This window comes from uncultured Algoriphagus sp. (genome assembly GCF_963974835.1).
Lineage (GTDB): Bacteria > Bacteroidota > Bacteroidia > Cytophagales > Cyclobacteriaceae > Algoriphagus.
Genome location: NZ_CAXBET010000001.1, coordinates 1,094,136 through 1,151,806, shown reverse-complemented (window position 1 = coordinate 1,151,806; position 57,671 = coordinate 1,094,136). Strand labels below are relative to the sequence as shown.

Annotated in this window: 59 protein-coding genes and 1 tRNA gene (2 of these 60 cut by a window edge); 32 read left to right on the top strand and 28 right to left on the bottom strand. The window is 41.3% G+C overall.

What is annotated here, in order from left to right; translation table 11 throughout:
• The 5 genes from AACZ73_RS05115 to AACZ73_RS05095 all read right to left on the bottom strand — a co-directional run.
• Window positions 1-487, bottom strand: the 5' portion of a protein-coding gene (locus tag AACZ73_RS05115; RefSeq protein WP_339875981.1) for a hypothetical protein. 302 nt of this gene lie to the left of the window's left edge; 487 of the gene's 789 nt are visible here — the first part of the coding sequence; its start codon is at window positions 485-487; the stop codon falls past the left edge of the window.
• A gap of 228 nt (window positions 488-715) precedes the next feature.
• The gene (locus AACZ73_RS05110) at window positions 716-952 is read right to left on the bottom strand and encodes a hypothetical protein (RefSeq protein ID WP_339875979.1); all 237 of its coding nucleotides are present in this window, start codon (window positions 950-952) and stop codon (window positions 716-718) included.
• Window positions 953-1,122: 170 nt separating this feature from the next.
• Window positions 1,123-1,584: an Hsp20/alpha crystallin family protein gene (locus tag AACZ73_RS05105; RefSeq protein ID WP_339875977.1), complete on the bottom strand. Its 462-nt coding sequence runs from the start codon at window positions 1,582-1,584 to the stop codon at window positions 1,123-1,125.
• Window positions 1,585-1,889: 305 nt separating this feature from the next.
• Window positions 1,890-2,267 carry a PH domain-containing protein gene (locus tag AACZ73_RS05100; protein ID WP_339875975.1) on the bottom strand — a complete coding sequence of 126 codons (378 nt, stop codon included), beginning with the start codon at window positions 2,265-2,267 and terminating at the stop codon, window positions 1,890-1,892.
• Between the two features lie 110 nt (window positions 2,268-2,377).
• Window positions 2,378-3,778, bottom strand: a complete 1,401-nt coding sequence (locus tag AACZ73_RS05095) for an alpha/beta fold hydrolase (RefSeq protein ID WP_339875974.1) — start codon at window positions 3,776-3,778, stop codon at window positions 2,378-2,380.
• Window positions 3,779-3,972: 194 nt separating this feature from the next.
• Here AACZ73_RS05095 and AACZ73_RS05090 point away from each other — a divergent pair, with 194 nt between their 5' ends.
• The 3 genes from AACZ73_RS05090 to AACZ73_RS05080 all read left to right on the top strand — a co-directional run bounded on the left by AACZ73_RS05090 (window position 3,973) and on the right by AACZ73_RS05080 (window position 7,866).
• A complete protein-coding gene (locus AACZ73_RS05090) occupies window positions 3,973-5,577 on the top strand; it encodes a solute:sodium symporter family transporter (RefSeq protein WP_339875973.1) in 1,605 nt (534 codons plus the stop codon).
• Window positions 5,578-5,581: 4 nt separating this feature from the next.
• Window positions 5,582-6,400, top strand: coding sequence for an inositol oxygenase family protein (locus tag AACZ73_RS05085; protein ID WP_339875972.1), 819 nt, complete (start codon window positions 5,582-5,584; stop codon window positions 6,398-6,400).
• A gap of 323 nt (window positions 6,401-6,723) precedes the next feature.
• Entirely contained in the window at window positions 6,724-7,866 is a 1,143-nt protein-coding gene (locus AACZ73_RS05080; RefSeq protein ID WP_339875970.1) for an acyl-CoA dehydrogenase family protein, read from the top strand.
• Between the two features lie 101 nt (window positions 7,867-7,967).
• On the opposite strand, the gene AACZ73_RS05075 is transcribed toward AACZ73_RS05080, so the two are convergent.
• From AACZ73_RS05075 to AACZ73_RS05040, 8 genes are all read right to left on the bottom strand, one after another.
• On the bottom strand, window positions 7,968-8,702 hold the full coding sequence (locus tag AACZ73_RS05075; RefSeq protein ID WP_339875968.1) for an MIP/aquaporin family protein: 735 nt from the start codon (window positions 8,700-8,702) through the stop codon (window positions 7,968-7,970).
• The gene (gene glpK / locus AACZ73_RS05070) at window positions 8,702-10,201 is read right to left on the bottom strand and encodes a glycerol kinase GlpK (protein ID WP_339875966.1); all 1,500 of its coding nucleotides are present in this window, start codon (window positions 10,199-10,201) and stop codon (window positions 8,702-8,704) included. The genes AACZ73_RS05075 and glpK overlap by 1 nt, the downstream gene beginning before the upstream one ends.
• Window positions 10,202-10,218: 17 nt before the next feature.
• Window positions 10,219-11,784 carry a glycerol-3-phosphate dehydrogenase/oxidase gene (locus AACZ73_RS05065; RefSeq protein ID WP_339875964.1) on the bottom strand — a complete coding sequence of 522 codons (1,566 nt, stop codon included), beginning with the start codon at window positions 11,782-11,784 and terminating at the stop codon, window positions 10,219-10,221.
• Between the two features lie 87 nt (window positions 11,785-11,871).
• Window positions 11,872-12,372: a phosphoglycerate mutase family protein gene (locus AACZ73_RS05060; RefSeq protein ID WP_339875962.1), complete on the bottom strand. Its 501-nt coding sequence runs from the start codon at window positions 12,370-12,372 to the stop codon at window positions 11,872-11,874.
• Between the two features lie 161 nt (window positions 12,373-12,533).
• The gene (locus AACZ73_RS05055; protein WP_339875960.1) at window positions 12,534-13,268 is read right to left on the bottom strand and encodes an RluA family pseudouridine synthase; all 735 of its coding nucleotides are present in this window, start codon (window positions 13,266-13,268) and stop codon (window positions 12,534-12,536) included.
• A gap of 263 nt (window positions 13,269-13,531) precedes the next feature.
• Window positions 13,532-14,104, bottom strand: coding sequence for an aminodeoxychorismate/anthranilate synthase component II (locus tag AACZ73_RS05050; RefSeq protein ID WP_339875959.1), 573 nt, complete (start codon window positions 14,102-14,104; stop codon window positions 13,532-13,534).
• A complete protein-coding gene (locus tag AACZ73_RS05045) occupies window positions 14,088-14,633 on the bottom strand; it encodes a CvpA family protein (RefSeq protein WP_339875957.1) in 546 nt (181 codons plus the stop codon). Before AACZ73_RS05045 ends, AACZ73_RS05050 begins: the two co-directional genes overlap by 17 nt.
• Before the next feature lies 1 nt (window position 14,634).
• A complete protein-coding gene (locus AACZ73_RS05040) occupies window positions 14,635-15,087 on the bottom strand; it encodes a GatB/YqeY domain-containing protein (protein ID WP_339875955.1) in 453 nt (150 codons plus the stop codon).
• Window positions 15,088-15,149: 62 nt separating this feature from the next.
• Here AACZ73_RS05040 and AACZ73_RS05035 point away from each other — a divergent pair, with 62 nt between their 5' ends.
• The 11 genes from AACZ73_RS05035 to AACZ73_RS04985 all read left to right on the top strand — a co-directional run bounded on the left by AACZ73_RS05035 (window position 15,150) and on the right by AACZ73_RS04985 (window position 24,339).
• Window positions 15,150-15,866, top strand: a complete 717-nt coding sequence (locus tag AACZ73_RS05035; protein WP_339875954.1) for a pyridoxine 5'-phosphate synthase — start codon at window positions 15,150-15,152, stop codon at window positions 15,864-15,866.
• A 132-nt stretch (window positions 15,867-15,998) separates the two neighbouring features.
• Window positions 15,999-16,757 carry an alpha/beta fold hydrolase gene (locus tag AACZ73_RS05030; protein ID WP_339875953.1) on the top strand — a complete coding sequence of 253 codons (759 nt, stop codon included), beginning with the start codon at window positions 15,999-16,001 and terminating at the stop codon, window positions 16,755-16,757.
• A 98-nt stretch (window positions 16,758-16,855) separates the two neighbouring features.
• Window positions 16,856-17,566 carry an SAM-dependent methyltransferase gene (locus tag AACZ73_RS05025; protein WP_339875951.1) on the top strand — a complete coding sequence of 237 codons (711 nt, stop codon included), beginning with the start codon at window positions 16,856-16,858 and terminating at the stop codon, window positions 17,564-17,566.
• Between the two features lie 3 nt (window positions 17,567-17,569).
• Window positions 17,570-18,640: a membrane dipeptidase gene (locus tag AACZ73_RS05020; protein WP_339875950.1), complete on the top strand. Its 1,071-nt coding sequence runs from the start codon at window positions 17,570-17,572 to the stop codon at window positions 18,638-18,640.
• A 334-nt stretch (window positions 18,641-18,974) separates the two neighbouring features.
• Window positions 18,975-19,682, top strand: coding sequence for an orotidine 5'-phosphate decarboxylase / HUMPS family protein (locus AACZ73_RS05015; RefSeq protein WP_339875948.1), 708 nt, complete (start codon window positions 18,975-18,977; stop codon window positions 19,680-19,682).
• A gap of 3 nt (window positions 19,683-19,685) precedes the next feature.
• On the top strand, window positions 19,686-20,720 hold the full coding sequence (locus AACZ73_RS05010; RefSeq protein WP_339875946.1) for a zinc-binding dehydrogenase: 1,035 nt from the start codon (window positions 19,686-19,688) through the stop codon (window positions 20,718-20,720).
• Between the two features lies 1 nt (window position 20,721).
• Window positions 20,722-21,519, top strand: a complete 798-nt coding sequence (locus AACZ73_RS05005; protein ID WP_339875944.1) for an SDR family oxidoreductase — start codon at window positions 20,722-20,724, stop codon at window positions 21,517-21,519.
• Between the two features lie 18 nt (window positions 21,520-21,537).
• Window positions 21,538-22,425 carry a sugar phosphate isomerase/epimerase family protein gene (locus AACZ73_RS05000; protein ID WP_339875943.1) on the top strand — a complete coding sequence of 296 codons (888 nt, stop codon included), beginning with the start codon at window positions 21,538-21,540 and terminating at the stop codon, window positions 22,423-22,425.
• Between the two features lie 137 nt (window positions 22,426-22,562).
• On the top strand, window positions 22,563-23,441 hold the full coding sequence (locus tag AACZ73_RS04995) for an SMP-30/gluconolactonase/LRE family protein (RefSeq protein ID WP_339875941.1): 879 nt from the start codon (window positions 22,563-22,565) through the stop codon (window positions 23,439-23,441).
• A gap of 18 nt (window positions 23,442-23,459) precedes the next feature.
• Window positions 23,460-24,122 (top strand): sugar phosphate isomerase/epimerase family protein, encoded by a 663-nt coding sequence (locus AACZ73_RS04990; RefSeq protein ID WP_339875939.1) that lies wholly within the window; start codon window positions 23,460-23,462, stop codon window positions 24,120-24,122.
• Complete coding sequence (locus AACZ73_RS04985; protein ID WP_339875938.1) at window positions 24,115-24,339, top strand: hypothetical protein; 225 nt, start codon at window positions 24,115-24,117, stop codon at window positions 24,337-24,339. Before AACZ73_RS04990 ends, AACZ73_RS04985 begins: the two co-directional genes overlap by 8 nt.
• Before the next feature lie 32 nt (window positions 24,340-24,371).
• Here AACZ73_RS04985 and AACZ73_RS04980 read toward each other — a convergent pair.
• A tRNA-Arg gene (locus AACZ73_RS04980) sits at window positions 24,372-24,443 on the bottom strand.
• Between the two features lie 150 nt (window positions 24,444-24,593).
• Between AACZ73_RS04980 and AACZ73_RS04975 the strand changes: the two genes are divergently transcribed.
• From AACZ73_RS04975 to AACZ73_RS04950, 6 genes are all read left to right on the top strand, one after another.
• Window positions 24,594-25,187, top strand: a complete 594-nt coding sequence (locus AACZ73_RS04975; protein WP_339875937.1) for a 30S ribosomal protein S16 — start codon at window positions 24,594-24,596, stop codon at window positions 25,185-25,187.
• An 11-nt stretch (window positions 25,188-25,198) separates the two neighbouring features.
• Window positions 25,199-25,729, top strand: coding sequence for a ribosome maturation factor RimM (gene rimM, locus AACZ73_RS04970; protein WP_339875935.1), 531 nt, complete (start codon window positions 25,199-25,201; stop codon window positions 25,727-25,729).
• A 3-nt stretch (window positions 25,730-25,732) separates the two neighbouring features.
• Entirely contained in the window at window positions 25,733-26,449 is a 717-nt protein-coding gene (gene trmD / locus AACZ73_RS04965) for a tRNA (guanosine(37)-N1)-methyltransferase TrmD (RefSeq protein ID WP_339875933.1), read from the top strand.
• 49 nt (window positions 26,450-26,498) lie between these two features.
• The gene (rplS, locus tag AACZ73_RS04960; protein ID WP_091692379.1) at window positions 26,499-26,864 is read left to right on the top strand and encodes a 50S ribosomal protein L19; all 366 of its coding nucleotides are present in this window, start codon (window positions 26,499-26,501) and stop codon (window positions 26,862-26,864) included.
• Between the two features lie 86 nt (window positions 26,865-26,950).
• Window positions 26,951-27,754 carry a ThuA domain-containing protein gene (locus AACZ73_RS04955; RefSeq protein ID WP_339875931.1) on the top strand — a complete coding sequence of 268 codons (804 nt, stop codon included), beginning with the start codon at window positions 26,951-26,953 and terminating at the stop codon, window positions 27,752-27,754.
• A 94-nt stretch (window positions 27,755-27,848) separates the two neighbouring features.
• Window positions 27,849-28,163: a hypothetical protein gene (locus AACZ73_RS04950; protein ID WP_339875929.1), complete on the top strand. Its 315-nt coding sequence runs from the start codon at window positions 27,849-27,851 to the stop codon at window positions 28,161-28,163.
• 69 nt (window positions 28,164-28,232) lie between these two features.
• Here AACZ73_RS04950 and AACZ73_RS04945 read toward each other — a convergent pair whose 3' ends face one another.
• From AACZ73_RS04945 to AACZ73_RS04930, 4 genes are all read right to left on the bottom strand, one after another.
• Window positions 28,233-28,793: an FKBP-type peptidyl-prolyl cis-trans isomerase gene (locus AACZ73_RS04945; RefSeq protein ID WP_339875928.1), complete on the bottom strand. Its 561-nt coding sequence runs from the start codon at window positions 28,791-28,793 to the stop codon at window positions 28,233-28,235.
• A 1-nt stretch (window position 28,794) separates the two neighbouring features.
• Window positions 28,795-29,352, bottom strand: a complete 558-nt coding sequence (locus AACZ73_RS04940) for an FKBP-type peptidyl-prolyl cis-trans isomerase (RefSeq protein ID WP_339875927.1) — start codon at window positions 29,350-29,352, stop codon at window positions 28,795-28,797.
• A 48-nt stretch (window positions 29,353-29,400) separates the two neighbouring features.
• A complete protein-coding gene (locus AACZ73_RS04935; RefSeq protein ID WP_339875926.1) occupies window positions 29,401-30,330 on the bottom strand; it encodes an FKBP-type peptidyl-prolyl cis-trans isomerase in 930 nt (309 codons plus the stop codon).
• 162 nt (window positions 30,331-30,492) lie between these two features.
• Entirely contained in the window at window positions 30,493-31,527 is a 1,035-nt protein-coding gene (locus tag AACZ73_RS04930) for a bifunctional oligoribonuclease/PAP phosphatase NrnA (RefSeq protein WP_339875924.1), read from the bottom strand.
• Window positions 31,528-31,711: 184 nt separating this feature from the next.
• On the opposite strand from AACZ73_RS04930, the gene AACZ73_RS04925 reads away from it, so the two are divergent.
• The 10 genes from AACZ73_RS04925 to AACZ73_RS04880 all read left to right on the top strand — a co-directional run bounded on the left by AACZ73_RS04925 (window position 31,712) and on the right by AACZ73_RS04880 (window position 46,660).
• Entirely contained in the window at window positions 31,712-32,134 is a 423-nt protein-coding gene (locus AACZ73_RS04925; protein ID WP_339875922.1) for a nucleoside-diphosphate kinase, read from the top strand.
• A 415-nt stretch (window positions 32,135-32,549) separates the two neighbouring features.
• Window positions 32,550-35,060 carry a nitrite reductase large subunit NirB gene (gene nirB / locus AACZ73_RS04920; RefSeq protein ID WP_339875920.1) on the top strand — a complete coding sequence of 837 codons (2,511 nt, stop codon included), beginning with the start codon at window positions 32,550-32,552 and terminating at the stop codon, window positions 35,058-35,060.
• An 18-nt stretch (window positions 35,061-35,078) separates the two neighbouring features.
• Entirely contained in the window at window positions 35,079-35,456 is a 378-nt protein-coding gene (gene nirD, locus AACZ73_RS04915; protein ID WP_339875919.1) for a nitrite reductase small subunit NirD, read from the top strand.
• Window positions 35,457-35,468: 12 nt separating this feature from the next.
• The gene (locus AACZ73_RS04910; protein ID WP_339875917.1) at window positions 35,469-36,047 is read left to right on the top strand and encodes a DUF4202 domain-containing protein; all 579 of its coding nucleotides are present in this window, start codon (window positions 35,469-35,471) and stop codon (window positions 36,045-36,047) included.
• Between the two features lie 4 nt (window positions 36,048-36,051).
• Window positions 36,052-37,863, top strand: a complete 1,812-nt coding sequence (locus AACZ73_RS04905) for an ATP-binding protein (RefSeq protein WP_339875916.1) — start codon at window positions 36,052-36,054, stop codon at window positions 37,861-37,863.
• A 59-nt stretch (window positions 37,864-37,922) separates the two neighbouring features.
• On the top strand, window positions 37,923-38,585 hold the full coding sequence (locus AACZ73_RS04900) for a response regulator transcription factor (RefSeq protein ID WP_339875914.1): 663 nt from the start codon (window positions 37,923-37,925) through the stop codon (window positions 38,583-38,585).
• Between the two features lie 145 nt (window positions 38,586-38,730).
• Window positions 38,731-40,155, top strand: a complete 1,425-nt coding sequence (locus tag AACZ73_RS04895) for an MFS transporter (RefSeq protein ID WP_339875912.1) — start codon at window positions 38,731-38,733, stop codon at window positions 40,153-40,155.
• Between the two features lie 100 nt (window positions 40,156-40,255).
• Entirely contained in the window at window positions 40,256-43,780 is a 3,525-nt protein-coding gene (locus AACZ73_RS04890) for a molybdopterin-dependent oxidoreductase (RefSeq protein ID WP_339875910.1), read from the top strand.
• Window positions 43,777-45,219: a rubredoxin gene (locus tag AACZ73_RS04885; RefSeq protein ID WP_339875909.1), complete on the top strand. Its 1,443-nt coding sequence runs from the start codon at window positions 43,777-43,779 to the stop codon at window positions 45,217-45,219. Before AACZ73_RS04890 ends, AACZ73_RS04885 begins: the two co-directional genes overlap by 4 nt.
• Window positions 45,220-45,562: 343 nt before the next feature.
• On the top strand, window positions 45,563-46,660 hold the full coding sequence (locus tag AACZ73_RS04880) for a hypothetical protein (RefSeq protein WP_339875907.1): 1,098 nt from the start codon (window positions 45,563-45,565) through the stop codon (window positions 46,658-46,660).
• Here the strand turns inward: AACZ73_RS04880 and AACZ73_RS04875 are convergent.
• Entirely contained in the window at window positions 46,657-48,750 is a 2,094-nt protein-coding gene (locus AACZ73_RS04875) for a cytochrome c biogenesis protein CcdA (RefSeq protein WP_339875905.1), read from the bottom strand. The genes AACZ73_RS04880 and AACZ73_RS04875 overlap by 4 nt on opposite strands.
• A 195-nt stretch (window positions 48,751-48,945) precedes the next feature.
• On the bottom strand, window positions 48,946-50,334 hold the full coding sequence (locus tag AACZ73_RS04870; RefSeq protein WP_339875903.1) for a dipeptidase: 1,389 nt from the start codon (window positions 50,332-50,334) through the stop codon (window positions 48,946-48,948).
• Between the two features lie 282 nt (window positions 50,335-50,616).
• On the opposite strand from AACZ73_RS04870, the gene AACZ73_RS04865 reads away from it, so the two are divergent.
• Window positions 50,617-51,255, top strand: coding sequence for an energy transducer TonB (locus tag AACZ73_RS04865; RefSeq protein WP_339875901.1), 639 nt, complete (start codon window positions 50,617-50,619; stop codon window positions 51,253-51,255).
• A 53-nt stretch (window positions 51,256-51,308) separates the two neighbouring features.
• Here AACZ73_RS04865 and AACZ73_RS04860 read toward each other — a convergent pair whose 3' ends face one another.
• From AACZ73_RS04860 to AACZ73_RS04845, 4 genes are all read right to left on the bottom strand, one after another.
• On the bottom strand, window positions 51,309-51,731 hold the full coding sequence (locus AACZ73_RS04860; protein WP_339875900.1) for an organic hydroperoxide resistance protein: 423 nt from the start codon (window positions 51,729-51,731) through the stop codon (window positions 51,309-51,311).
• Window positions 51,728-52,084, bottom strand: a complete 357-nt coding sequence (locus AACZ73_RS04855; RefSeq protein ID WP_339876347.1) for a MarR family transcriptional regulator — start codon at window positions 52,082-52,084, stop codon at window positions 51,728-51,730. The genes AACZ73_RS04860 and AACZ73_RS04855 overlap by 4 nt, the downstream gene beginning before the upstream one ends.
• Before the next feature lie 145 nt (window positions 52,085-52,229).
• Entirely contained in the window at window positions 52,230-53,447 is a 1,218-nt protein-coding gene (locus AACZ73_RS04850; protein ID WP_339875899.1) for a redoxin domain-containing protein, read from the bottom strand.
• 33 nt (window positions 53,448-53,480) lie between these two features.
• The gene (locus AACZ73_RS04845) at window positions 53,481-54,788 is read right to left on the bottom strand and encodes a Gfo/Idh/MocA family oxidoreductase (protein ID WP_339875897.1); all 1,308 of its coding nucleotides are present in this window, start codon (window positions 54,786-54,788) and stop codon (window positions 53,481-53,483) included.
• Window positions 54,789-54,963: 175 nt separating this feature from the next.
• Between AACZ73_RS04845 and AACZ73_RS04840 the strand changes: the two genes are divergently transcribed.
• Window positions 54,964-55,896 carry a hydrogen peroxide-inducible genes activator gene (locus AACZ73_RS04840; protein WP_339875896.1) on the top strand — a complete coding sequence of 311 codons (933 nt, stop codon included), beginning with the start codon at window positions 54,964-54,966 and terminating at the stop codon, window positions 55,894-55,896.
• Between the two features lie 2 nt (window positions 55,897-55,898).
• On the opposite strand, the gene AACZ73_RS04835 is transcribed toward AACZ73_RS04840, so the two are convergent.
• From AACZ73_RS04835 to AACZ73_RS04820, 4 genes are all read right to left on the bottom strand, one after another.
• Entirely contained in the window at window positions 55,899-56,357 is a 459-nt protein-coding gene (locus tag AACZ73_RS04835; RefSeq protein ID WP_339875894.1) for a copper resistance protein NlpE, read from the bottom strand.
• A 162-nt stretch (window positions 56,358-56,519) separates the two neighbouring features.
• The gene (locus tag AACZ73_RS04830; RefSeq protein WP_339875892.1) at window positions 56,520-57,128 is read right to left on the bottom strand and encodes an energy transducer TonB; all 609 of its coding nucleotides are present in this window, start codon (window positions 57,126-57,128) and stop codon (window positions 56,520-56,522) included.
• Window positions 57,129-57,219: 91 nt separating this feature from the next.
• A complete protein-coding gene (locus AACZ73_RS04825; RefSeq protein WP_339875891.1) occupies window positions 57,220-57,594 on the bottom strand; it encodes a glyoxalase in 375 nt (124 codons plus the stop codon).
• On the bottom strand, window positions 57,591-57,671 hold the final stretch of the coding sequence (locus tag AACZ73_RS04820) for a DUF1569 domain-containing protein (protein ID WP_339875890.1). It continues 372 nt past the right edge of the window; only the last 81 of its 453 coding nucleotides appear in the window; its start codon lies off the right edge, out of view; the stop codon is at window positions 57,591-57,593. The genes AACZ73_RS04825 and AACZ73_RS04820 overlap by 4 nt, the downstream gene beginning before the upstream one ends.

The following is a 57,671-nucleotide window of genomic DNA, read 5'->3' as shown; positions in this document are numbered from 1 at the left end:
TGACCAACCCACCAATAGTCCAACCATTGGTCTGTTTTAATGCAACTGCTGTAGGACCCATTCCAAATTTCTTCGTGGTCAGAAAATCATTTGTGCCAATAGGAAGCAAAAAAGCAGGACCAACGCCCCAAGTCAGCTTCTCAGAGTTGGCAGGTGAGAAAAAGGCAGACATCACCGCATCTCCAAGACCTGCTTGCTTTTCCCCGGGTGCAGTAATATTGTACTGAGTTACCACAGGAAGCACTATTCTGGAAATCATGTTCCAGTCTTTGGTAATAGAGATGGGAATCACTGGCTGGATATTCATTGTGTTACGAGTCCCTTTGAAATCACCTATACCGTAATCTGTATTATTCTGAAAAGGAACAGAAATTAAGGATGCTATCGGGTTTGCTAATTTTTTTGCGAGTTCAGCCGCATCATCCTGCGCAGATGCCAAACCTACAGAGAACAAAATTATGCCGAGGATAAGCGGATATCTCTTCATAGATGTTTGATTAAAAGTTTAAATACTGGATTCGATAAAAATGAATTGCACTGTTATCAAATTAAAAAAAAATGTTGAAAGATGCTGTTTTACAAACAATTATATACGGCTAAACCAGACTTAAGCAATATTTTCCTCGCTCTAAAACTGATAAAAAAAATAGCAGTCTTGTGACTGCCATTTTCAATTCCTACTTTAAAATTTTAAAATAATACATCTTCTCAAGCGCTAAATTCTATCCGTGCTGGAAGAGTCTGAAATTCGCCAAAATTTTGGTTGGTAGTGTCTTACAGAATCCAATTGATGGAAAAGACCCTTCCCCATTAGCCAGGAATCCAGTTCCCTAATCTCCGAAGTTCCAAGCACATGTTTTGCTTTATTATATTCTTTGGTTAATAGACGACGGTCGAAACTCACTTTCTCGAGAATAGTTTTATAATAATCCAGAAAAGAATTTTTAGTCATTTTTAAAATATTTTATATTAAACAAATTTGAAACTGCCCTCGCAACTCTCTAAAGCATACAATTAAACTGGTAATGCTGCAGTAAACATCAAAGTCCTGTTAACAAAAAAGTTGCTGTACAATGAAGTGGGCTAAAAGAAGGCAGTCCCTCCAGACTGCCTTTTGTTAAATTACTCGATGTTTATGGTCCTAGAAAGCTTTTTCTTGGCTTCTTCCCTCTTAGGGATTACCAACCTAAGAATACCATCTTCATATTTACCTTCTATTGCATCACTGTCCACAGTATTAGGCAGATAGAAGGATCTTGAGAAGGAACTGTAGCTAAACTCTTTCCAGGTGTATCCTCTTTCTTCTTCGATATTATCTTCATGATTCTGGATGACTTCAGCCTTTATGATTAAGGTATTATTATCCAATTCTACCTTGAAGGCATCTTTTTTCATGCCTGGAACTGCCATCTCTACCCTGAAATCACTTCCTGTTTCCGAAATATTAACTCTAGGAAGAGTGTTCCCTTCGGAATGTCTTGCACTGCTGACCGAATCTAACCAGTCAAATAAACCTCTACCCGGAAAATCATCAAAGAATGTAGCAGAGGGGCTTAAGCTGTTTCTTTTTATTAACGTGTTCATTGCTTTACATTTTAATAGTTCAACAAATAAACCTCCTGTCTGTGTTGCCTTATGGCCAATAAAGGTTACCGCAGACGAGGCACTAATAAAAGAATCGCGATTCTTGATTGTGAAAAATCAAGCCAAATGCCAAAGTAAATTTCCTACATTTTTGTCAGTTTCCCTCTGAAAAAATGTCAGAAAACTATATCAATAGAACAATTATACGAGTTTGGGAAACCCCTAATTTCCAGTCCAATACCTTTGGAATGAGTGGTATACAAAAGCTAACCGATGGAGCAAAGCTTCTCCAACCTTTTAGGTTATTACATCACCTTTGAAGCAAGATATCTCTGCACTTCGTAGACATCAATGCTTTTATTAAAACGCTTGCTAACTGAAGGCATGTTTTCGCTGGAGATCCAAATCTTCAACTCCGCATCTAAGTCAAAAGTACCTGCGGTTTCCAATGAAAACCTGGAAATGCTCTTATAGGGCATTGAATTATATTCCACCTTGCTCCCCGTCAATCCCTGCACATCTATTATTATAAGGCGCTTGTTAGTAAACATGAAAGTATCCCGAATCAGTTTGAATCCTAGTTCGATGTGCTCCCCGTCAGCTAGCAACCTTCCGAAATTTTCTGTCAGTTTCTCTACAGTTACTTCACTTGCGTTGCCTAATATTTTATTGATTAATCCCATGATTGGAGGTTTAATTGGTTAATTGATTTATTAGTAATGCCAAAGAATAGGCCAGAAACCTAATTCTGTAACAAACTCGGTTTAGCGAGTGAATTACTAGCTATAGCAATTTACATAACCCGCTCTATAATCCAGTTTAAAACCACTTCCATCGCAATTGGAGAAAAAGTCTCCTCAATCTCTACATACTCACCCGGCAATCCTGTATCAGCATTCTGAAACAAGTGGTTTAACCCAGGCAATTCCATAATTGTGACCTGCGTGTTTCCTCCTTTTTCCAAACCAGATTTTATTGCTTCCAAGTTCTCTTTCGCTGGAACCTGCAAGTCTTTCTCTCCATTAATTGCTAGGACTGGGCAGTTTACTTTTTCCAATACCGGAGCCGGATCATACTTGACAAAGTATTGCATCCAGGGACTTGTCATCTGATTTACTTGAGCTTGTACAAACTTTTCTTCGCTCATTCCATTAGGAATATTTTCTGAAGGAATATTTCTATAAACCTGAGTCATGTGATTAGAAATATCTTCTTGTAGTTCCTCGTCACTTTGATCCTTCAACATAATTTCAAAAACTTTCTTGCTTAGCATGTCATTTTCAGAAAGCTGAGATACGCTCATGCCAGATGCCTCGCCAATTAGTGCCTGTTGTGCCAGAAGAAGTTTGTCTCCACGGATACCTGTTCCAGCCAGCATGACGATAAAATCAATGTCATCAGAATCAGCCGCAACCATAGGGGCAATAATTCCTCCTTCACTATGTCCGATAAGGCCGATTTTGCTTTTATCTACTTCTGGCCTTGACTGCAGATATTGAACTGCAGCAGCTACGTCTGTTGCAAAATCCACAGAAGTAGCCGAACTGAAATCACCTGTGGAAGCAGCCGTCCCACGATCATCAAATCGCAATACAGCTATTCCGTTTCTCGTCAAATAATCTGACAAAACAAGAAATGGTTTGTGCCCAAACAATTCCTCATCCCGGTTCTGAGGACCACTTCCCGTAATCAGCACTACCGCTGGATAATTACCAGTTTGCTCCGGCATAGTCAATGTTCCAGCTAGTAATACTTCTGCCTGGCTATTTTCAAAAATCACATCTTCAGAACGATACGGAAATGGCTTCTTAGGCTCCTGGGGTCTTTTCGCTACATACTTGTCAATTTCTTCCCTGGACAAATTCATAGGGAACGATTGACCTGCTTGCTTGAAAACCCCGGTGATTACATTATCATCACCTAGCGTTCCCTCGTATTGAATGTTTGCGTTGGTAATCGAAATTTTTAAAACATCGCTCTCAAAGCTGGTCGAAGTCACGGGAATACCAAATGCCCCTTGATCAGGACTGTCCATTGTTGCGCTATAGCCACTTTCTGTCTTCTTTATATCAAATACCAGCCTAAGCTGGGCTGCTTGGATTTTTAGTGCTCCGTTCCATTGTCCAGTGATATCTTGCGCTAAAACGTTAAGGGAAATCAAAAAAGTAAGAAGTAAAAGTAGGTATGTTCTCATAGTTATTTTCGCTTGCCGATCTGAGACTTTAATTATAGTCTGAAATTAATGATTTTTTATACGCCTATCATATTAGCTATACTTTCAATAACAAAAGAAATGCTCCACCATTCCACTCATTTGTTGTGCTGAAAGATGATATTCCCTATTTTCCCCGTATACAATTTCAGTAAACCCTCTCAACCCAAAATAAATTGCTTACACTTTTTAGTTTCATAGCCTTCACCGGCTTTGTAGCTATCTACTCTACGTGGATGCTGCGCAAACAAAACCTTGCAACACAAGACGGGTATTTCTTAGGAGGACGCAGCTTAACTGGCGTTGTCATCGCCGGATCTATGCTTCTGACAAATATCTCAACGGAGCATCTCGTAGGAATGAATGGGTCCGCCTATAGAAATGGAGCAATTATCATTGCTTGGGAAGTGACCTCAGCAATAGCATTGGTAATAGGTGCACTATATTTTATTCCAAAATACCTGAGAATGGGTCTGACTACTATTCCCGAATTTTTAGAGAAAAGGTTCGATAAAATGACGCAGGCATTGATATCACTGCTGCTTATCATATCCTTCGTAGTGACTTTGCTTCCCATTGTACTTTATACCGGGGCAATTAATATTGAATCAATTTTTGGGATTTCCGAAGCACTGGGCATCACTCAGGCTGAAGGAATTTGGCTTACCGTAGTTGTAGTGGGAGTGATCGGGGCAGTCTATGCAATTTTTGGTGGTCTGAAAATGGTAGCTTACACCGATACCATCAATGGCTTTGGTTTGCTGATTGCAGGTTTGCTAGTTCCTGTTTTTGCGCTGTGGGATATTGGAGAAGGTAATGTGGTAGATGGTTTAGTGAAAGTGTTTAACAACGCACCCGAGAAATTTAATGTCATCAGCAAGGAACCCTCCATTGGCCCTGGATCGCGGGATTCTATTTTGCCATTCGAAGTGCTCTTCACAGGTTTGATTATCAATCAGCTTTACTTTTGGACTATGCACCAATCTATCGTGCAGAGAGCATTGGGTGCGGTGAGTCTGAAAGAAGCCCAAAAGGGTTTGTTATTTACAGGAATTTTGAAAATTCTGATTCCGCTCGTGATTGTGCTGCCTGGAATTATTGGATTTTACTATTTTGGAGACACACTTTTTGATGCTCAGGATAGCGTCTATCCGGAACTCGTGAAGCGAGTGCTGCCGCCTTGGATGACCGGTTTCTTTGTGGCTGTAATCATGGGCGCAATTTTGAGCACATTCAATAGTGCCTTGAACAGTGCTGCGACTATTTTCAGTCTCGATATATTCAAAGTTTACATCAAGAAATCGGCAAAAGAAGGTCAGCTCGTTCGGGTTGGAAAGTGGGTTTCAGCCATTTTGGCGATAGCCTCTATTCTTGTAGCTCCCTTCGTAGCCAATGCGCCTGCGGGACTTTATCAGCTTTTACAACAGCTAAATGGTATATTCTTTATCCCCATGGCTACCGTCATTATTGCAGGGTTCTTTTTCCCAAAAGTATCTCCAGCTGGTGCCAAAGCAGGATTGGCATTTGGGCTTGGATTCTACATTTTGATGGATTTGATACTACAGGTCAATATTCATTTCGTTCATATATGGGGAATTGAGTTTATCCTCAATCTTGTTGTGATGCATTTAGTGTCCTTGCAATTTCCCGTAAAAACTCCATTTGTTATGGTAGATTCAGGCAAACTGAGCATAGTCCCTTGGAAATATGCGTCAACTTTGGGTTGGATTTTGATTGCAATCACGGTAATTATTTATGTAATTTTAGGTACAATTGCTTAAGGCTATGGAAACTACAGAAAAGGAATTCAGAAATTACGATCATGTCGATATCAAAGCTGCCGTAAAGGAGCACTATCGAAAAATGCGCATGTATCAGACGTACGACTATGTACAGCGGATGAAGTCAAAGTACTTAAAGTTTGACAAGCCGATGAATCTGTGGGATGCTATGGAAAAGCTCAATGCACTTATCGATGTAAGTGATCCCGATCTGGATCTGCCCAACGTGCAGCACTTGATTCAGTCCGCGGAGGCTTTGCGCGCTGATAATCGTCCTGATTGGATGCAGTTGGTAGGTTTGATCCACGATCTCGGCAAGGTAATGTATTTGTTTGGTTCTGATGCGGACGGAACGAGTCAAGACGAACAGTGGGGATTAGTAGGTGATGTTTTTGTGGTAGGAGCAAAACTGCCCGATACCTGCGTCTATCCTGAGTTCAATGAGCTGAATCCTGACATGAAAGATCCTCGCTTCAATACGGAATTGGGCGTGTATGAGAAAGGATGCGGCCTAGACAATCTCCAATTAGCATGGGGACATGATGAATATTTCTTTCAAGTTTTGAAAAACCACTCAGAGAATACTATTCCTGAAGCCGGGATGGTAATGGTGCGCTATCACTCATTCTATCCTTGGCACAATGGCGGAAGTTATTCTCAGTTTGAAGCTCCTCAGGACGCGCAATACAAGGAATGGATCCTGGACTTCAATCAATATGATTTGTATACCAAGTCTCCCAAAATCTATGATTTAGAAGATATGAAGGAATATTACTTGCCGATTGCCGAGAAGTATCTGGGTAAAGGGCCGATTTTCTGGTAAAACCTTTAATTTATTTCTAAAAGAATAACATTAAGCTGTAATCAATTTAAAATCGGTTACAGCTTATTTTTTGCCTAACCAATTAATCTAGAGAATTTCAGTTGAAGCGATTTTTTACTAAAAATTAATTTTTAAAAATCCGTGATATAAAACCGCTCATTTTCAGGAGGATGCGAGAAAGTATGGAAAAATTCACTTTGCCACCCACTTAATCTTCTATGCAATTGCTTTTCAAAGAATTATCTATGGTTTCGAGTAATTTGTTGAATCCAAACTATTTCTGAATCTTGGGGTTCTTATAGTATAAACCCAAATAATTAAACATGCTAGATTTTAATCAAAACGAAAATCAACGAATGATAGCCCAGATGATTCGTGATTTTGGTGCCAAGGAAATTACTCCCTTTCGAAAAGACTGGGACGATAGATCGCATTTCCCAATCGAACTTTTTAAAAAACTAGGCGAACTAGGCTTGATGGGCGTTTTGATACCCACAGAATATGGTGGGTCAGGTTTTGGATACTTGGAATATGTCACTGCGATTGTCGAGCTTTCCAAATTGGACCCTTCCGTTGGCCTATCTATGGCCGCGCACAATTCTTTGTGCTGTGGCCACATTCTGAATTTTGGTTCGGAGGAGCAGAAAAAGAAATATTTACCCAAACTTGCTACCTGCGAGTGGCTTGGTGCTTGGGGTCTGACTGAGCCAAATACAGGTTCAGATTCAGGGAATATGCGCACAGTTGCTAAAAAAGACGGGGAAAATTGGATTATTAACGGAGCTAAAAATTTCATCACGCATGGTGTATCAGGCGATGTGGCCGTTGTGATCGCCCGAACTGGCGAAATCGGCGATTCCCATGGAATGACCGCATTCATTATAGAACGCGGGACACCTGGATTCGAAGGTGGAAGGAAAGAAGATAAAATGGGAATACGTGCTTCTGAAACTGCAGAGATGATTTTCACAGATTGTAAAATTCACGAAAGTCAGGTAATCGGCGAAGTCGGCAATGGATTTATTCAATCTATGAAAGTGCTTGATGGCGGAAGGATATCCATTGCGGCATTAGGACAAGGTATAGCTGAAGGAGCTTTGGAAGCATCTATTCAATATTCCAAAGAAAGACATCAATTCAATAAGCCGATCAGCTCCTTTCAGGGAATTTCCTTCAAACTTGCTGATATGGCAACACAGGTAGAGGCTTCCAGCCTGTTAATATTTAAAGCCGCTGATCTTAAAAACCGAGGAGAAAAAGTAACGTTGGCAGGAGCTCAAGCCAAGTACTTTTCTTCAGAAGTAGCGGTTTCGGTGTCCAACGATGCTGTTCAGATATTTGGTGGATATGGCTTTACAAAAGACTATCCTGTTGAGAAATTTTACCGTGACTCAAAGCTTTGCACTATCGGAGAAGGAACTTCGGAAATTCAAAAAATGGTAATTGCGAGAGAGATTTTGAAATAAAACTTGTCTACTGAAAATAAGGAAAGCCTGAAATCTTTGCAGATTTCAGGCTTTTTGATTTCAATCTCCAAACTTATAGGCTTGCAGTCAAACCGTGATTTCTATGCACCCGCAACCATGTACAATCCCGCTGCCAAAGCCGCTCCAAAAAGAGGTCCTAATATCGGAACCCAAGCATATCCCCAATCAGAACTTCCTTTTCCTTTAATCGGTAAAATCGAGTGCATTAACCTTGGTCCAAAATCACGCGCTGGGTTTATGGCATATCCCGTTGTACCGCCCAATGCCAGACCAATCACCCAGACCAAAAAAGCCACAGGAATTGCACCTAAAGAACCCATGCCTATAGGTGTGCTGTCTGCATCCCCTATTTCCACTCCGTCATTATAGAGAATCACCAAGATTAAGACAAATGTTCCTACTACTTCGGAAAAGAAGTTTAAGGGTATATTTCTAATAGCGGGTGAGGTGCCAAATGGAGCAGCTTTTTCTCCTGCATCTGAAGATGCATCATAGTGATCTTTATAGACCAACCATGCTATCCCCACACCAAGCATAGCTCCAAGAACCTGAGCGATAATATAACCAGGTGCCAGTGCCCACTCAAATTGTCCCGTCAATGCCAATCCAACAGTTACCGCTGGATTTAAATGCGCTCCACTATAAGGGCCAGCAACCACCACTCCTACAAAAACTGCCAAAGCCCAAGCCGTACTGATCTCCATGATTCCCCCGCCATTTCCTTTTGTCTTTGGTAAAAGCATGTTAGCAACGACTCCTGATCCCAACAATAGCAACAATCCTGTTCCGATTAATTCAGCCAGATATATATTCATTATTCTACCCAGTTTTTAGAACGCTCTACCGCCTTGTGCCAAAAATGAATCAGATTCTCCCGCTCTGCGTTTTCCATGCTTGGGGTAAAGCTCTTATCAGCATTCCATAGTGCCTCTATTTCTTCCCGGCTCTCCCAGAACCCTACTGCTAAACCAGCTAAAAATGCAGCTCCGATGGCGGTGGTCTCAATGATCTCGGGGCGCTTGATTTCACAATCCAGCAAATTTGCCTGAAACTGCATCAGAAAATTATTGGCAGTGGCTCCACCATCCACCCTAAGTTCACGTGTTGGTTTGTCAGCATCTTTTTCCATGGCTTTTAGCACATCATAAACCTGATAAGCGATAGCTTCCAATGCCGCTCTAGCCATATGAGCCTTGTCTGTTCCGCGAGTTATTCCGAAAAAAGCACCTCTTGCATTTTGATCCCAATGAGGAGCTCCTAATCCTGAGAGAGCAGGGACAAAATAAACCCCATCATTTCCATCAATACTCTCTGCCAATCGCTCACTTTCCCTTGCATGATCCAACAGTCCTATTCCATCCCGCAACCACTGAATAGCCGCACCGCCAATAAATACCGAACCTTCCAGGGCATAATTTATTTCATCCCCAATTTTCCATGCGATAGTGGTGAGTAACTGATTTGTGGACCGAACTGCCTCTTTTCCAGTGTTCATCACCAGAAAACATCCTGTACCATATGTGGTTTTTGCCATTCCCGGCTCTGTGCACATCTGTCCAAAAAGTGCAGACTGCTGATCTCCGGCTATACCTGCAATAGGGATTTTCACACTTAGTACATCTCCCGCCGTCTCGCAATAAACTTCACTGCAACTTTTCACTTCTGGAAGAAGGGAGGCTGGAACTTCAAACAAGTCCAATAATTCCTGATCCCATTCCTGAGAATGAATATTGTAAAGCATGGTTCTACTGGCGTTCGTGACATCAGTAACATGCGTGTTGCCAGAAGTAAGATTCCAAATCAGCCAGGAATCTACTGTCCCAAAGGCTAACTCTCCAGCTTCAGCCCTTGCTCGAGCCCCGTCCACATTGTCAAGAATCCATTTTATCTTGGTCGCTGAAAAGTAAGCGTCTATGATCAAGCCTGTTTTAGAAACAACTAATTCCGCATGTCCTTTATCTTTGAGTTCATTGCAGTATTCTGATGTTCTTCTATCCTGCCAAACAATGGCATTATAAATAGCTTTCCCGGTTTTCCTTTCCCATACGATGGTAGTCTCGCGCTGATTTGTTATCCCAATTGCAGTCACTTGACTTGCTTTGATCTTTTTATTGACGAGAGACTCGATCATTACAGAAGATTGCGAAGTCCATATTTCATCCGGATCATGCTCCACCCATCCAGGTTTGGGGAAGTGCTGCTTAAAATCTTTTTGAGCAACTGATAGAATCTTGCCCTTTTTATCAAAAAGAATGGCTCTAGAACTTGTAGTACCTTGGTCTAAAGCCATTATATAAGTTTTATTCTGGCTCATTTTGGGTTATTTGTAGGTTATTTTTTAATCAAGTATTTGGAAGCTGTCTTGGTAAAGTCAGCTAATTCGGCTTCTATCCATCCTTCGTCCTTTCCCATTTCCGATGCCATTAATTTCGCCACGGTGGGCGCTGTATTCATGGCTGCTTGGGCATCCAGGAATAGTATTCGGATTCTCCTTGCCAATACATCCTCCACCTTTACTGCCATTTCTTCTCTGACTGCCCATATAACTTCAGCCTCTATATTGGGGAAATCTGGGTGGAGTTTTGCCCCCCAAACTTTATTTTCCTTTATCAAATCCTGAATAGGTTTTGCATCAAAACCATAAATCCCCCAATGGCCCTCAGGCACCCGATTGGTAGCCCCGTGGATTTTCATGTCCAGGGATTTACTTGCTCTTAGCTTCTCTCCGGTAACTTTGGTGAAATACTCCACCGTATCCTCTCCCATCTTCCGGAAAGTTGTCCACTTACCTCCAGTCAATGTGACAAGACCAGATTCTGACAAAATCACCTTATGGGAACGGGAAATTTCTTTAGTCTTAGTACCACCTTCCTTTGGTCTTGCGAGTGGTCTGAGGCCTGCAAAAACTGACTTCACATCTGCTCTGGTGGGAACTTTTGCTAGATAACCAGCTGCAGTTTCCAACACAAAATCTATTTCTTTCTGTAAAGCTTCAGGTTCCAACTTTGGCTTTTCCCGTAGAGTATCTGTAGTTCCAACTACCAGTTTTCCATGCCAAGGCACCGCAAAAAGCACTCTTCCATCCCGGGTTTTGGGAATCATCAGCGCATCCTTCCCTCCCAAAAAATCCAAATCCAATACCAAATGAATGCCCTGACTTGGCTGTATCATTTTTGAAGCCTCCGGATTATCCATTTGCAGAATTTTATCAGCAAATACTCCAGTGGCATTCACAACCATTTTGGCATTCACTTCATATTTTTTCCTGGACAATTTATCTGAGACATATAGTCCTGTGATTTTACCAGCCTCGTTTTTCTTCAGACTATTCACGTTGACATAGTTTAACACACAGGTACCAGCCTCATCTGCAGACTGGGCAAGGTTCAAAGCAAGTCTTGCATCATCAAACTGACCATCATGGTAGACTACACCGCCATAAAGACCATCAGGTTTGAGTCCCGGAAGTCGCTTCAACGTTTCTTCTTTGGAGATAAATTCTGATTTACCCAGACTCAATCGGCCAGACATCCAGTCGTATACTTTCAGACCAATACTATACATTAGTCTGTCTTTAGCTGTGAAAATGGGGATAATAAATGGCTGATCATGAGCCAAGTGAGGTGCATTTTTCAAAAGCTTCCCCCGCTCTTTTAGTGCTTCAAACACCAGTGCTACATCACCCTGAGCGAGGTACCTCACTCCTCCATGAACGAGCTTTGTACTGCGGCTAGATGTCCCTTTAGCAAAGTCAGCTTTGTCAAAAAGGATGACTGAAAGTCCTCTGGAAATAGCATCTAAAGCCACTCCAAGTCCTGATGAGCCACCACCTATGACGGCGATATCCCAAATTTTAGTACTATCCTGTAATTGTTTTAGGTTTTCTGGGCGATTCATACGGATTAAAAATAGTGATTTTAAGGTAGGGAAAAATCGGAAAAGAATACCCTAATCCATCTATAGAATCTCTATTTCATCAGAGGATCAATAGTCTCTATAAGTTTTTCGCTCCACTGAAGAAGTCCCATCCTTGGCCAAAGTCACTATGTAGATATAATTATATTCCGAGTCTTTCAGATCAGCGAACTTAGTCCCATCACCTACAAAATAATTAGCGATTTGACCCACCGTATTACTGTGACCCACTATCAAGGCATTTCCCTCCACGCTTCTAAGCTGCTCTACCAGCTCATCGTGATTTTTAGGCTCATAAGTTTTTATTGTAATCCCGGCAGCATTGGCTGTGGGAGTCGCAGTCATCCGTGTCCTCTTGTAATCCGTGCTGTAGATATGTTTGATATCCTTATCTGCCAAAATCTGGGAAAGCTTTACGGACCGGGCATTTCCTGCCACTGATAGCTCAGGATCATCTCCGTTCAAAAGCTTTTCTGCATGTCGGACGATATAGATGGTTTTCGGTTGTTGCTTGCTGGAGCAGGCAGCAAAAAAAGTAGCAAGAGCCAATACAATCAATAATTGTTTCATGTGTTTAAATTAAATTTCAAAGTGGCTACTTGTCCTGATTAATCGCTAAGGAATCTCGCATATAGGATATTCTTCTCATTGAATGACTCTTAATTTTTGCTTGGTATCATCACTAAAAGTAAAAAACCTTCGAGATTAATGAAATCCCGAAGGTTAAGTATTTATCCGCTAAAGGAATTATTCAAATGTTGGTCTTTCGTTTTGATGGTTTCGAATTCAAGGAATTGCTCCCAGAATTCCTCCTCAGGCACAGCAGCTCGAAGGTAGAGTTTCTCCTTTTTGATTGGATGTACAAACACCAAGTTGAATGCGTGCAAGTTGATACTGGCATCTGGATTTGGCTTTGCGAAGCCATACTTAATGTCTCCACGTATCGGACAACCCATAGAAGCCAGCTGCACCCGGATCTGATGTGGACGGCCTGAAACAGGGCGAACCTCGATCAGCCAGTGATCATTCATATAGCCCAAAGTCTTATAGTTCAACTCAGCTTTTTGGGAACCTGGAACCTCGCGGTCATGAGCTGTTACGACATTTTTCTGCTCGTCTTTTACTAAGTAATGTGTCAATTTCCCGCTTTCTTCCTTTGGCTTCCTCTTTACCAAAGCCCAGTAAACTTTATGTATTTCTCTCTTGCGGAAAATCTCCATCATTCTCTCCAGACCCTTTGAGGTTCTCGCAAAAGCAACCAATCCACTTACAGGTCGATCCAGTCTATGAATTGGGTGAAGGAATACAGCTCCAGGTTTGTCATATTTCTTTGCAATATATTCCTTGAGGTAATCTATTAAGGTCTTATCCCCAGTCTTATCTCCCTGCACCAAAATGCCGGCAGCTTTATTTACTATCAAAAGGTGGTTGTCCTCATAGACAACTGTGAATGGCTTCTTTTTCATCTGTTTATAATTGTTATTCAATTGTCAGATGGAATCTCGCAGGGCATTTAAGCATTTCTCTTTGTCACTATAAGAATATTGCTCGATTTCATAATCAATCACAAAGGTAAGAATTTCATAGGAGTTGAATAATTGATTTTTCAAAGCTTCTCAAAGGATATCCATAACCCTTCAAGGGTTCGCCATTGCAAGAACTTAAATCAAATACGACTGTTCAATTTTCTAAAGATTAACCCTTGAAGGGTTTAGCTAGATGTATTTTTTTAACTTTCAACTTTTCGTAGCTCAACCCAGCTTTTCAAGAGCTCCAAACCATATTCCGTCAGATGCGCTTCCGGGTGATATTGAATTCCGAGAATTGGCAGGCTTTTATGTGCCATCCCCATTATTTCCCCAGATTCAGTTTCCAGAAGCACTTCTAGTTCCTGAGGTAAATCCTGTAATTGTAACGAATGATATCGAGTTACATTAAAACGATCAGGTAACTTATCTGTAAATAAATTATAATTGACCTTTCTTATTTGGTGAACTTTTCCATGTGTGGGAACTGAGTTTTTTTTCAGGGTTGCTCCAAAAAATTCACCAATCGCCTGATGCCCCAAGCATACTCCAAGAATTGGAATTTTATCATAGAACTCAGCTAAGATGATATTCAGATTACCCGCTTTGGATGGCACTCCCGGGCCAGGAGATAATACCAAGCCATCAAATTTGAGCTTTTTTATTTCCTCAACAGAAACATCGTTGCGAAGCACGAGTAACTCTTCCCCTGTCTGTCTCAGCAAATCAGCCAACATGTGACTGAAAGAATCATAATTATCAATCAGTAGCAGCATCTTTGACTTTCTCCACAACCTCTTCCAGCTTCTCCAAACTCTCCTCTATACTCGGGAAAAATGGTTTCACAGCAGCGACTATCCCTGGAGCTATCGGCTCTATGAAATACAGCATTTCAGAATCCTTCGTCCACTTTTCAGGCAACTCCAATTTGAAAAGGCTGGCTTGCCAGAAGAACAGACTGATAAAAAAAGCTGCTTTTACAACTCCAAAAACAGCTCCTACTATGGCGTCTAACGGCCCCAGTAGAACCATATTCATCACCTGCTTTAGAATCCAACCCGCAACTCTGATAAAAAGTAAAGTGAGGACGAAAACGACAATAAAGCCTAGAATAGGAAATCCAATATTGAATTCGGTGACATTTTCAGCCAGCCATTCATTCATCGGGGACATAAAATAAATGCCCAAAATAATTGCAATCACAAAACCAAAAAGTCCTAGGACACCTAGAAGAAAACCTGAGCGGAATCCTTCGTAGGAACCTAGACCAAGTATGATCACGATGAGGATGTCCAGTAAGTTCACCTTAGCTGTTCAGTATGGTTTTAACCTTCTCCGAAATCACTTTTCCATCTGCCTTACCTGCCAGCTGCTTACTTGCCACTCCCATTACTTTACCCATATCCTTCGGACTTGTAGCACCGGTTTGCACAATTATTTCCTTGATCGCAGCCGTTATCTCCTCATCCGTTAGTGCCTTTGGCAGAAACTCCTGAAGGACCTCCAGCTCAGCCATTTCCACCTCATACAAATCAGTTCGATTTTGCTGCTGATAAATATCTGCAGAATCTTTACGCTGCTTTGCTGCCTTTGTCAACAACTTCAACTCGTCCTCTTCGGCAATTTCAGCTTTTGCTCCGCTTTTCGTTTCTTCCAAAAGTATCAGCGACTTGATAGATCTCAGCGCCCCCAGACGGGTTTTGTCTTTTGCGATCATTGCTGATTTAATTTCACTTTCTATTTTCTGCTTTAAACTCATTAGTCCTAAGTTTGCGTTACACTTCTAATAATAATGACAAAAATACCTTTTTCGACTCGGATATGACCAAGCTAAGTGTAAATATTAACAAGATCGCCACGCTTCGCAACGCCCGCGGAGCGGATAATCCCAATGTAGTGAAAGTGGCCCTGGATGCAGAGCGCTTTGGCTCCCAAGGGATTACCGTCCATCCACGACCGGATGAGCGTCACATTCGCTATCAGGATGTACTCGATCTGGCGAAAGTAGTAACGACAGAATTCAACATCGAAGGCTATCCTGACAAGCGCTTTATGGAGATGGTGCGCTTGGTAAAACCTTCTCAAGCAACGCTTGTACCTGACCCTCCAACGGCGATTACCTCCAATAATGGTTGGGATACTATTTCAAATCAGGGAATGTTAAAAGACATCGTAGCAGAACTTCATGAATCCGGAGTGCGCGTCTCTATATTCATCAACCCTGAAATCAAATATTTTGAACCTGCAAAACTCACAGGCACGGATCGTGTAGAACTATACACCGAGCCCTATGCCTCCGGCTATCATAAGGATCGGGAAGCAGCCGTAAAACCTTACGTGGAAGTGGCAGAAATAGCAAAAGCACTTGGACTTGGAATTAACGCCGGGCATGATCTGGATTTGGAAAACTTAGCTTTTTTGAAACAAAGCATTCCTTATCTCGATGAGGTTTCCATCGGCCATGCGCTAGTTTGTGACGCGCTTTATTATGGCCTGGAAAATACAATTCAGATGTATAGGAGGAAGTTGGAATTGTAAAAGGAGTCGACAGTCGACTGGCCTCAGTCCACTGCCGAGTCAATAAAACATTTTACATTCTAATTAACATGAAACAAATCTGATCACTTACAGCAGTTGACCGCTGTCAGTGGTCTGTTGACTTAATAAAACATGGAATTAAATTTCAAAAAACTAGGCACAGGAAAGCCATTGATCATACTTCACGGACTTTTTGGCTCGGCAGATAATTGGTTTAGCATATCCAAAGAACTCAAAGACATATTCACTCTTTACCTCATCGATCAGCGAAATCATGGAGATTCTCCTCAGTCGGATGAATGGAACTACCAAGTAATGGTGGAGGATTTAAAAGAAATCATGGATAATGAGGGTTTGGAAAAAGCCTTTCTGATGGGTCACTCTATGGGTGGAAAAACAGCAATGAATTTTGCTTTGAAATATTCGGATAAAGTGGAGAAATTAATTGTCGCGGATATCGCTCCAAGGTATTATGCAGTACATCATCAGCGTATTTTGGAGGGACTAAACTCTCTTGATCTAGAAGCTATAGGCTCTAGAAAAGAGGCCGATGATCAACTGGCTGAATATGTACCAAATCTCGGCGAGCGGCAGTTTTTGCTAAAAAGCCTAGGACGTGGTTCTGATGGATTTCAGTGGAAAATCAATCTTGCCGTCATAACGGAAAAAATCAACGAGGTAGGGCAGGCTTTGCCAGATGGAAAGAGTTACTCCGGCCCAACACTCTTTTTGGCAGGTTCCAATTCCAGCTATATCCAGCAATCCGACTTGGATGACATTGATAGATTTTTTCCCAATAATACGGTGGAATTCATCGCAGATGCGGGACACTGGCTGCATGCTGAGCAACCAGATGCTGTTGTGGACGAAATCAGAAGGTTTTTGAAGTAGGTAAAATTGCCTGTTAAGAGCTTTTGCGTGAAAATTTTCCAACCTCAAAAGCCCTACTTTACCTAACTTTCCATTCTTTTTTAAACAACGAATATAAAATGCCCAAAGGAAAACTCTTCCTCATACCCAATGTGCTCGCGGACAATACGCAGGATGCTGTAATCACTCCTCAAGTGAGGGAAGTGATCGCAAACACCAAAGTATACTTAGTGGAGAATATGCGAACTGCAAGACGCTATATCTCCAGTCTAAAACTAGGAGTAAACCTTGACCACGTCCACATGGAGATTTTGGATAAAGGCACTTCTCCTGAATTCATAAACCGACTTATGCAGCCACTCATTAATGGAGCGGATATAGGGATTATTTCAGAAGCGGGATGTCCTGGAATTGCCGATCCGGGAGCTTTAGCTGTAGAACATGCGCATAAAAAGGGTATTCAAGTCGTACCACTTTCGGGTCCAAGTTCCATGTTTTTGGCATTGATGGGCTCAGGATTTTCGGGTCAGTCTTTTGCTTTTCATGGCTATTTGCCCATTGATAAAAAAGAAAAAGCGGCAGCGATAAAGAAACTGGAAGCGGAATCTCTCCGCGAAAAAAGAGCACAGATTTTCATGGAAACCCCTTTTCGCAATAATCAATTGTTGGAAGACTTGCTGAAAACATTGGCACCACAGTCCAAACTTTGCATCGCAAAAAATATAACTGGATCGGACGAAATGATCCTAACCAAGTCCGCTCAAGAGTGGAAGCAACTTCCGCTTGATCTCCATAAAATCCCTACTGTTTTTGTACTTCAAAGCTTTTAATCCATGTTTACAATAGACGCGCACCTTGACCTGAGTATGAACGCGCTGGAATGGAATCGTGATCTCACCTTGCCTGTTTCAGAAATTAATTCCAGAGAAAAAGGACTTACAGACAAGCCTGACCGTGGAAATGCGGTGGTTTCCCTGCCTGCACTCCGTGAAGGAAATATAGGTTTGGTAGTCGCTACGCAAATTGCACGCTACGTTGCTCCCGGAAATTCACTTCCTGGCTGGCATTCGCCAGAGCAAGCTTGGGCTCAATCCCAAGGTCAGCTAGCTTGGTATCAGGCGATGGTATATAAGGGAGAGATGGTTCAAATAAGAAATCTCAGTGAATTGGATGCTCATTTAGCCCTTTGGAAAAATGATGAGGACAATTCAAGTAAGCCTGTAGGATTCATTCTTTCCTTGGAAGGCGCAGACTCGATTGTGACTATTGAATATTTGGAAAAAGCCTATGAAAATGGCCTTCGGGCACTTGGTCCGGCCCATTACGGTCCGGGAAGATATGCTCATGGCACTGATGCTTCCGCTCCATTAAACGATCAAGGAAAAGCATTAATCCGAAAAATGGATGAACTGGGAATTATCCTGGATGCAACCCACTTGTGCGATTTGGCTTTTTGGGAAGCTTTGGAAATTTACAACGGTCCAGTTTGGGCAAGTCATAATAACTGCCGTGCTCTAGTCAATCACAATAGACAATTTTCGGATGAAATGATCAAAGCGCTGATTGATCGTGGTGCTGTAATTGGCGGAGCCATGGATGCCTGGATGCTAAGTCCGGACTGGATAAGAGGTAAATCTACTCCCCAAGAGAGAAATGTAACTTTGGAAACGGTGCTTGATCACATGGAGCATATCTGCCAGATAGCTGGCAATGCCAACCATATAGGAATAGGCTCTGATTTGGATGGAGCTTTTGGAACGGAGCAATGCCCTGCTGACCTGAAAACGATCTCAGATCTGAATAACATACCAGAATTACTTAGAAAAAGAGGATTTACAGAACAAGACATCACGAAAGTCATGCATGGCAACTGGCTGAAATTCCTCAGGAAAGCCTGGTCATAAAAATTTATGGTATCATTCTTCAAGCCCTTTCTATATAGTTTAGGGCTTTTTTTATATCGATTTAATAAATGTCTTTAAAGATTTTCTCGTAGAAGTTCTCGGGTAAAATATGGATATATAAAATATGATGTCTCAAATCAGGTAATCTCTTACGCCTAAGAATTGGGATTAATGACGGGAATTAACACTTTTTATATTTTTCAGAATAAAAGTTTTCATCTATCCCAAAACAGGAAAGTATCTTTTCCAATTTTCCTTATCTTAAAAATTCAGAGTTCATCACAATTACTTTCGGGACTCTTTTTTCATTGCAATACTTTTACCATAACCCAAAATGAAACCCATAGTACAAATTTCCTTAGATCTGACCGACATAGATGAAGCGCTGGAAACGGCAGCGCTGGCTATGCGTGCGGGAGTAGACTGGCTTGAAGCCGGAACTCCCTTGATTTTAGCCGAAGGTCTTCATGGAGTCAGAAAGCTACGCGAAGCTTTCCCCGGAATCCCTATCGTAGCAGATCTGAAAACCATGGACGGGGGCTATCTGGAAGCTGAAATGATGGCAAAAGCAGGAGCTACTCACGTAGTTGTGATGGCCAGAGCCCATGCCGAGACAATTAAATGTGTAGTACAGGCCGGTAAAGATTTTGGAGTTGAGGTAATGGGAGACAATATGGTTTGCGAAAGTATGGTCGATGGGGCAAAATTTTTAGAAGACTTAGGCTGCGACTACATCATCCATCACATCGGCTATGACGAGCGAAGGGGAATTGCAGCTTCAGGGAAACGAATGCCTAGTCCGCTGGATCAACTCCGGGAAGTAATAGCAGCCGTGAATATTCCAGTTCAAGCTGTAGGAGGCTTATCCTTGGAGCAAGCCATTCAATGTCCGCAATACGGAGCGCCTTTAGTTGTTTTGGGGGCACCATTAACCATAGATGCTGATTCATTCAAAACGGCAAGTGGAGATTTGGAAGGCTCCCTCAGGATTATTTGCGAAGCTATTCATAATCAAACCACCATTTTACCCAAAAGAAACTAACCCATGTCCAGCACAAAAAATGCAGCAGTAGTCAACTATGCTGAGAAAAAATATTCTGTGAAAATCAGAGAAATTCCTATCCCGGAGATTGGTGAAGACGACATACTTTTAGAAGTAGAAAATGTAGGCGTCTGTGGAAGCGACCTACATCAGTGGACCTCTGATCATTCTTGGCCAGTGAATTATCCTGTTGTCTTGGGGCACGAGTTTGGAGGAAAAATAGCGGTAGTCGGAGATCGAGTAACTGGCTGGAAGGTGGGTGATCGAGTGGTGAGTGAAACCGCAGCTGTAATCGACCCGCAAAATCCTATGAGCAAATCCGGTTTGTACAACCTCGATCCAACCAGAAAAGGATTTGGCTACGGAGTAAATGGTGCGATGACAAGATTCGTAAGAGTTCCTGCTAGATGTTTGCACCGGGTGCCCGAGGAATTATCATTTGATGAAGCCTGCCTGACCGAACCTTGCTCGGTTGCTTACAATGCCGTGGCTGTTAATTCCCACATCAAACCGGGAGATCGTGTGATAGTCATAGGACCGGGAACAATCGGAATCCTTTGTGCAGCAGTTGCGAAAATCTGCGGTGCTGAAGTTGCTATTATTGGACTGGAAAAAGACCGAGGAAGATTGGAAATAGCAAAGAGTTACGGAGTGAATCCTATAGTCGGCGATGCTACAGCATGGGCTAAAGAAATAGACGGATTGGGTGCGGACCTTGTAGTAGATGCAGCGGGCGTGAGTGAGACTTTGAAAATAGCGCTAGACCTTGTCCGTCAAAACGGACAAATCACGAAGGTGGGTTGGGGGCCAACTCCCTGCAATTTCTCCCTTGATCCTTTGGTGCAGAAAAACGTCCGTCTTCAAGGTAGTTTCAGCCACAATTGGCCAATTTGGGAAAAAGTGATTGGCTTACTTTCAAAAGGAACTCTAGATGTAAAACCTATTATTGGAGGCATCTGGCCTATCACTGAGTGGCATGATGCCTTTGAAAAAATGCATAGCGGAGAAGTTGTAAAAAGTGTTTTAAAACCAGTTTGATATGCGGTTAAAAGATAAAATTATTATCGTGACAGGAAGCACGATGGGCATTGGAAAAGCCATTGCTAAGAAGGTTGTAGCTGAAGGTGCAAAAGTTATTATTCATGGCTTGGAAGAAGAATTAGGAAGTCAGATTGTTTCTGAGTTGGGAGCTGAAAATGCAAAATTACACATAGAGGATCTCTCCAATGAAGGAGCTGGACAAAGGCTAGTTGACCTAGCTATCTCTACTTGGGGAAGACTTGACAGTATTGTAAATAATGCAGCAATAGTAGCAGCATCAGATATTCACACTACTGATAAAGCATTTTTAACCAAACTAATGGAGGTAAATACCTATGCCCCTCTTTTCCTAATCAAATCTGCGCTTCCACATTTGATAGAAAGTCGAGGAGTTGTTTTGAACATAGGGTCGATTAATGCGTGGAGTGGTGAGCATAATTTATTGGCTTATAGTATTTCCAAAGGAGCAATAATGACCATGACCAGAAATTTGGGTGATTCTCTTTTTCGTGAAAACGGCGTTCGGGTAAATCAGATAAATCCTGGCTGGGTACTCACTGAGAAAGAAATTGAGCGAAAAAAGGAACATGGACTTTCAGATACTTGGTACAAGGAATTATCTAAAATGTATGCTCCGGCAGGCAGAATCATTTGGCCAGAAGAAATAGCTGCGGCAACTATTTATTGGCTTTCGGATGAAAGCGGACCGATTAGCGGTCAGGTGGTTGATCTGGAGCAATTTCCTATGATTGGGAGAAATATCCCAAAAGACTCCACTACGATTCCACACAAGTGAACCAAATATTAAAAAAACATGCCCAAAATTGCAGCCTTCCCTAAAGCTTTCATGCAAGCACTTTGCAAAGACGGGAGTATGAAAATTGCAGACTGGATCAAACTTGCTGCTCCTCTGGAAATAGATGGTTTGGAATGGTACGCGGGATTTCTGGAAATGGAAAACCGAAACAAGTGGCCAATTTTCAGGAGAATGGTTGAAGATCATGGAATGGTGATTCCTATGATGTGTTGCTCACCAGACTTTACCCATAGAGACAAAGCTTTTAGAGAAAAAGAAATCCAGAAGCAGAAGCGTTGGATTGAAATGACAGACGAATTAGGTGGGAAATATTGCAGAGTACTCTCTGGACAATACCGACCTGAGCTTTCGGAGGAAGAAGGGATAAAATTGGCAAAGGATTGTATCGAAGCCTGTCTTCCTTATGCTAAATCCTTAGGAATCACGCTAATTATAGAGAACCATTACAAGGACGACTTTTGGGAATATCCTGAATTTGCACAGCGGAGAGCTGTTTTTTCCAAGCTTGTATCCAGTATTCATCATCCGAATTTTGGCGTGAATTACGACCCCAGCAATGCTTTTTTGGCAGGCGAAGATCCTCTGGATTTACTGTATGATATTTCCGACCGAATAATGACCATGCACGCCAGCGATCGCTTTTTGAAATATGGAACGATCGAGGATTTGAGAAAAGAAGAGGGCGGTGCTCAAGGTTATGCAAAGCGGTTGAGTCACGGGGAAGTTGGAAAAGGCATGAATGACTACGATGCTATTTTTACAGAACTAAAGCGGGTGGGATTTGACAATTGGATAAGTATAGAAGATGGAGTGGATGGAATGGGTCAATTGGAGCGCTCCGTCGCATTTTTGAAAAAGAAAATCGCTCAGTACTGGCATCCCTAATTGGAACATATAAGAAACTTAAAACCGGATAATAAGTAACCTTTGAGTAGATTTCCCAGTTTCCGATAGACTGGGACAGGCAGTTGATCCGTGAAATGAGAACTCAAAGAATTATTAAACAATTAAACCAAACTAGCTTGAAAACCTACAACTACACTTCCATCTCTTCACAATGCACACTGGGTGAAAGTCCATATTGGCATGCAAGACGGCAAAGTTTCTTCTTTGTGGACATTGAAAACGGAAAATTATTTGAACACAACCTCAAGACTGAGGAAACAAAAACCCGAAGTTTCCCTCATCGTTTGGCAGTAATTTTTGAATCAGAAGATGGAAATCTAATTTTAGGTCTGGACCGAAAACTTGCAAAATTTGATTTAGAAACAGAAGAATTAAGCTGGCTTTGCGAAGTAGAATCAGAGAATCCATTGCACCGCTTTAATGATGGAAAAGTGGATGCGAAAGGAAGAATTTGGATCGGAACTATGAGTACCGAATTCACGGAGGGAGCAGGCTCGCTTTATTGCATCGATCAGGATTTAGAACCACAAAAGAAATTATCCAATTTGTCCATTTCCAATGGAATGGCTTGGACTGAAGACAACCAAGCTTTTCACTTTATTGACACTCCTACTAGACAGATCAAAAAATATAAGTTTGACTTAAAAACTGGGAAGATCAAATTTGATCGTATTGCTATCGAGATCCCAGAAGAATCAGGATTTCCCGATGGCATGTGCATAGATCGCGAAGGAATGCTATGGATAGCACACTACGGGGGCGCTGGAGTTTACAGATGGAATCCTGCATCCGGAGACTTGCTGGAAAAAATAGACCTCCCAGTACCGAACGTTACTTGCTGTTGTTTTGTCGGAGAAAATCTAGATACGCTTTTGATAACCACTGCCCAGGAGAATATGAGCTCAGAGCAATTGAAGAAATATCCTTTAAGTGGAGATATTTTTTTAGTGAAAACTAAAGCGAAGGGATATTTATCTAATCTTTTTGAGTTTTAATTAATAAATCGGAAGATTATGAATCTAAGAAGTAAAGAACTATTCGGTATAATTTTCCTTCTAGCGATCATAAATTTTCCCTTTCAAGCAAAGTTGCAACACAACCATACATCGAAATTAAAGACTAGCCTGAATGCTTATTCCTTTAATGCTTCGTTGATGAAAGGAGAAATGAATCTCGACGATCTATTGGAGTATTGTGCAGCCAATCAGTTTGATGGGGTAGACATTACAGCTTATTATTTTCCAGGATACCCTGAGGTTCCTTCCGATAAGTATTTGTACCACATTAAGCAAAAAGCATTTTTATTGGGACTTGAAATTAGCGGAACCGGTGTTCGAAATGATTTTTCAGATCCCGATTCTGCCGTGCGAAAAGCAAGTGTGGAGTTAGTAAAAAATTGGATTATAGCTGCTGAAAAACTTGGAGCTCCAGTTATCCGGATTTTCTCTGGAACTGCTGATGTCATTGATATTCCTCGTGAGAAAGTGGTGGATTATATGGTCGCCGATCTTAAAGAATGTGTTGAATTTGGGAAGTCTCATGGAGTTGTTGTAGGCATACAAAACCATCATGATTTTTTAAAAACAGCCGATGAGACAATTGAAATCATCAATCGAGTAAACTCAGATTGGTTTGGGTTGATTCTGGATATTGGCAGTTTTCGTAATGATGCTTAAAGAAATAGAAAAGACAATTCCCTACGCGGTCAGTTGGCAATTGAAGGAGAATCTGTATGTGAATGGCGTTGAGCAAAAAACTGATGTTAAAAAAGTAATGGGCTTAATTAAAAAATCCGGCTATCGTGGATACATACCCCTTGAGACACTGGGTGAAGGCGACCCTAAAGTTAAAGTTTCTGAGTTTCTAGAAGAGATTAAGGAGGCAATGAAGTAAGGATTAGAATTTTTCAGGCTTATCCTACGTAGTAGCCCCGCTAGGAATCGAACCTAGATCTAGCGTTTAGGAAACGCTTGTTCTATCCGTTGAACTACGGGGCCATAGAAAATTGTCCTGCAAGATATAAGAAAACCCTGCTTTCAGGCAAATATTCTTTAGTCAACTTATGGCTTTACAAGGATTTACATTATCTTTGCACTCCAAAATTAGGATGGACGGGTTCCATCCACTCACTAAATACATTATAATTTATGTCAGTAAAAATCAGATTAGCACGAAGAGGTAGAAGAAAAATGGCTATCTACGACGTGGTTGTAGCTGATGCAAGAGCTCCACGTGATGGACGCTTCATCGAGAAAATTGGATCTTACAATCCAAACACGAATCCTGCTTCTATCAACATCAACAATGAGCGCGCTCTTAAATGGTTGTTGAACGGAGCTCAGCCAACAGATACTGTGAAAGCAATGCTTTCTTACAGAGGTGTGATGCTGAAAAAACACCTTCAGATTGGTGTATTGAAAGGTGCTATCACACAAGAACAAGCAGATGCTAAGTTCGAAGCATGGCTAAACGAGAAAGACACGAAAATTGCCGGTAAAGCAGAAGGTATCACCGCTGCTAAGGCTGATGCTAAAAAGAAGGCATTTGATGCTGAGACTGCGAAGAACCAAGCAAGACTTGATGCGATCAAAGCAAGAGAAGATGAGCAGAAAGCTCTTCTAGCTGCTGCTGAAGCCGCTAATAATCCTGTGCCAGTCGTTGAAGATGAAGTAGCTGCTGAAGAAGCTCCTGCTGCAGAAGAGAAAGCTCCGGAATCTGGCGAAGACGAAGCAAAAGCCTAATATAAATCCCCATGAATAAGGACCAAAGCTTTCAGTTAGGCTACGTGTCTAAAGTTCATGGACTTCGTGGAGAAGTAATGATAGTGCTGGATGTCGATTATCCTGAGGATTATGAGACACTTGAGCACTTATTCATAGAGCAAAAATCCCGGCTAGTGCCGTTTTTCCTGGAGCACTTTGTACTCCAACCTGGAAATAAAGCATTGGCGAAATTTGAGGATTTGAACTCGCTGTCTCAGGTAGAAGATTTGGTTGGATTGGGAGTTTATCTTCCGTTGACAGCACTACCTGAACTAAAAGATGATCAGTATTTCTTCCATGAGTTGATCGGATTCGAAGTCTTTGACGAGACGGAAGGCCTGATCGGACCTATTCAGATCGTTTATGATCTGGAGACACAGAATCTCCTCGGAGTAACACATAAGGAAAAAGAAGTACTGATACCTATTCAGGACGGAATTATCCAGAAAGTGGACAAAGCAGCTAAAAAAGTTTACTGCCGATTACCCGAAGGTTTACTTGAAATATATCTGGAAGACTAACCCATGCACATTGATATTGTCACTGTAGTACCGGGATTATTGGAAGGGCCATTTGCACACTCCATTCTGAAAAGAGCGGAAGACAAAGGACTTGCCAGTATTCGCGTGATCAACTTACGGGACTATTCAACTAGCAAGCAAAAGCAGGTCGATGACTACGCTTTTGGAGGGGGAGCCGGGATGGTGATGTCTATTGAGCCTATCGCTCGATGTATAGAAGCACTTCAAAAGGAGCGTACATATGATGAAATCATCTATATGACACCGGATGGAGCTAAGTTCGACCAACCCATGGCAAATGCACTTTCGCTCAGCCAAAACCTTTTGATCCTTTGTGGTCATTATAAGGGTGTTGACGAGCGAGTAAGAGAGCGATTCATCACCAAGGAAATCAGTATTGGTGATTATGTACTTTCTGGAGGAGAATTGGCAGCAGCTGTGGTAGCTGATGCATTGATTCGCTTGATCCCAGGAGTATTGAATGATGAGACCTCAGCATTAACAGACTCTTTCCAGGATGGACTGCTGGCACCGCCGGTGTACACTCGCCCCGCTGAATATGACGGGATGAAAGTACCGCAAGTTTTGCTATCAGGACATGAAGCCAAGATAAACGAATGGAGATTTGAAGCATCGGTTCGCCGAACCCAAGAAAGAAGACCTGACTTGCTCAGGGACAACCAAACCGGGAAAAGCGATGCAGAATCGTATAAGAAATAATCAATAAGCCACGCGTTGGCAAACAGCGAAAGCATAAAAATATAAAGCTATGAGCGATCTAATGAAAATAGTAGAAGCGGAATACAGCGAGGTAAGAGCTAAATTCCCTTCATTCAAAGCTGGCGATACCATCAACGTACACGTACGTATCAAAGAAGGTAGCAAGGAGCGTATCCAGCAGTTCCAAGGAACTGTGATCCAGCGTAGAAACCCTAACTCTAACGGTGAGACTTTCACTGTAAGAAAAATATCCAATGGTATCGGTGTAGAGAGAATCTTCCCTATCATCTCTCCTGCTATCGAGCAAATCGATCTATTGAGACAAGGTAAAGTAAGAAGAGCTCGTCTATTCTACCTAAGAGGACGTCAGGGTAAAGCTGCACGTATCAAGGAAAAAATCAGAGTGAGAAAGTAAGATTTCTCATGTGTGAAATCGAAAAGGAACTCAGTAATGGGTTCCTTTTTTTTTATTCCTAAATTAGGAAGGATAACCCAACTACTTTGAAACAATTTATAATTCTTCTGATTGCTCTTGCAACACCTTTTTTAGGAGGCGCTCAGCAACGCCCCAAGATCATCGCATTCTATACTGCGAAAAATGACCTAGCTCATATTTCCTTTGTCAAGGAAGCATTGCCTTGGTTTGAGAATCAAGCCGAAGAAGTTGGCTATGAGTTTTACTCCACCTCAGATTGGAAAGAAATGAATGGAGAAAATCTAGCTAAATATCAGCTGGTAGTTTTTCTGGATACTAGACCCGAAATAACAGATCAACGGGAAGCTTTCGAAAGCTATATGAAAAACGGTGGAGCTTGGATGGGCTTTCACTTTTCAGCATTTGCTCTGACACCTTCTGATTTCCCACAGGACTGGAATTGGTACCATGAGGTATTCTTGGGCTCAGGCCAATATGCCAGTAATACCTGGAGACCCACTTCTGCCACTCTGAAAGTTGAGCAACCCTTACACGAGATTTTCGAGGGCATTTCTGCTACACTCAAAGCTGCTCCAAATGAATGGTATAGATGGGAACACGACCTTCGAACAAATCCCGACATACAGATTCTCGCTTCTATTGATCCTAGCAGTTTCCCTCTAGGTACAGGACCAAAAGCGCATGAAATTTGGCGTGAAGGATATTATCCTGTTATCTGGACCAATAAAAACTACCGCATGATCTATTTTAACATGGGACATAATGATATGGATTACGACGGCGGTACAAATGAAACACTGAGTTCAACATTTGAAAGTCCTGATCAGGAGCGGGTATTTATTAATTCCCTAAAATGGCTTCTGGAATGAAAAAAATAAAAGATAAGATAATTTTAAATGGATTTAACGTTAAATAATTGGTTAACAGTAATTTGAAATCCATTTTTATAAAAACTTTTATATTATGAGCAATTCCATTTCTTTCGACCCCAGCTTTCAGATTGCCAAAGTATTTATCCGTATTGGAATGATATTATCAATTGTGATGGTGGCTGTATTCATTTACCTGATTTACTTGGCTTCGCTTGGTATTTTTCAGGAATGGGAAATAGAGATTGAATCTACCTTTACGGAATTTGGGATTTATACTACCCCATTTTTTTGGCAACTGTCTATGTTGTCCATCCCGATAATAGGTTTTATAGCTTGTTTTTTGGTTTTATTTTGGCTTGGAAAAAAAATAGAAATAGAAAGCAAAGCTGAAAAATTAGCAGTATGATTGATTTGCATCAGCTGAATCAATAAAAAAGAAAATAAAAAAAGAGGGCCGAAGCCCTCTTTTTTTATTTTAATCCATTCCCCTGAACTCCACATCGAATACCAAAATCGCATCATCAGGAATACTACTACTACTTGGTGGATTATTCCGATAGGCCCAAGTTGACGGGATAATCAGTACTGCTTTTGATCCTGATCTTAGTCTCCTAAAGGCCAAATCCCAACCAGTTATTACATTACCTCCTCCTAAAAGAAAGTTTAAAATTTTGTAATCTCTATCCTCATCATACAAATTATTCTCTCTTGCCACCTGCTCTATATTTGTGTCGAATACAGAACCATCACTCATCAGTGATCCTACATAATTTGTATAGATGATATTTCCGCTGTTTGGCCGAGAGCCAGTACCTTCTTCCTGTACTATGATCACTACTCCACTAGGATCGTAGATTCTATATAAGCTATCGATTTGTGCCGTTTTCAGGTAATCCACAATCAAAAGGCTATCCTTTTTCAGATTACCTTCCATATCATATGCAGGTCCTGTATCGTAAGGATTCTTTGCATCGCAACTTACAAATGCAATGGCTAAAACTAGAAGGAAGAAAATGCTTGCTCGTTGTAAAATCATGTTATTGCTTTGGTCCAGGTATAACGTCCAATAATTCTAATTCAAACATAATTGGAGTGTTGGCAGGAATACGTCCGTCTGAACTTCCTTGCTTGCCGTATCCGTAGTAAGAAGGAATAAATACAGTCGCTTTATCCCCTACTTCCATTTGTGAAGCAGCTACCTCAAAGCCAGGAATTAACTGTCCAATGCCTATTCTAAACACTAGGGGAACGTATTTCCTTTGGGAGCTAAATATCCCCTCTTCTTTTGCAATATCTTCTAATGAAGTATCAAAAGCTTTATTTGAAAGTAATCTACCTGTATAATTAACTTTAAGTGTATCTCCAAGCACCACAGTGTCTTTGCTAGCCGATAGTTCCTGCCAGATGACAGTGATACCTCTACTTTCATCATGAAACTCTTTTACATTGACAATAGAAGTAGTATCTAGGTAAGTCTGGATCTCGGCTAAGTCATCATTAAAAATAACTTCGTCTGTTGCCCCCTCGTCTATACAGGACGCTAAAGCAAAACTACCTGCTATCACACTTAAAACGGCAAATAATCTAATTTTCATTGTAGTTGTTTTTTGTATTAGTTTTTAGATATGCCTACTATACGTAGCTTACTGTACATCCGCTACATTGACATCAAAAACTAGTACTGAATTTGCAGGAATCATAGCTCCAGCTCCATTTTCGCCATAGGCTAGTGGAGAAGGAATAAGGAATTTACCTTTGGATCCTTTTTTCAACAACAGCAACCCTTCATCCCATCCAGGAATAACTTGACCCATTCCTACTGATACGGGAAGCGGAGTGTATCCACCTGGGCGGTTTTCATTATACATGTCATTCTCCTTTGCTACTGATTCGATAGAAGTATCAAACAACGTTCCATCAAGCAGATAACCAGCATAATCAACAGACATAGAAGTACCAGGAGTTACTGGATCACCACTTCCCTCCTCTTCGATCACATAGTATAGCCCACTTTCAGTTTTCTTTGCATCGAGCCCCTTCTCTTTGATGTATTCCTGAATAATTCTGTCTTCTTCGACTAGTCTTTCCTTAGCTCTTTCTGCTTTTTTCACATCCTCAGCAGCCATCACTTTTTCGAAGTAAGCTTGAATTGCTTCTTCGTTCATGATTTCAAATGCTCCCAATCTTACTTTCACTACATCTTCCTCTTTTAGAAATGGAGGAAAGTTATTCCCGAAAATAGTCTTTGCTGTAGATTCAAAAGCGATACTGTCCCCTTTTCGCAAGCCCAGAAATATTTCATCCATTCCGTTTGTGGTAGTCATAGAATCATTTGCCATCAGGTAGCCTGGAAATGGCTGATCAGCGGTAGAATAGATCACAGAATCTGAAGCTGTTGTGATCTGAAGGTTGTAAAGCAAAAATTCACCATTCGGTGCTTTTTCATTACCCTCTTTCACGTAGGTATATTCAATACCATCTTTATCAGTGACTTTAGTTTTTTTACATGAAGTCAATGTACTAGCTCCTACTAGAAGAGCAAGGATTGCCAAAAGGCTTTTTGAATTTTTCATCTGATTATAATTGTTTTTCTATGGTCATATAGCCTTTCCCAAATATATTTCGGGAGAATCTCGCATACCTTATAATCATCCCAGTGTCTGACTTTTGAGTTGCGCTCGATTTCATAAAGGATAAGTGATTTTTCAAGGTAATGGGTAAACTTGGGAGCTCGTTCAATCCGCTGTGGCTGTGACTTCGCGGAATAAATCCTCCTGATGCTCCTCTACCAAAGATTCGAATCGCTCTACAGTTTCTTTTAGACTCAAGGTAGATTTGCCTCCTGAGGCATTTTTGTGTCCACCTCCATCGAAGTATTCAGCCGCAAACTTGTTTACAGCTACTTCGCTGGATGACCTAAAGGAAATTTTGATACCATCTTCGCGTTCCGAAAATAGGGCAGCCAGCTTTATCCCGTCCAAAGATAATGCATAATTGACCAAACCCTCTGTATCCCCGGTACGGCTTTGATATTTTTTAAGATCTTTTTTACTAATCGCAAAGTACGCCATATGAAGATCCTCATGGACCACCAGACGGCGACTTATAGCAAAACCAATAAATTTGAGCCTGTTTACAGAGTTGGAATCATAGATCCAATTGGCGATCTGTGAACTGTCAGCACCCAAATCCAATAATTCAGCAACTACCAAGTGCACATTTTTGGTGGTATTGGGATGTCTAAATCCGCCTGTATCAGTCATAATACCTGCGTAGAGGCATTCTGCAATATCTTTGTCCAGAAGTGACTCATCGCCTAGCTGAACGATCAACTCATAGATCAGTTCGCAGGTGGCAGCAGCTTCCGTGCTCCAATATTTGAAATCAGCAAAATCTTCCGGATCCTGATGATGGTCTATATTGACGACGAATGCATTCGACTTACGGATCATTTCGCCCAATTCATTTACCCTTTTTAAGACTGAGAAATCCAAACAGAAGATAATATCGGCTTCGTTAAGCTTTCTGGTGGCATGTTCCGTGTGAACAGGATTACTAAAATCCAGCACAGAATCGTTGCCTTTCATCCAATTAAGAAACGAAGGATAATCCGATGGAGTCACCACAGTCACTTCATGTCCTTTCTTGAGCAGGTAGTTAGCCAATCCCAATGAAGAACCCAATGCATCTGCATCGGGTTTGACGTGAGTGGTGATGAATATTTTTTTGGGTGAAGATATCTCTCTCTTAAACGAGGCTAAAGCTTCCATTTCATACATTTAGCTGCTTTTTGGCTCTTGTAGTTCGCAAAGGTCAGGATTTTTTTGACAATTCCCAATTCTACTAGTGCGCTGACAGTGAACAAACTAGCCTATTATTTTAAAAGTTTTAGTAGTGAATGCTTCGAAAAAGTATATTTTTGCGACCTATTTACACCAATGAAATACCAATAACATGGCAACTAACAGAACATTCACCATGATTAAACCTGATGCTTTTGCTGAAGGTAATTCAGGAGCTATTTTGAAAATGATCGAAGAAGCAGGCTTCAAAATCATAGCTATCAAAGCTACCCAATTGACTCCAGCTATCGCAGGTAAATTCTACGAAGTTCACTCAGAAAGACCATTCTACGCTGATCTATGCGCATATATGTCTTCTGGACCTATCATCGCTGCTATCTTGGAAAAAGACAATGCAGTGGAAGATTTCAGAAAATTGATCGGTGCTACTAATCCTGCTGATGCAGCAGAAGGTACTATCCGTAAGATCTTCGCTAAGTCGATCGAAGCAAATGCCGTGCACGGTTCTGACTCAGACGAAAACGCAGCTATCGAAGGAGCATTCTACTTCTCTCAAATCGAAAGAGTAGGTTAATTCTTACCGAAAATAAAATTGAAAGCACCTCATCTGGGGTGCTTTTTTTTTGATTAAAATCAATCTTTTTAAACCGAAGTGAGCGCAGAGGTTTAGCAGAGATCGCAATATTGGATTATCCTTCTTTTCTAGAAACTCTGGTGTAAATATCTCTTCACTCCGTACAGAAACGCCCAGAAGTAGTAGGCAAATTCTACGTTTTACTTAAAAAAACAAATCAGGTACGTACGCCATACACTTATTATGAGAAAATACGTATTAACCTGGATCCAACACAAAAACCTTAAAACCTCACTAGGGGTACTTTTTCACTTTAATAGCTAATTGAAATTACTTATTCCAGTTAAGTATTTATTTTATATTTTCTTTTGAATTACGTATTTATACTTATATTTGAGCTCTAAATTACGTAGCCATGAAGAAAGTTATTGTCATAGGAAATGGAATGGTAGGATATAAGTTTTGCGAAAAACTAGCTACTCACCCACTTCGCGATCAGTTTGAGATTACGGTATTCGGCGAGGAATCTAGACCGGCATACGATCGTGTCCATCTGAGTGAATACTTCTCTCTAGACTCTGCGGATAAGCTGCTTTTGGCTACTCGCGAATGGTATGCTGAAAACGGTATCACACTTCGAATAGGCGAAATGATCACTGATATCGAAACTGAAACTAAGCGTGTGTTTACCCATAAGCATGATTATTTCGAATATGACTATCTAGTTTTAGCGACCGGTTCTTCCTGCTTCGTTCCAAACATCAAAGGAGTAGACAAGCCAGGCGTATTTATCTACAGAACAATCGAAGATCTTGATGCGATCAAGGATTACGCTCAGAAACTGAAGAATGATGGTAAGTTCAAGGCTTCCGTCCTTGGCGGCGGTTTGCTAGGTCTCGAAGCTGCAAATGCAGCAAAAGAACTAGGCATGCAGACAGACGTAGTCGAATTTGCTCCCCGCCTGATGCCACGTCAACTGGACAAAGCTGCCAGTGATATGCTTCAGAGAAAGATTGAGAGCCTTGGGATGAAAATTCATTTGGGCAAAAACTCCCAGGAAATCATTGGTGAAGAAGGTATCGAAAAGATCAATTTTACGGACGAAACCTCACTTCAAACAGACATGCTGATTATTTCAGCTGGGATTCGCCCTAGAGATGAATTGGCGGTGAAATGTGGCTTAAAAACTGGCGAGCGAGGCGGAGTCTATGTAAATAATAAAATGGAAACCTCAGATCCGGCGATCTATGCTATCGGTGAAGTGGCACTATATAATAATGGCATCTACGGATTAGTAGCTCCGGGCTATGAGATGGCCGGAGTAGCTGTGGAGCAAATCACCGGAGGAGAAAAACTCATGAGCCCTTCCATAGATATGTCCACCCAGCTGAAACTGGTAGGTACAGAAGTGGCTTCTTTTGGTGATCCTTTTATCGAAAATGAAGAGGTCACCGCGATTGTCTATGAAAACAAGCAACGAGGAGTTTACAAAAGAATCAACATCGCAAAAGACGGTTCGAAACTCCTTGGCGGAATCATGGTTGGAGATTCTTCAGATTACAATACCCTGTTTCAGCTCTACATTAATGCGATGAAGCTTCCAGAGAATCCGGAAGATTTGATCTTGGGTTCCAGAGGTGGTGAGAGCAAAAGTGCGTTAGGCTCAGTACTCGATCTGCCAGATACAGCACAAATTTGCTCTTGCGAAGCAGTCTCAAAGGGCACTATTTGTGGAGCAATAACTAGCGGTTCCTGCTGTTCTTTAGCAGATGTGGTGAAGAGCACCAAAGCTTCCAGCTCTTGCGGTGGCTGTAAACCAATGGTAACAGACTTGGTAAAAGAGACCTTGAAGTCCATGGGTCAGGAAGTGAAAGAAACCATTTGCGAGCATTTTGAATACAGCCGTCAGGAAATGTACGATTTGGTAAAGCTTCATAGCATAATGGATTTTGACGAAGCGCTGGATCGCCATGGCAAAGGTCACGGTTGTGAGACTTGCAAGCCTGTACTAGCTTCTATTTTCGCCAGCATCTACATGGAAACTGCCAATCGCCAGGCGCCTATTCAGGATTCGAACGATAGATTTCTTGCCAATATTCAAAGAAACGGCACTTACTCCGTAGTACCTCGAGTACCGGGTGGAGAGATTACTCCTGAGAAACTAATGGTTTTGGGGCAAGTCGCAAAGAAATACGATCTCTACACCAAAATCACGGGCGGTCAGCGTATTGATCTTTTTGGAGCTCAGCTTCATGAACTTCCGATGATCTGGAAAGAGTTGATTGATGCGGGATTTGAAAGTGGGCACGCCTACGGCAAATCACTTAGAACTGTTAAAAGCTGTGTAGGCTCGACTTGGTGCAGATACGGCCTTCATGATAGTGTAAGCTTTGCGATCCGAATCGAAGAGCGCTACAAAGGCCTTCGCTCACCCCATAAGCTTAAAGGTGGCGTATCCGGATGTATCCGTGAATGCGCCGAGGCAAGAGGAAAGGACTTTGGCGTAATCGCAGTGGAAGGTGGATGGAACCTCTTCGTCTGTGGAAACGGAGGAGCAACTCCGAAGCATGCAATCCTTTTGGCAGAGAAACTGGATGACGAAACCTGCATCAAATACTTAGATAGATTCCTGGTCTATTACATCAGAACTGCCGCTCCCCTACAGCGAACTGCTCCCTGGCTGGAAAAACTGGAAGGTGGAATTGACTATTTGAAAAAAGTGGTGGTGGAAGATAGCCTCGGAATCGGCGAGGAACTGGAAGCAGAAATGGAGGAACTGGTGCAGCGATATGCCTGTGAATGGAAAGAAGCCATCGAAGATCCTAAGATGATGAAGCGATTTAAGCCTTTTGTCAACTCTGATGAGACCGACAACAGTTTGGTATTTGTCCCGATGAGAGATCAAAAAATGCCTAGACCTTGGTAATCCTATACGAATAAGATCATGGAAGAATTATTAAAAAATTATCAATCCGTAGCTGAGGAACATGCTATTCATTGGATCAAAGTTGGTCAGACAGATGACTTCCCTGCTAATGCCGGTGCCTGTGTGAAATACAACTCCAAGCAAATAGCAGTTTACTATTTTACCAGAACGAACTCCTGGTATGCCTGCCAGAACCTTTGCCCACACAAAATGGAAATGGTCCTAAGCCGTGGTATGACGGGAGATTTGCAGGGAATCCCGAAAGTGGCCTGTCCGCTTCACAAGAAGACCTTTTCGCTGGAAGATGGCAGTAATCTGAACGGAGAAGAATATAGTATTGCAACTTATCCGGTTAGGATTCAGGAGGGAAATGTATATATTGGATTCGCAGATTAATCCAATTGACACATGAACAAATTCCAGAAAGCAATCACATTGATCGACCAGGTCAATGCGGAAGATCCAATCAAAGAAGTAGTAGCTGGAAAAGAGATTGCAAAAGAACTGTTGTATTCAATTCGTATGACCGAAAAATTGGATCAGTTTGATCCTGAATCATCAGAAGCTATGCAGCTAGCTGTCAGGGCACAGCACATCGGAAGATGGAAGATTCCAAGGTCAGATTACCCAATGGACAGGGTAGGATACCTCAAGTGGAGAGAAGAGCTGAAAAAGATGCATGCAGATATGGCTGCAAAGATCCTTCAGGAAGCTGATTACGATGAAGAGACCATAGAACGAGCAAAGTTCCTCATCAGAAAGAAGCAACTCAAAACAGATCCTGACACCCAGACTATGGAAGATGTCATCTGTCTAGTCTTTCTGGAATATTATTTCGAAGAATTTGCTGCAAAGCATGAAAACGAAAAAGTCATCGACATCCTTCAGAAAACCTGGGCAAAAATGTCTGAAAAAGGGCACCGGGCAGCATTACAATTACCTCTTTCACCCTCAAGTTTAGAATTAGTAAAAGAAGCCATTACCTAATCAAATGACTGGTACACCGCGATCCCTGGATCAAGACACTTTTAATCGTCTGCGACGACTTTATTTAATTGCCTTGGGAGCTATAGCCATCTCCCTGATCGCGAGCCAGATTCTCATCAGAAAATACCTGAATGATCAGGAAAATGACAGCCAGCTGGTCAATGTGGCTGGGCGGCAGCGGATGCTCAGCCAAAAACTGAATAAGGAAGTGCTCTTGCTTTCTACAGCAACATCTCCTGAAAAAATTTCTACACTCACAGATTCAATCCAACAAACCATGGATCGCTGGGAAAATGCCCATCAAATCCTGCAACTCGGAGATGAATCTCAGGATTTCAGTGTGGAAAACACTCCAAAGGTCACGATGATGTTTGAGGAGATTAACCCTTATTTTGAGAAAGTCACCGAGGCAACGCAAAATTTCATTTTCCTCAAATCTGCTGATGCTCCGGACTCTACAGCCATCGTAGAGCAGTTGAATAGTATAGAAAGCAATGCCAATAGCTTTTTGGTGAAAATGGATGAGATCGTGAATCAATACGACCACGAAGCAAAGGAAAAAGTGTCAAACCTTCAGCAAGTGGAATTGCTCATCACACTTTTCACCTTACTGGTCTTAGTTGGTGAGTTTTTAATCATTTTTTGGCCTTCGGCTAAAGCTATGAAAGCCAGTATTCATGAACTGATGGATGCCAAGGAAAAAGCTATCCAAATGGCTAAAAACGCGGATATTCTCAGTCAATCCAAGGAAAAATCTGTGCGGGAATTACAGGCTTTAAGCAAAGCTATGGATCAGATTCTGCTTTTCGCAAGGATCACTCCTGAAGGGTACATCACTCATATAGGTGAGCGCTTCAGCAGATTGTACAAAGCACAAAAATTCAACATCAACGCCAAGATTTCCGATTTGCTTTCACCTCTCGAAAATGAGCAACTCACAATAGATCGAATCATCGCCGAAAATAAAAAGGCGGGATGGGAAGGAGAATTCAAAACCACTTCACAGACTGGCGAAGATATATGGCTTGACGTTTCCATGATTCCTTTCAATTCGGCTGAGGATAAATCCGAACTGATTTTGATTTGCCTGGATATTACCAAGCGCAAGGAATTTATGCACCAGGTGGAGCAACTCACAAAGGAGAGTTTCGAAGAAAAAATGCATCAGCAAAAGGTCATTTCCCGACAAATAATCGAAAATCAGGAAAATGAGCAAAATCGTATTGCAAAAGATATTCATGATGGGATCGGCCAGATGCTCACCGGACTGAAATATCTACTGGAAAGTGTGGACACGACCGATCCCGAGAAAGCCGAAGTAAAGATCATTAAGCTCAAAGAGCTGACTTCGAATATCATCAAAGGCGTAAGAACTGCCACTTTCAATCTTACCCCTCCTGAATTAAAAGATTACGGAATTGTCCCTGCCCTGACTGAATTGACTCAGGAGCTCTCAAAGCTCACTGGAAAAGAGATTGTGCTTTTCAACAAATCTGAATTCTCCCAGCGATTAGATTCCTTGATAGAAATTAATTTGTATCGAATTACGCAAGAAGCGATTAACAACGCTATTAAATATGCAGAGTCCTCTCACATTATAGTGACAGTTTCGCATAGTCAAAATATCCTGAGCATCATCGTGGATGATAATGGAAAAGGCTTCGACAAGTCAAAACTCAAATCCAAACCAGACAAAGAAGGCGGAATGGGACTGACCTTTATGCGGGAGCGTGTGAAATACATCAATGGAAGATTATTCATCAATTCTTCACCAAACGAAGGCACTAAAGTCACTATCAACATTCCTTTGACTTAGATTTTCTAGATTTTTATACGTAAATTCTTTTACTTTACTACGTATTTACTTAAGCTCATATGAACCCAATAAAGATAGTTTTAGCAGATGACCACGAATTGGTACGTGATGGAATCAAGTCCCTACTGGAAAGTGAACAAGAATTCCAGGTTATCGACGAGGCTTCTGACGGTATTGAAGCGCTGAAAGTGATCGTGGAGCAACACCCTGATTTACTTATTGTGGACATTCGCATGCCAAAGATGAATGGACTCGAAGTAGTAAAGGAAATGACCAAATCCTTTCCGAAAATCAAAAAGCTTGTCCTTTCCATGCACGATTCGGAAGAGTATGTAGTGGAGGCTATTCAGGCTGGAGCAGATGGTTATCTGTTAAAAGGATCTTCTAAGAGTGAGTTTTTGAAGGCTTTGCACACGATTTCCGGAGGCGGAAAGTTTTTTGCAGGAGATATCTCGGCTTACATCATCAATAATTTTGTCAACGGAAAAGCCAATACATCTCCTAAATCTGATGTTCTTCCTGAGGAGCTTTCAAACCTCACCAATAGAGAAAAGCAAATTCTAGAACTTATCCTGGAAGGAAAAGGAAACAATGAAATCGCAGATGCGCTGGAGATCAGCAAGAGAACTGCTGAAGTTCACCGATTTAACTTGATGAAAAAAATGAACGTGAAGAATCTCGTCGAACTCACTACCAAATCCAGAGAATTGAATTTGATCTAGAAAGTCATACTAAGTTTTATAAGTAGTCATAAGTCCATTTAGAGCAATCTGAGTGGATTTTTAATTTTTACTCTAAATTAATTACGTATTATTTTTACTAATTACGTATTTATACTTACTTTTATGCTAGATAAAATTAAGTACTATGGAACCACTACTTACACACAAAGCGACACGGTTAAATCTACTAGACATTAAAACCGTTCCGATCCGAACTTTCTGGATCACCTCTATCGCATTCTTCATCTGCTTTTTCGCATGGTTCGGCATAGTTCCATTCATGCCTGACGTGGTCAAGGATCTGGGACTTACTCCATCCCAAAAATGGAACGCAACAGTTCTTGCCGTAGCCGGAACAGTTTTCGCTAGACTTCTCATCGGAAAACTTTGTGACAAATACGGTCCAAGACTTTGCTACACCTGGCTTTTGATTTTGGGATCCATTCCTGTAGTCCTAAGCGGATTGGTGCAGACACCTATGCAATTCATGATTTGCAGGTTGTTTACCGGGTTTATCGGTGCTTCATTTGTCATCACGCAGGTACACACTTCGCTGATGTTTGCTTCCAATGTGGTGGGAACCGCAAATGCAACTTCTGCCGGTTGGGGAAATTTAGGCGGAGGTGCAAACAGGCTTGGGATGCCGATCATCGCAGCTATTGTCATCGGAGCAGGTGTAGCACAGGCAGATGCATGGAGATATTCTATGGTCATAGCTGGTATCGTTTGCTTTACCATGGGCTTGGTCTATTACTTCTTCACGAAAGATACTCCAGCAGGCAACTTCAACGAATTAGAAGAAAAAGGAATCAAGGTACCTACTACGAAAAAAGACCAAGTAGGCTTAATGGAAGCTATCAAAGACTACCGTGTCTGGTTGCTATTCGTTGTATACGCAGCATGTTTTGGTATAGAACTCACTGTATACGGGACCATGGACGATTATTTACAAAACACCTTTCAATTGGAGCGAATCACTGCGGGTAATATCGTACTCTCCTTCGCGCTAATGAACATTTTTGCCCGTACGCTTGGCGGATACTTTGGCGACAAATTTGGAAAATTGAGAGGATTAAAAGGAAGGGTTTGGTTCTTGGCAGCAATTTTAATTGTAGAGGGATTAATGCTTAGCATGTTCTCACTTGCCACAGGACTTTTCGTAGGATTTGCTTTGTTAATTGCATTTAGCCTAGCTGTACAAATGGCGGAGGGAGCCACATTCTCAGTTGTCCCATTTGTGAATAGGAAAGCAATCGGTTCTATCTCTGGAATCGTGGGTGCAGGCGGGAATTTTGGTGCCTTTATAGCAGCCCTTTTCCTAAGCTCCAAATCTGCCGTGGCAGAAAAAGCTGCTGTAATTGCAAGTGAAAAGCTTGGCCCTGAAGCAGTAGCAGCTGCACAATCAGCCGCTGCAGCAAGTGCTGTATCTGCAGGATATTTGGTCATAGGAGGATTGATCGTAGTATCAGGAATGGTTGCTTTAGCCATTCGATTCAGCACAGAGGATGAAAAGGTGGCTGAGGTAGAATTAAGCAAACTGCAACCTGAATTAGTCAGAATTGATAATTAACTTGTAGCATCACTCCCAAATAGCTCTTCTGCAATTGACCATTTGTCTTGCGGATGAGCTATTTTGTTCTTAATCTATTTCCAACAGTAACTATTGAGTAGTGATCCCAGATAAAAAAATCAAAACCACTTGTTCTTACTGCGGCGTTGGCTGCGGAATAGTTGCAGAGGTAGATGCTCAAAACAAAGTTCAGGTCGAAGGTGATCAGGATCATCCCGTGAACCAAGGCATGCTTTGCTCCAAAGGCCGCAATCTGCACTACGTGGTAAACGACACTTCGGATAGAATTTTATATCCTGAGATGCGTTGGAGCAGATCTCATCCTCGGGAGCGGGTGAGCTGGGATGACGGACTGGACAGAGCTGCAGGTGTTTTCAAGTCCTTGATCCAGAAATACGGACCAAACAGTGTTGGCTTTTATATTTCAGGACAATGCCTTACAGAAGAATATTACATCGCCAATAAGCTTACAAAAGGCTTTTTGGGAACAAATAACATCGATACAAACAGTCGCCTTTGCATGAGCTCGGCGGTAGTTGCCTATAAGAAAACTTTCGGAGAAGACTCAGTTCCAATTTCCTACGAAGACATAGAACTTGCAGATGCTTTTTTGATTGCTGGCGCAAATCCCGCCTGGTGTCATCCTATCCTTTTCCGTAGACTGGAAAAGCACAAGGAGAAAAATCCGAATGTAAAAATTATCGTGGTAGATCCCAGAAAAACAGACTCTGCTACTTTCGCAGATATTCATCTGCAAATTATCCCTGGGACTGACATAATATTATACAACGCTATTGGCAAAAGGATTATCGATATCGGGTTAGCTGACAAGGAATTCATAGAAAATAACACTGAAAACTACCAGAAGTACCGCAAGCAAGTAATGGCGACTTCGCTTAGAGAAGCATCCAAACTCTGCGGAATTTCTATTGACGATATTAAAAAAGTAGCCGAGATCATCGGCGAATCCCGAGGGTTTATCAGTATGTGGGCGATGGGCTTGAACCAAAGTGCCATAGGTACCGACAAGAACTTTTCTTTGCTGAACCTATCTCTAGTAACCGGTAGAATAGGAAAACCTGGCAATGGTCCTTTTTCCCTGACTGGTCAGCCAAATGCCATGGGAGGGCGTGAAGTAGGTGGAATGGCCAGTTTGCTAGCTGTTCACAAAGAACTCAATAATCCAATCCATCGGCAGGAAGTAGCAGATTTCTGGGGAGTAAATGAGATATCTTCAGAACCTGGTTTATCTGCCACTGAGATGTTTGATGCATTGGAAAGTGGAGAGATGAAAGCTGTTTGGATCATCTGCACCAACCCTATGGTGAGTTTGCCGAATTCGAAGAAAATCGAGAAGGCATTGAAAAACGCAAAGTTTGTCGTCGTTCAGGATATTTCTCATAAAGCTGACACGGTGGAATACGCAGATTTGGTTCTGCCTGCTGCAGGATGGCTGGAGAAAGAAGGCACAATGACAAATTCTGAGCGTAGAATTTCTTATCTGAATAAAGGAATTAATCCTCCTGGAGAAGCAAAACCAGATGTAGAAATTCTCTGCGATTTTGCCAAAAGAATGGGGTTCAGAGGTTTTAATTTCAACAATACAGAGGAAATCTACGAGGAATATTGTGCTATGACCAAAGGAACGAACATCGATATTTCTTTCCTGAATTACGATCGGTTGAAAAATGAAGGAACCTTTCAATGGCCTGTTCCAGAATACAGACACACAGGAACCGCACGACTATTTGCAGATAATAAATTCTATACACCGACTCAAAAAGCGATCTTTAATATCCCTGCTAAGATCGCAAATACTTCAGAAAAACCAAGCAAGGAATACCCATTAATTCTCACTACTGGCCGTGTCCGTGATCAATGGCATACGATGACCAAAACGGGAAAAGTCTCCCGTCTTCGTACGCATTACCCTAGTCCAGTGCTGGAAATTAACCCGATCGATGCTTACTTGGAAAAGGTGAAAGACGGAGATGTAGTTGAGGTAAAAAGCAAAAACGGAGTGGTGAGAGTGAAGGCTAAGCTTTCCAAAAGCATTCGCGAAGGCGTCGTTTTTCTGCCGATGCACTGGGGTAAACAATTGCAAAGTGATCTCAATCGAGCAAACAACCTGACAAAGACTGTGGTCGATCCGCAATCCAAAGAACCAGATTTCAAGTTCACCACCGTTTCAGTTTCCAGGTACAGAAAAGCTGTGGAAAAAATCGTAGTTGTGGGCGCCGGAGCGGCAGCTTTCCGCTTTATCCAAAATTACCGAGAGCATAATGATTCAGACCAGATTCATGTTTTTTCTAAGGAACCCCATCCATTCTACAACCGGGTACTTTTGCCCGAATATGTAACTGAAGAACTGACTTGGGAGCAGCTACAAAAGATTAAGGAGCATGAGCTGAAAAAATTAAAAATCAATCTTCACACGGGGCTTTCCATAGAGAAAATTGATCCGGAAAAGCAAGTCGTGATCGACGACGAAGGACAGGATTATCCATTCGATAAATTGATTTTAGCAACAGGAAGTCGGGCTTTCATTCCAAAAGATGCCCAATTAGACCTTCCAGGACGTTTTACCATGCGTAGCAAAGTCGATGCAGATCGATTTAAAGACTACTTAGACTCCACAAAATTACCGCCTGAAAATCAGCATGTCGTGATTATTGGAGGTGGATTACTAGGACTAGAACTTGCCGCAGCATTGCAGCATAACCGAGTAAAGGTCACCATTATTCAGCGAGCCTCGAGGCTAATGGAGCGGCAGCTGGACGAAGTATCCAGTAAACTTCTTTCTCTGGATGTTCAGGAGCGGGGCATACATGTGTATTTTGACAATGAAGTAAGTACCGTCTTCGATGATGAAGATCACAAATCACTTTCTATCACGCTGAAAAGTGGTAAAATCATTTATGCTAATGCAGTTGTATATGCCATAGGCACCCAGCCCAATATTAAAATTGCCCGTGACAATGGTATTTTGTGCGGCCGTGGCATCAAAGTAAATCAGCATTTACAGACTAATTATCCAAACATATTTGCCATAGGCGAAATCGCGGAATTCAATAATCAGCTGTTTGGCATCACCTCTGCCGCTGAGGAGCAAGCCATGGTTTTAGCCAATTACATTGTCGGAGATGTAAGCAGTATTTATAATGGATCTGTGCTGATGAATATTCTGAAATTTAAGGATCTTGAGCTCTGCAGCATAGGAGACATCAGCATACCTGAAAATGATGACAGCTACGAGGAAATTATTTTCACTGATATCAGTCGTCGTTATTACAAGAAGTGCATAGTCAAAGATGATTTGCTTATTGGCGCTGTGCTGATGGGAGACAAAAATGAATTTGCTGAATTCAAATCATTAATCGAAAACAAAATTGAGCTTTCTGAAAAACGAAAATCCCTGCTGATGGGCTCTTCGGAGACTCGACCTGTGATCGGCAAACTAGTGTGTAGCTGTAGCCGGGTGGGTGAGGGAAATATCCAGGAAGCTATTGCAGGAGGATGCACGGATTTTACTGCACTATGTCAGCAAACTGGCGCAGGTTTGGGTTGTGGTAGCTGCAAAACGGAGGTAAGGGAGATTCTTCAACAATCAAAAGTACTTGTATGAAACAGACTTTCTCAAGGGTAGTAGTGAGAGGCGGAGTACTATCGCCCGCTGAATTAAAGCAGATTTTGGAAATGGCGGAAAGCGCGGGTTTGGACACTATTTCTCTGGGCTCACGTCAGGATATTCTTTTCATTAAGAATGACGATTCTCTGGAAATTGATACCCAAGGCAAATTTCAGCTGGTTTCTCCTGAGAAAATCGGAGAAGAAAACATCGTCTCTTCCTATGTTTCCTCAGATATTTTCCCAAATACCCCCTGGCTTACCAGCGATCGCTACCTGTATATTCTGGAGCAATTTAGAGTCCAGCCAAATCTCAAAATCAACATTACTGATCCAAAGCAACGCTTGGTCCCGCTGTTCACGGGACACTTGAACTTCGTGGCTTCGGAGCATGAAGATTACTGGTATTTATATGTTCGCTTGCCTGAATGGGAAGACACCATGATGTATCCGGCCCTTATTTACAGTTGGGATATAGCAAAAGTAGCCGCAGCAATTGAGGATACTTTGAAAGAGGAGCCGGCTGATGTGTACTTTGTATTTGAGTTGGTCAATGAAGCTGTAGACTCGAACAATCGCACGGTCGATAGCCCATTGGAGGTACCGTTTTATCCATTCCCCTACTATGAAGGAATTAATCGGGTTGGCAATGATCGCTATTGGCTGGGGCTGTATTGGAGAAATAATAAATATTACATCGACTTTTTGAAGGTACTTTGCGATCTATGTGCAGATAGTAAAATCGGAAAAATATCCATTACGCCTTGGAAATCTATTGTCATCAAGGGAATTCCGGAAAATTCAAAAATCGAATGGGAAAGGCTTTTGGGTCGTTATGGTATCAATGTGCGTCACTCCATGCTTGAACTGAATTGGCACCTTCCTGTCAACAACAAATCCGCACTCAAACTCAAAAAATATCTTGTTGACAACTTTGACAAGCGCGACATCAGTACTTACGGACTTACTTTTGGAATCACTGATTACACCAGAAAAGCATATTATTTCACTTCCATCATTATAGAGAAGAATCAACCGCCAGCAGGTTTGGAAGGGATCAAAATCCGAAATACTTACAATTTGCTCTACGCTAAAAACTTTGATCCAAATACACAGCAATACATCGTCTACGTACAGGAAGTGGATAAGGTAGAATTGCCGGGACTTTTGATCGAGCTAAGTAAGATGTACTTCGACCAGTTAGGAAAAAAGCCAGAGGGTTCCAAAAAACTTGCTACTCCAAAGGAGACTATAAAAACTGAAGCTTATCAATGCTCGGATTGTCTCACAGTTTATGATCCAGCATATGGAGATTTGGTACAGAATATAGCTCCATTGACTGCATTTGAGGATTTACCCGAGACCTACCTTTGCTCTCTTTGCGAAGCTCCTAAATCTAAGTTTGTGAAAAAGACTTTTGAAAAACAGGTTGAATAGTGGGCAGTGATCGGTATTCAGTCGTACTAAGAATACTAATTCGAAAAGAAATTTTAGAAATTAAAGAAAATAAAAATACTTAGTATTTATACGTATTTTATTTAGAATTTAATAAGTATTTATACTTATATTTGGTTCGGGATTTAACCACTAACACTCGAACTATGAAAAAGATTTTTACGCTAATACTTGCCTTCGTAGCATACATCAAATTGTATTTGCTCAGGAATTCACATTAGATGCGGATATACGTCCTCGATTTGAATATCGCCACGGATTTGGAAGTCTGTTCCCAACGGATGCCAAAGCAGCCGCATTTGTAACACAGCGATCTAGGCTCAATTTGGGTTTTCAAGACGAAAAGCTGAGCCTCTATTTAAGTGTACAGGACGTAAGTACCTGGGGCGACACCCAGCAACTCAGCGTCGCAGATGGTAATGACTCTTTTGGCCTTTTTCAGGCTTGGCTTCGATATTCTTTTACCCCCAACTGGGCCATCAAGTTAGGCCGTCTAGTGCTATCGTATGATGATCAGCGGATTCTTGGCGGAGTGGATTGGGCGATGCAGGGAAGATTTCATGATGCGGCAATGATTCAGTATTCCAAAGATCAGTTCAAGCTAGATTTAGCTTTTGCTTACAATCAAGAGAATCAAAAAACATTGGGAAGCGACTACACCATTACTGGGTTTTTCTCCTACAAAACCATGCAAATGGCTCACCTTACTAAGTCATGGGACAAAGGATCGATTAGTTTTATGTTTATGAATAATGGTTTTCAGAAGTACAGCAGCGATCCGGTTCCTCAAACAGACGGACTTTATTACCGCCAGACTACAGGCACTTACTTTACATTCCCGCTTTCAGCTCTCACTATTACGGGTTCAGCTTATTTGCAAACCGGAAAGGCAAATGCCTCCACAGATCTGAGCGCGTACCAGTACATGGTCGAGGCAAAATATAAAGCTGGAAAAGTGACTTTAATTGGGAGGGTTGAGTCATTGAGTGGTACAGATCAGGCTGGCGAAGAAAAGAATAAATCCTTCTTCCCTCTTTATGGTACCAACCATAAATTTAATGGATACATGGATTATTTCTATGTGGGAAATCATGCCAATAATGTAGGACTGAATGATGTCTATGGAAAAATAGCCTTACCAACCGGCGAGAAATCCACTTTGGGTCTGAATGCCCATGTGTTTTTTGCCAACGGTGAAATGGCAGACGATTTATCACAAAATCTGGGCACAGAGCTTGACTTGGTTTATAGTAACTCGCTGGGAAAATATGTGAAAATGAATGTGGGTTACTCTCAGCTATTTGCCACGGAAAGTATGAGTGCTGTGAAAGGCGGAACAAGTTCAGAAAACACCAATAACTGGGGTTGGGTGCAGTTAATTGTGAATCCTAGATTGCTGACTTATAAAATGAAGCAAGATTAATTCGCTTGCTTAAACTTCTCTTTCGCTCCGTCTAAAAACTCAACAAATTCCTGAATATCGGTTTCATATCCCTTAGGCTGAGCGAGGAGATTTTCACTATGATCTAGGATCACATAGTAAGGTTGGGCATTGTTTTGAAAGTGGGTAATCTGGAAATCTGCGTTTTGTTTGCCCAAAGTTTTCTTGACTTTTCCGTCATATTCTGAGGTGTACCAATCGCTTTCAGGAAGCTCCAAACGCTCATCGATATAGAGTGCCACCATGACAAAATCTTCTTTCAGCCTCTTCAAAACCTGCGGATCTACCCAGACGTTTTCCTCCATCTTTCGGCAGTTCACGCATCCATGCCCAGTGAAGTCAATGAGAAGTGGCTTATTTGCCTTTTTTGCAGCTCTCATTGCTTGCTCATAATCAAAATACCCCTGAATGCCTAGAGGTATTTCCAGCGGGATATCGGCATATTTTACTGGTTCACCCAGGATATTCTCCCCTGCCTCAACCATACTTTGCCCTCCAGTCATTTTAAACTGCTGGGTGGACATAGGAGGAAGGTAACCGCTTAGGTATTTCAGCGGCGCTCCAAAAAGACCTGGAATCATGTAAAGCACAAACATGAAAGTTGCCAAGGCCAAAAGTAGTCTTGGAACCCCTATGGTCTCCATAGGTGAATCGTGTGGAAGGCGAATTTTACCCAAAAGATAAAGTCCCAATCCAGAGAAAATCACAATCCAAATAATCAGGAAAATATCACGGTCAAGAATCCCCCAGTGATATACCAGATCTGCAATAGAAAGGAATTTGAAAGCTAAAGCGAGTTCTAGAAATCCCAAAACCACCTTCACAGAATTCAACCATCCACCGGACTTCGGCAAGCGATTCATCCACTCAGGAAAAATAGCAAACAGCGTAAATGGAATTGCAAAGGCTAAGGAGAAGGCAAACATTCCCAAGATTGGCTTTAGCAATTCCCCACCAGCTGAAGAGATTAAAATGGACCCAACTATAGGTCCTGTACATGAAAACGACACTAACACGAGTGTGAATGCCATAAAGAAAATGCCTGTTAAACCACCTTTTTCAGCCTTTTCATCTACTTTATTTACAAATCCTGAAGGCAAAGTAATCTCGAACATCCCAAGAAAAGCCAAGGCGAAAAAGATAAAAATCCCGAAGAAAAAGAGATTCGGAAGCCAATGTGTTGCGAGCCAATTGGCAAATTCAGGACCTTGAATAGCAGCTACGGCAGTTCCAGCGATGGTATAAATAGCAATAATCGAAAAGCCATAAATGATAGCATTTCTTATTCCTGTTGCTTTGCTTCCAGCACGGCCAGTGAAGAAACTTACCGTCATAGGAATCATTGGGAACACACAAGGTGTTAGTAAAGCTGCAAGTCCAGCAAGGAAAGCCAAGACCATAAAACCTACTAGCGATTCGCTCTCTTGAACTTGAACGACCTCAATAGATTGAGAAGAATTGGCAGCCGGCTCATCAACCTGATTTTCCTGGATACCAAAAGGAGAATCTTCTGTCTCAGAATCAGAAGAAGAAACTGTATCTATTGCTGGAAAAGTACTTTCTGAAGGTGTTGAGGCAATAGCAGGCTCACTTGCCTCGAATTCCGTCTCTATATCAAGATCATAATTAACACACTGACCAGTGACATCAGAACACATCTGATATGCCAGCGTTCCGGTAATTTTTCCTGAGGTAGTTTTAGGAATAAATAATTGCTCAAACCTCCCTTTCCCTATAAAATACTTTACATCACCTTCCCAGATATCCTCGTACTTTGTCTTGGAATTAATGGCAGTAAAATCTCCTGTCAAAGCATATTCTTCAGAATTATCCGGCTTCAAAGTCGCTAAAATTGGACCTAATTTCGGATCAAAGTCATTGGCATAAATATACCAGCCAATTGGAATCTGTGCTTCAAATACCAATGTAGCCTCTTCACCTTGAACCAGACTTTTTGGTTCGATTGAAATCGTCCATTTTGGCGGAGCAATAATCTGTGCTTGAGCGTAGAAACTGAAGAAAAGCAGTGCCAGTAGCAGTAGTTTTCCTGATTTCCCTTTGGCTTTAGTCATGAAAGAATGATTGATTAGCAATTTACTTTTTTGAGTCACCTCATTTATTTTACTTAGGACAAACTCGTCTTCTAAAATGGCTAACTCTAGCAAATTCGAGACTTCGGTCATCCGTCTTCGGTCTTCCAACCTGATGGACAAGGAAATTGAGGTGAGAGAATTATAGAACTACAAGATAAAGCATTAAGCCAAATATTAGTGGTCGCTTAGCTTTCTAAATTGACGGAAGAATGCCGCGATAGTTTCTATACCAATAAAGTAATTATTTACACCGTAGTGCTCATTAGGTGAATGCAATGCATCTGTATCAAGGCCAAAACCAAACAGAATCGGATCAGAACCTAATTCCTTTTGGAACAACGCAACGATAGGAATAGATCCACCTTCGCGAGTCGGAATTGGTCTTTTCCCAAAAGTCTCTTCCATTGCAGCTTCTGCAGCTTTGTAACCAACAGATGAATCGGAAACTACCGCAGGTGAACCGCCATGATGAGCTTTCACTTTTACTTTTACTGATTTTGGAGCGATAGATTTGAAGTGATTTTCGAATAACTCAGCGATTTCTCTCCAGTCCTGATCAGGTACGAGACGCATAGAGATTTTCGCATGCGCTTTTGACGGCAAAACGGTTTTGGCTCCTTCACCAATATATCCACCCCAGATTCCATTTACATCCAGCGTAGGACGAATACCAACCCGCTCGATAGTTGTGTATCCTTTTTCCCCATGAACATCATCAATGTCCAATTTTTCTTTGTACTCATTCAGATCAAACGGAGCTTCGTTTAAGCGTTCCCTTTGCCCAGCCGTCAACTCTTGCACCTTATCGTAGAACCCAGGAATCGTAATGTGCTTATTCTCATCCTGCATGGAAGAAATCATGTCACAAAGTACGTTGATCGGGTTGGCAACGGCACCTCCATATGTACCTGAGTGAAGGTCTCGATTGGATCCAGTTACTTCCACTTCCATGTAAGCCATACCGCGAAGACCAACCGTGATGGAAGGATCTTGCATGGAAATCATATGCGTATCAGAAATCAAAATGACGTCTGCTTTCAGCTTCTCTTTATTTTCAATGACGAATTTATCCAAGTTGTCAGACCCGACTTCCTCTTCTCCTTCGATCATAAATTTGACATTGCAAGGCAAATCTCCAGAAGCCATCATCGCCTCAAAAGCTTTCACATACATGTAAAATTGGCCTTTGTCATCCGCTGATCCACGGGCGAAAATTGCTCCTTCGGGATGGATCTTTGTCTTCTTAATCACTGGCTCGAAAGGAGGTGAATCCCAAAGCTCATAGGGATCAGCTGGCTGCACATCGTAATGTCCATAGACCAAAACTGTCTGCAATGCAGGATCAATAATTTTCTCTCCGTAAACAATCGGGTAACCTTTAGTCTGACAGATTTCCACTACATCAGCACCTGCTTTTTCCAAACTTTCCTTTACAAAATTAGCCGCAGCAAAGACATCATCTTTAAATTTAGGGTCAGCACTTACAGACGGAATACGGAGCAAATCCAACAATTCATTAAGAAAGCGATCTTTATTTTCACGGATAAAATCATTAACTGCCATATATCTGGGGATTATTTGGTAAAGGGCTCAAAATTATCCTTTTCAGGCTGAAATGCCTATTTTGAATGAAGTTATTAGCCAGAAAGGCTATAAAGAATTTATCTATTTACAGGTCGCAAAGCCAATTTCAGAGCTGACAAGTTTTAATTATTATTAAAGTGCACCCACTTCAGCGGTTATAAAAAAGGCATTGTGAGAATATTTTAAGCATTTAACTAAACATAACATTTAAGGAAAGCGTAATGTATTAGGTTGGTTAAATTTTAATCTAAAACATCTATAATGCTTCGGACTCTTTTTATTTCATTTTTCTTTTTAGTTTCTTCTTTTTCATTTGCCCAAACGACTTTCAACCCAGGTACAGAATCTGATTTTGTAAAAGCGACCTATTCAAATGGCGATTTAATCACTATACTGGGGCAGAATTTAACTTATCCTAAAGAAGCTGCTATCAATGGAACAGAAGGCGATGTCGTTTATTTAATTACAATTGATCATACCGGAAAATTAGTTTCATACGAAGCAAAAGAGCGGATTTCAGAAAAACTCTCAAAACAGGCTGAGGAAAGTATTAAAAGCCTGACGAGCAATTGGTCTCCCACAAAAGTGCATGGTGAACCCATCGACCGTGAATACTTACTAATTTTCAGTTATAGGATTTACTACAACGCCTCACCAGTAGATTATCACTCTGTAGCTAAAAAGTTTGAGGAGAAAGGCAAGATCGAAAAATCAGTACGAACTTACGATGATGCAATCAAAAAGTATCCTTATGAACCTGTTTACTACACCATGAGGGCCAAATACAAAAAAGAGCTTGACGATCTCTCGGGAGCAGAAGCTGATAAATTAAAGGCAGAGAAATTAAATATGGAAGTGTTGGCAGTAGTCGAAATTGCGCAGTCACAAAGTATTCGATAATAAAAAAATGACTTATGACTGGAGTTTCTTAATCAGTCAGAAGTCATTTTTAATTAAGAAATCGCCTTCACATTAACTTCTATATTTCCCCGAGTTGCTTTGGAATAGGGACAAACTTCATGCGCTGCCTCAACAAGTTTTTGGGCTGCTTCCAAAGAATCTGCGTTAGGTATTTTTACAAAAATATCCACAGCCAAACCGAAATCTCCAGGACCATAATTACCTAGGTGAACTTTAGCTGTAATTTCGGAATCACGTAAACTAGTTTTACCTGCCACAGCTCCCAAAGCACCACCGAAACATGCTGCATAACCGGCCGCAAAAAGCTGTTCTGGATTAGTTTTCCCTCCTTCACCACCTATTTCCTTTGGCATAGCAACGTCAAAATCCAAAATTCCATCATCCGTTTTTACGTGACCCTTTCTTCCACCAGTATTTACAGCGACTGCTGTATAATCTATATTTAATTTCTTCATTTTGTTAGATCCTTTTTTAGCATTTCAATGCTTTCTAACAACTGAGATAGGGAATGGTTTAGGTCAGGAGCTTTTATTTTTAAAGATTCAATAAACTTCTCGTCGATTGGAGTAATCACATCCTGAACTTTTGACTGAAGAGATTTTCCAGGATAAGTCAATTCAACGTATACCGTTCTTTCATCTACTGTTCCACGTTGCCTTTTCACATAATTCATAGCCTCCAGCTTTTTAAGCAACGGAGTCAAAGTCCCGGAATCTAAATATAAACGCTTTCCGATTTCATTAACCTGTAATCCATCTTCATCCCAGAGTACTGACAGAACCAAAAATTGGGGATAAGTTAAATTCAATTCGTTCAAAGAAGTTTGAATGAGTTGAATTAGTAACCTTGAGCTTGAATATAATGAGAGCGAAAGTTGATGAATTTGATGCAATTGAGTCTAATTAAGATTTTATACAATTTAACAGTACACAGTATAAATCCCATACACAGATTTAAAAATATCTACCAATCAATGGATTATCTACAATTTGCCTTTTGAGCTGACTTGCATCAATTGATCCTGAAACTCGATAACTTATATTTCCACCGGGCTCTATCAATAAAGTAATAGGCAGGCTTCCATCCCATTCATTTCCTACTACATCGATCACCTTGTATTTATCTTCGGTATCCATGATGTAATTCGGAAGCGCAGAAGACTTTCCTTTCAAAAATTTCAGCGCCCTATCTGACTGTTCAGGACTATCCATACTCACAGAGACAAACTGAAAATCCCGCTCCCCAAACATGCGCTGAATGGTAACAAATTCAGGATATTCAATAATGCATGGTCCACACCATGTGGCCCAGAAATTAACCAGCAGCAATTCGTCTGTGTTATTTTTAAGAAGATCAGCTAGTCCATTCGGAGATAGTTTTTCGATATTCACTTCCTTTTCTTTCCAGGCTTTATTGGTTTTAATTGTGTATTCATTTTTCCAAGCCCACTTCATCGAGCAGCCGAAAGCTGGAGTTTGAGCTTCCTCTTTGGGAAGAGCTTTTCCCTGCAAAGTCATATCTATGGCTCTTCGGAGGTCTTCAGCATTTGCGGTGCCTGGCTTTTCCGAAGCATCTATTCTTCCTGAGTAAGCAAGTTTTCTTTCGTTATCAAAAACAAAAACATGAGGCGTGGCTGTTGGACCATAAGCCAGCGAGAATTCATGAGTATCACCATCATATAGATATGGGAAATTGAAGGATTTATCCTTAGCTCGAATTTTCATTTCTTCGAAAGTGTCGCTAAGATCAGTATAGCCAAGTTCTTCTGGCAAAATACCTATTGGGCTATTGCTTGAAATGGCCACAAACGCAACATTTTTATCTTTATACGAGTCTATTACATCAATAAATCTATCCTCGTAAGCCTGAGCCGTGGGACAATGATTACAGGTAAAATTTACCACCAGAACATCTGCATCTGAATAGTCCTCTAGCTTGTGAAAGCTGCCATCGATCCCGGGAAGATTGAAGGGAGGGGCAGCATCTCCAATTGCCAATTTCTCAACAGGCTTTTCCTCTACTAAGATCGGATTAGCCACAAATACTGATTCCGGAGCGACATCTGTAGCAATTTCTTCACTACTGTCAGGTTTGCTTGTACATTGATTCAACAAAAAAGTTGCCCCCAGAAGGACCTCACACAGTAAAACAAATTTCAATTTAGAGTTCATAGGTATTTTGGGTTACAGGAATTATTAAGTATACTAGGCATTCAATGAATATCCATGCTGATAAGTGTAATGAAGCTTGGTATTTGCTTCCCAATCATCTTTAAATACTTGTGCGATAGGATCCCACTTTAACGGTCTCCCTAAATCGTGAGCTATATTTCCAAGAGTACATGCTGTACAGGAGCTATGACCGATTTCCACAGGTACTATAGGATCTTTTCGTGTGATTACAGAGTGAATAAAGTCAATATGATGAGCTTGATATCCCAATCCTTCTTTGGAGAATTTCCTCTCACAAGCTGGCACATTAGTATCGTATTCTCCTCGGGAAACTTTGATCCATCCCTTATCTCCAATGAATTTCACCCCTTGCTTTCCTTCGTCAAAAGTGGTGATTAGCATTTCTACTCCATCTGCATACTTATAGGTCAAGGGGGTAGACTCATCGCCGGGGATGATTTCCACCGGACCATTCCGATCCATCCCAAGCCCCCATTGAGCGATGTCAATCATGTGCGCTCCCCAATCGGTCATCAATCCGCCGCCCGTTTCCTTGTACCATCTCCAAGCTCCCCATACTTTTTCATTTTCCTCAGGATTCAAGGTAATTGGCGGATCTAATTCTTCGTTGTAGTGAATATCCGGCAGAGGTCCTGTCCAGCTTTCCCAGTCTAATCCCGCCGGAATTGGTTGAGGAGGTAAATCATAAGGTTTGGGATGAGGTGGCGTTCCAACATTTACCAGTACTTGTTTAATCTCCCCAAGCATACCTTTTTGTGCCATTCGCGAAGCATGTTGGAAATTTGCCGCAGAGCGCTGCATACTTCCTACTGCCAGCACGGTCCCTTTTGAGCGCACAGCCTTGACGAGTTCTTTGCCTTCATGAATCGTAAAAGTCAGTGGCTTTTCCAGATAAATATCCTTATTGGCAATACAGGAATCGATTGCCATCATCGCATGCCAGTGATCTGGGGAGGCTATTACTACTGCATCTACGTCGGGATTCCCAAGTAACTCCTTGTAATCAGCATAAACCTTTAGTGCAGGAGCTTCTCTTTTTACATCCTTGTAATGCTTTGCCACGCGCTCTTTGAATCTATCAAGTTTAATTTGATAAACATCTGCTCCAGCAACTACATCTACCAGAGGATTATTCATCATGTTTCTTAGCAATCCCATAGCTTGCCGCCCTACGCCTATGAATCCAAGCCGTACCTTTGAGCTATCGACTATTGCTGTTTCATTTTGTCCAAAACTTAAGCCGGGAAGTGCGCTAAGACCTACGGCACTTAGGACAGAAGTACCAAGAAACTTTCTTCTCGAAAAATTTGATTTGCTCATTTAAACTGGGATTGAGGTTATTATTGGGTTACTTAAAGTTAGTAGAATAAAATACTGATTTTCTGAGTGATTGAAAAATTATCGTAAGCCTTTTTATTTAAGGTCGGCGGAACCTGAACTTTATAAAGAAACTCTTTCTCAATATTTTTACTTTTAAGTCAAAGCATTCCTACCTATGACAATCCAACAATTAGAGTATCTGATAGCTGTAGACAAGCACCGTCACTTCGGTCATGCCGCTGAGAGCTGTTTTGTGACCCAACCTACGCTTAGTGCTCAGCTCAGCAAACTGGAAAGAGATCTGGGAGTGATACTTTTTGATAGAAGCAAAATGCCTGTGATCCCTACTGAAATGGGTGTGCAAATAATCAAGCAAGCCAAGAAGGTCGTTTCTGAAAGCAAGGGTATTTTTGAATTAGTTGCTGATATGAAAGGGGATATATCAGGTGTAATTAAGCTAGGGATCATACCCACACTTGCTCCATATTTACTTCATCTTTTTATCAGGAAATTTCTGGAGAAATATCCTCATGTGAAGCTGGAAGTGCAGGAAATGGTAACAGAGGATGTGGTGAAAAAGCTTAAAAATGATGAGCTGGACCTGGGTATTATTGTCACGCCGTTGCACGAATCTGGAATAGTGGAAAAGCCGATGTTTTATGAGAAGTTTTTTGCCTACTTGTCCAAGGAACATCCTCTTTTGAAAGAAGAAACTTTTCATCCCGAGAAAGTTCTTAAGGAAGAATTTTGGGTATTGCAACAAGGGCATTGTTTCAGGGATCAAGTGATTAACTTGTGCGATCAAAGCCTGAGTGGCCCAAAGAATTTCCATTACGAAAGTGGGTCTCTGGAAGGTCTCAAAAATATGGTTAATCGATATAAAGGAGTAACTCTTTTGCCAGAATTGGCAACTTTAGAATTATCCGATGAGGAAAGGACCAGGCTTAGGCCTTTTGAGGGAGTACCCCCTACCCGGGAAGTGAGTATTATTTTGAACCGCAGTTTTCTCAAACAAAAACTCGTTGAGTTGTTATTTAAAGAAATAAGTGATGCTATCCCTAAGGAGATGACTTCAAAGGCTCATGGAAAAATAGTGCGTTTTAAATAAGATTATTTCTTAGTCAAAATGTAATGATCAGCAAGTTCTCCGGTAATCATGTTGCCTTTCATATCGAGTTGCCATATGCGATCCTCTCCCACCTTATATTGAGTAGGACCATCACTTACTTTCTCCAAGGTTATAATAGATCCCGTTTCGTCCCATGTAAATGAGCCAGTATTTTCCTCTTCGAGTGCATCATTCCTACCAAAATAATGAGTGGTCAGTTTATAGGTGCTGTCCATATTTAACGTCAGCACGGTTTCAATTCCCTCACAGCTAGCACACGGTACAGTTCCTTTGTAAGTGCCAGCCCAATCAACAGATGTCGCAGTATTATCACCTTCATAGGAAGGGATTTCTTGAGTACTTACCACTTCCTGATTTGTTTCATTCTTAGCAGATTTGGAACAGGAAGTGGTAAATACGAATGATACAATAAGACCAATAAGGATCAAATTCTTATTCATGCTCAAATACACTTTTATTCAAAAATATCAATAATCAGAACCAATGAGGCCCTTTTTGATTATTTTGAAAATATTAAAAAATAGAGTTTTTATAATAAAATGGTTACAAAAAAAGAGAGACTAAGCTCTCTTTTCCTCTTTAGAATATAATTATCCGTTCATTTAAAGTGACTTAGGACCGGATGGAAGGTATCCAACAATTACTATTTCAGCCAACATTTTTTCTTTTAGAAAATTAGCTTGATTTAAATCCATTTCCGCAAGAACTTCTTTCCCTTCCTTTTGTAAAATTTCTGCTCTGTTGGTGTAGAAATTTGGGAAATATGGGTTTTCCTGCAAAGCAGCATTCACTTTTTCAAAAGGTGAAATGGCATTAGGTTTCTGAGATGTCAAAAATGGATTCGGGGGGAAACTACCTGCTTTGGACAATTTGAATTCAAAACTCATTAAATATTCCAAATCATAAGTCTTATCTTTCAAATAGGATGCTTTCCAATTTTGCTTCACCTTTTCAACCACTCTATCAATTTCCTCCTGAAATCCTGGGTTTCCTGAGAGATATTCATATTCACCTGTCATATTTCCAACTGGATCTATTTTAATAGAAATAACTACTGGCCCCTCAATATCCGCCTGCCTCATTTCGGTAGGATATTTTAAGTTTTTGGCTAACAGCTGATGCAACTCTCTTAATGAACCAGATTCTTGTGCAATAGCACCGCCGATGCTGAAAAGGAAAATTAGTAGGAATAATGCTCGTAACTTATTCATAGAACTTTTGGTTAATGGGTTAAAAATATTGTCTATTGATTCTAAACGGACTAAGTAAGTTTTATGTTCTGTAAACCTAGTTCTCAACCACTTAGGCGGTTTTAAAAACTCCAAAATGCCATAGATTTCCTGCTGGATCGTGCAGAAAAAACTCATTACCCCAATCATTGCGTTGAATTTCACTGAGTTTGGTGCCTGGGAATTTATCAGGCAGACCGAAGACTTTGATTGCTTCCCAATAGGATTCAAGATCGCCGTCAATCTCAAGAAAAATCATGGAATTCTCGCACCAAGCTTTCACATACGCATCCTGTAAATAGAAGACAATATTTTCCTTGACGGTCACTACCGACATAGCTGGACTTACCGAGCGTACATTGAAACCTAGAATTTGATAGAAACGAATGCTTTCGGCGTAGTCTTTAGCTCCGATAAAAGTGCGAATGGATTTAGCCGGATGTATCATACTGCAAATTGTTTTAGGTGGTGATCTAGATGTTTGTAAAATTGATTGTTCCACTCCTGAGTGGTCATCGGACCGAA

Coding starts and splice junctions, on each gene's coding strand:
- AACZ73_RS05110 (WP_339875979.1), bottom strand. CDS start 952: ATGACTAAAAATTCTTTTCTGGATTATTATAAAACTATTCTCGAGAAA.
- AACZ73_RS05105 (WP_339875977.1), bottom strand. CDS start 1,584: ATGAACACGTTAATAAAAAGAAACAGCTTAAGCCCCTCTGCTACATTC.
- AACZ73_RS05100 (WP_339875975.1), bottom strand. CDS start 2,267: ATGGGATTAATCAATAAAATATTAGGCAACGCAAGTGAAGTAACTGTA.
- AACZ73_RS05095 (WP_339875974.1), bottom strand. CDS start 3,778: ATGAGAACATACCTACTTTTACTTCTTACTTTTTTGATTTCCCTTAAC.
- AACZ73_RS05085 (WP_339875972.1), top strand. CDS start 5,582: ATGGAAACTACAGAAAAGGAATTCAGAAATTACGATCATGTCGATATC.
- AACZ73_RS05080 (WP_339875970.1), top strand. CDS start 6,724: ATGCTAGATTTTAATCAAAACGAAAATCAACGAATGATAGCCCAGATG.
- AACZ73_RS05075 (WP_339875968.1), bottom strand. CDS start 8,702: ATGAATATATATCTGGCTGAATTAATCGGAACAGGATTGTTGCTATTG.
- glpK (WP_339875966.1), bottom strand. CDS start 10,201: ATGAGCCAGAATAAAACTTATATAATGGCTTTAGACCAAGGTACTACA.
- AACZ73_RS05065 (WP_339875964.1), bottom strand. CDS start 11,784: ATGAATCGCCCAGAAAACCTAAAACAATTACAGGATAGTACTAAAATT.
- AACZ73_RS05060 (WP_339875962.1), bottom strand. CDS start 12,372: ATGAAACAATTATTGATTGTATTGGCTCTTGCTACTTTTTTTGCTGCC.
- AACZ73_RS05055 (WP_339875960.1), bottom strand. CDS start 13,268: ATGAAAAAGAAGCCATTCACAGTTGTCTATGAGGACAACCACCTTTTG.
- AACZ73_RS05050 (WP_339875959.1), bottom strand. CDS start 14,104: ATGCTGCTACTGATTGATAATTATGATTCTTTCAGTCACATGTTGGCT.
- AACZ73_RS05040 (WP_339875955.1), bottom strand. CDS start 15,087: ATGAGTTTAAAGCAGAAAATAGAAAGTGAAATTAAATCAGCAATGATC.
- AACZ73_RS05035 (WP_339875954.1), top strand. CDS start 15,150: ATGACCAAGCTAAGTGTAAATATTAACAAGATCGCCACGCTTCGCAAC.
- AACZ73_RS05030 (WP_339875953.1), top strand. CDS start 15,999: ATGGAATTAAATTTCAAAAAACTAGGCACAGGAAAGCCATTGATCATA.
- AACZ73_RS05025 (WP_339875951.1), top strand. CDS start 16,856: ATGCCCAAAGGAAAACTCTTCCTCATACCCAATGTGCTCGCGGACAAT.
- AACZ73_RS05020 (WP_339875950.1), top strand. CDS start 17,570: ATGTTTACAATAGACGCGCACCTTGACCTGAGTATGAACGCGCTGGAA.
- AACZ73_RS05015 (WP_339875948.1), top strand. CDS start 18,975: ATGAAACCCATAGTACAAATTTCCTTAGATCTGACCGACATAGATGAA.
- AACZ73_RS05010 (WP_339875946.1), top strand. CDS start 19,686: ATGTCCAGCACAAAAAATGCAGCAGTAGTCAACTATGCTGAGAAAAAA.
- AACZ73_RS05005 (WP_339875944.1), top strand. CDS start 20,722: ATGCGGTTAAAAGATAAAATTATTATCGTGACAGGAAGCACGATGGGC.
- AACZ73_RS05000 (WP_339875943.1), top strand. CDS start 21,538: ATGCCCAAAATTGCAGCCTTCCCTAAAGCTTTCATGCAAGCACTTTGC.
- AACZ73_RS04990 (WP_339875939.1), top strand. CDS start 23,460: ATGAATCTAAGAAGTAAAGAACTATTCGGTATAATTTTCCTTCTAGCG.
- AACZ73_RS04985 (WP_339875938.1), top strand. CDS start 24,115: ATGCTTAAAGAAATAGAAAAGACAATTCCCTACGCGGTCAGTTGGCAA.
- AACZ73_RS04975 (WP_339875937.1), top strand. CDS start 24,594: ATGTCAGTAAAAATCAGATTAGCACGAAGAGGTAGAAGAAAAATGGCT.
- rimM (WP_339875935.1), top strand. CDS start 25,199: ATGAATAAGGACCAAAGCTTTCAGTTAGGCTACGTGTCTAAAGTTCAT.
- trmD (WP_339875933.1), top strand. CDS start 25,733: ATGCACATTGATATTGTCACTGTAGTACCGGGATTATTGGAAGGGCCA.
- rplS (WP_091692379.1), top strand. CDS start 26,499: ATGAGCGATCTAATGAAAATAGTAGAAGCGGAATACAGCGAGGTAAGA.
- AACZ73_RS04950 (WP_339875929.1), top strand. CDS start 27,849: ATGAGCAATTCCATTTCTTTCGACCCCAGCTTTCAGATTGCCAAAGTA.
- AACZ73_RS04945 (WP_339875928.1), bottom strand. CDS start 28,793: ATGATTTTACAACGAGCAAGCATTTTCTTCCTTCTAGTTTTAGCCATT.
- AACZ73_RS04940 (WP_339875927.1), bottom strand. CDS start 29,352: ATGAAAATTAGATTATTTGCCGTTTTAAGTGTGATAGCAGGTAGTTTT.
- AACZ73_RS04935 (WP_339875926.1), bottom strand. CDS start 30,330: ATGAAAAATTCAAAAAGCCTTTTGGCAATCCTTGCTCTTCTAGTAGGA.
- AACZ73_RS04930 (WP_339875924.1), bottom strand. CDS start 31,527: ATGGAAGCTTTAGCCTCGTTTAAGAGAGAGATATCTTCACCCAAAAAA.
- AACZ73_RS04925 (WP_339875922.1), top strand. CDS start 31,712: ATGGCAACTAACAGAACATTCACCATGATTAAACCTGATGCTTTTGCT.
- nirB (WP_339875920.1), top strand. CDS start 32,550: ATGAAGAAAGTTATTGTCATAGGAAATGGAATGGTAGGATATAAGTTT.
- nirD (WP_339875919.1), top strand. CDS start 35,079: ATGGAAGAATTATTAAAAAATTATCAATCCGTAGCTGAGGAACATGCT.
- AACZ73_RS04910 (WP_339875917.1), top strand. CDS start 35,469: ATGAACAAATTCCAGAAAGCAATCACATTGATCGACCAGGTCAATGCG.
- AACZ73_RS04905 (WP_339875916.1), top strand. CDS start 36,052: ATGACTGGTACACCGCGATCCCTGGATCAAGACACTTTTAATCGTCTG.
- AACZ73_RS04900 (WP_339875914.1), top strand. CDS start 37,923: ATGAACCCAATAAAGATAGTTTTAGCAGATGACCACGAATTGGTACGT.
- AACZ73_RS04895 (WP_339875912.1), top strand. CDS start 38,731: ATGGAACCACTACTTACACACAAAGCGACACGGTTAAATCTACTAGAC.
- AACZ73_RS04885 (WP_339875909.1), top strand. CDS start 43,777: ATGAAACAGACTTTCTCAAGGGTAGTAGTGAGAGGCGGAGTACTATCG.
- AACZ73_RS04875 (WP_339875905.1), bottom strand. CDS start 48,750: ATGACTAAAGCCAAAGGGAAATCAGGAAAACTACTGCTACTGGCACTG.
- AACZ73_RS04870 (WP_339875903.1), bottom strand. CDS start 50,334: ATGGCAGTTAATGATTTTATCCGTGAAAATAAAGATCGCTTTCTTAAT.
- AACZ73_RS04865 (WP_339875901.1), top strand. CDS start 50,617: ATGCTTCGGACTCTTTTTATTTCATTTTTCTTTTTAGTTTCTTCTTTT.
- AACZ73_RS04860 (WP_339875900.1), bottom strand. CDS start 51,731: ATGAAGAAATTAAATATAGATTATACAGCAGTCGCTGTAAATACTGGT.
- AACZ73_RS04850 (WP_339875899.1), bottom strand. CDS start 53,447: ATGAACTCTAAATTGAAATTTGTTTTACTGTGTGAGGTCCTTCTGGGG.
- AACZ73_RS04845 (WP_339875897.1), bottom strand. CDS start 54,788: ATGAGCAAATCAAATTTTTCGAGAAGAAAGTTTCTTGGTACTTCTGTC.
- AACZ73_RS04840 (WP_339875896.1), top strand. CDS start 54,964: ATGACAATCCAACAATTAGAGTATCTGATAGCTGTAGACAAGCACCGT.
- AACZ73_RS04835 (WP_339875894.1), bottom strand. CDS start 56,357: ATGAATAAGAATTTGATCCTTATTGGTCTTATTGTATCATTCGTATTT.
- AACZ73_RS04830 (WP_339875892.1), bottom strand. CDS start 57,128: ATGAATAAGTTACGAGCATTATTCCTACTAATTTTCCTTTTCAGCATC.
- AACZ73_RS04825 (WP_339875891.1), bottom strand. CDS start 57,594: ATGATACATCCGGCTAAATCCATTCGCACTTTTATCGGAGCTAAAGAC.